36 protein-coding genes, 1 tRNA gene and 1 pseudogene are annotated in these 40,994 nt (G+C 54.2%); 14 read left to right on the forward strand and 24 right to left on the reverse strand.

Translation table 11 applies throughout. The features are described from left to right. Positions 1-255: 255 nt before the first annotated feature. From dedD to tctD, 9 genes are all read right to left on the reverse strand, one after another. On the reverse strand, positions 256-1,128 hold the full coding sequence (gene dedD, locus Dpoa2040_RS16440; protein WP_168641938.1) for a cell division protein DedD: 873 nt from the start codon (positions 1,126-1,128) through the stop codon (positions 256-258). Then, positions 1,118-2,386, reverse strand: a complete 1,269-nt coding sequence (gene folC / locus Dpoa2040_RS16445; RefSeq protein WP_168641939.1) for a bifunctional tetrahydrofolate synthase/dihydrofolate synthase — start codon at positions 2,384-2,386, stop codon at positions 1,118-1,120. Before folC ends, dedD begins: the two co-directional genes overlap by 11 nt. Positions 2,387-2,465: 79 nt before the next feature. Further along, positions 2,466-3,368, reverse strand: coding sequence for an acetyl-CoA carboxylase, carboxyltransferase subunit beta (gene accD / locus Dpoa2040_RS16450; protein WP_042871796.1), 903 nt, complete (start codon positions 3,366-3,368; stop codon positions 2,466-2,468). Positions 3,369-3,596: 228 nt separating this feature from the next. Then, the gene (locus Dpoa2040_RS16455) at positions 3,597-4,262 is read right to left on the reverse strand and encodes a DedA family protein (protein WP_371810664.1); all 666 of its coding nucleotides are present in this window, start codon (positions 4,260-4,262) and stop codon (positions 3,597-3,599) included. A 114-nt stretch (positions 4,263-4,376) separates the two neighbouring features. Further along, complete coding sequence (truA, locus tag Dpoa2040_RS16460) at positions 4,377-5,210, reverse strand: tRNA pseudouridine(38-40) synthase TruA (RefSeq protein WP_168641940.1); 834 nt, start codon at positions 5,208-5,210, stop codon at positions 4,377-4,379. Continuing rightward, positions 5,210-6,220, reverse strand: coding sequence for an aspartate-semialdehyde dehydrogenase (locus Dpoa2040_RS16465; protein ID WP_168641941.1), 1,011 nt, complete (start codon positions 6,218-6,220; stop codon positions 5,210-5,212). The genes truA and Dpoa2040_RS16465 overlap by 1 nt, the downstream gene beginning before the upstream one ends. Positions 6,221-6,281: 61 nt before the next feature. Further along, positions 6,282-7,439: a 4-phosphoerythronate dehydrogenase PdxB gene (gene pdxB, locus Dpoa2040_RS16470; protein WP_168641942.1), complete on the reverse strand. Its 1,158-nt coding sequence runs from the start codon at positions 7,437-7,439 to the stop codon at positions 6,282-6,284. A 143-nt stretch (positions 7,440-7,582) separates the two neighbouring features. Continuing rightward, positions 7,583-8,974, reverse strand: a complete 1,392-nt coding sequence (locus tag Dpoa2040_RS16475; protein WP_168641943.1) for a sensor histidine kinase — start codon at positions 8,972-8,974, stop codon at positions 7,583-7,585. Then, positions 8,961-9,635 carry a transcriptional regulator TctD gene (gene tctD, locus Dpoa2040_RS16480; protein ID WP_168641944.1) on the reverse strand — a complete coding sequence of 225 codons (675 nt, stop codon included), beginning with the start codon at positions 9,633-9,635 and terminating at the stop codon, positions 8,961-8,963. Before tctD ends, Dpoa2040_RS16475 begins: the two co-directional genes overlap by 14 nt. Positions 9,636-9,840: 205 nt before the next feature. Between tctD and Dpoa2040_RS16485 the strand changes: the two genes are divergently transcribed. The 4 genes from Dpoa2040_RS16485 to flk all read left to right on the forward strand — a co-directional run bounded on the left by Dpoa2040_RS16485 (position 9,841) and on the right by flk (position 14,255). Then, positions 9,841-10,818, forward strand: coding sequence for a tripartite tricarboxylate transporter substrate binding protein (locus tag Dpoa2040_RS16485; RefSeq protein ID WP_168641966.1), 978 nt, complete (start codon positions 9,841-9,843; stop codon positions 10,816-10,818). Positions 10,819-10,832: 14 nt separating this feature from the next. Further along, positions 10,833-11,261 carry a tripartite tricarboxylate transporter TctB family protein gene (locus Dpoa2040_RS16490; protein ID WP_168641945.1) on the forward strand — a complete coding sequence of 143 codons (429 nt, stop codon included), beginning with the start codon at positions 10,833-10,835 and terminating at the stop codon, positions 11,259-11,261. A gap of 15 nt (positions 11,262-11,276) precedes the next feature. Beyond that, complete coding sequence (locus tag Dpoa2040_RS16495; RefSeq protein WP_168641946.1) at positions 11,277-12,794, forward strand: tripartite tricarboxylate transporter permease; 1,518 nt, start codon at positions 11,277-11,279, stop codon at positions 12,792-12,794. 258 nt (positions 12,795-13,052) lie between these two features. Beyond that, positions 13,053-14,255, forward strand: a complete 1,203-nt coding sequence (gene flk / locus Dpoa2040_RS16500; protein ID WP_168641947.1) for a flagella biosynthesis regulator Flk — start codon at positions 13,053-13,055, stop codon at positions 14,253-14,255. Positions 14,256-14,359: 104 nt separating this feature from the next. On the opposite strand, the gene fabB is transcribed toward flk, so the two are convergent. After that, positions 14,360-15,580, reverse strand: a complete 1,221-nt coding sequence (gene fabB / locus Dpoa2040_RS16505) for a beta-ketoacyl-ACP synthase I (protein WP_042871806.1) — start codon at positions 15,578-15,580, stop codon at positions 14,360-14,362. Positions 15,581-15,740: 160 nt separating this feature from the next. Here fabB and mnmC point away from each other — a divergent pair, with 160 nt between their 5' ends. The 3 genes from mnmC (at position 15,741) to Dpoa2040_RS16520 (ending at position 20,645) form a co-directional block, all read left to right on the forward strand. Further along, positions 15,741-17,768 (forward strand): bifunctional tRNA (5-methylaminomethyl-2-thiouridine)(34)-methyltransferase MnmD/FAD-dependent 5-carboxymethylaminomethyl-2-thiouridine(34) oxidoreductase MnmC, encoded by a 2,028-nt coding sequence (mnmC, locus tag Dpoa2040_RS16510; protein ID WP_168641948.1) that lies wholly within the window; start codon positions 15,741-15,743, stop codon positions 17,766-17,768. Positions 17,769-18,639: 871 nt separating this feature from the next. Next, positions 18,640-20,292 carry a methyl-accepting chemotaxis protein gene (locus tag Dpoa2040_RS16515; RefSeq protein WP_168641949.1) on the forward strand — a complete coding sequence of 551 codons (1,653 nt, stop codon included), beginning with the start codon at positions 18,640-18,642 and terminating at the stop codon, positions 20,290-20,292. A gap of 167 nt (positions 20,293-20,459) precedes the next feature. Continuing rightward, complete coding sequence (locus Dpoa2040_RS16520) at positions 20,460-20,645, forward strand: hypothetical protein (RefSeq protein ID WP_168641911.1); 186 nt, start codon at positions 20,460-20,462, stop codon at positions 20,643-20,645. A gap of 149 nt (positions 20,646-20,794) precedes the next feature. Here the strand turns inward: Dpoa2040_RS16520 and Dpoa2040_RS16525 are convergent, their stop codons facing one another. The 3 genes from Dpoa2040_RS16525 to Dpoa2040_RS16535 all read right to left on the reverse strand — a co-directional run bounded on the left by Dpoa2040_RS16525 (position 20,795) and on the right by Dpoa2040_RS16535 (position 23,640). Further along, the gene (locus Dpoa2040_RS16525) at positions 20,795-21,421 is read right to left on the reverse strand and encodes a glutathione S-transferase family protein (RefSeq protein ID WP_168641950.1); all 627 of its coding nucleotides are present in this window, start codon (positions 21,419-21,421) and stop codon (positions 20,795-20,797) included. Positions 21,422-21,449: 28 nt separating this feature from the next. After that, positions 21,450-22,127, reverse strand: coding sequence for a type 1 glutamine amidotransferase domain-containing protein (locus Dpoa2040_RS16530; RefSeq protein ID WP_168641951.1), 678 nt, complete (start codon positions 22,125-22,127; stop codon positions 21,450-21,452). 94 nt (positions 22,128-22,221) lie between these two features. Beyond that, positions 22,222-23,640 (reverse strand): coniferyl aldehyde dehydrogenase, encoded by a 1,419-nt coding sequence (locus Dpoa2040_RS16535; RefSeq protein ID WP_168641952.1) that lies wholly within the window; start codon positions 23,638-23,640, stop codon positions 22,222-22,224. A 194-nt stretch (positions 23,641-23,834) separates the two neighbouring features. Between Dpoa2040_RS16535 and Dpoa2040_RS16540 the strand changes: the two genes are divergently transcribed. After that, complete coding sequence (locus tag Dpoa2040_RS16540; protein ID WP_168641953.1) at positions 23,835-24,731, forward strand: LysR family transcriptional regulator; 897 nt, start codon at positions 23,835-23,837, stop codon at positions 24,729-24,731. A 189-nt stretch (positions 24,732-24,920) separates the two neighbouring features. Here Dpoa2040_RS16540 and Dpoa2040_RS16545 read toward each other — a convergent pair whose 3' ends face one another. The 6 genes from Dpoa2040_RS16545 to prmB form a co-directional block, all read right to left on the reverse strand. Next, complete coding sequence (locus Dpoa2040_RS16545; protein WP_168641954.1) at positions 24,921-25,193, reverse strand: YfcL family protein; 273 nt, start codon at positions 25,191-25,193, stop codon at positions 24,921-24,923. A gap of 35 nt (positions 25,194-25,228) precedes the next feature. Next, the gene (locus tag Dpoa2040_RS16550; protein ID WP_168641955.1) at positions 25,229-25,792 is read right to left on the reverse strand and encodes an elongation factor P hydroxylase; all 564 of its coding nucleotides are present in this window, start codon (positions 25,790-25,792) and stop codon (positions 25,229-25,231) included. Next, complete coding sequence (locus Dpoa2040_RS16555; RefSeq protein ID WP_168641956.1) at positions 25,792-26,592, reverse strand: sulfite exporter TauE/SafE family protein; 801 nt, start codon at positions 26,590-26,592, stop codon at positions 25,792-25,794. The genes Dpoa2040_RS16550 and Dpoa2040_RS16555 overlap by 1 nt, the downstream gene beginning before the upstream one ends. A 3-nt stretch (positions 26,593-26,595) precedes the next feature. Continuing rightward, a complete protein-coding gene (mepA, locus tag Dpoa2040_RS16560) occupies positions 26,596-27,426 on the reverse strand; it encodes a penicillin-insensitive murein endopeptidase (RefSeq protein WP_042871827.1) in 831 nt (276 codons plus the stop codon). Between the two features lie 80 nt (positions 27,427-27,506). Beyond that, positions 27,507-28,592, reverse strand: a complete 1,086-nt coding sequence (aroC, locus tag Dpoa2040_RS16565) for a chorismate synthase (protein ID WP_042871829.1) — start codon at positions 28,590-28,592, stop codon at positions 27,507-27,509. A gap of 71 nt (positions 28,593-28,663) precedes the next feature. Further along, a complete protein-coding gene (prmB, locus tag Dpoa2040_RS16570; protein WP_168641957.1) occupies positions 28,664-29,596 on the reverse strand; it encodes a 50S ribosomal protein L3 N(5)-glutamine methyltransferase in 933 nt (310 codons plus the stop codon). Positions 29,597-29,917: 321 nt separating this feature from the next. Between prmB and smrB the strand changes: the two genes are divergently transcribed. Then, positions 29,918-30,457 (forward strand): endonuclease SmrB, encoded by a 540-nt coding sequence (smrB, locus tag Dpoa2040_RS16575; RefSeq protein ID WP_168641958.1) that lies wholly within the window; start codon positions 29,918-29,920, stop codon positions 30,455-30,457. 83 nt (positions 30,458-30,540) lie between these two features. Here the strand turns inward: smrB and sixA are convergent, their stop codons facing one another. The 4 genes from sixA to Dpoa2040_RS16595 form a co-directional block, all read right to left on the reverse strand. Beyond that, a complete protein-coding gene (gene sixA / locus Dpoa2040_RS16580) occupies positions 30,541-31,026 on the reverse strand; it encodes a phosphohistidine phosphatase SixA (protein ID WP_168641959.1) in 486 nt (161 codons plus the stop codon). Between the two features lie 889 nt (positions 31,027-31,915). Continuing rightward, on the reverse strand, positions 31,916-34,108 hold the full coding sequence (fadJ, locus tag Dpoa2040_RS16585; RefSeq protein ID WP_168641960.1) for a fatty acid oxidation complex subunit alpha FadJ: 2,193 nt from the start codon (positions 34,106-34,108) through the stop codon (positions 31,916-31,918). Beyond that, positions 34,105-35,418 (reverse strand): acetyl-CoA C-acyltransferase FadI, encoded by a 1,314-nt coding sequence (fadI, locus tag Dpoa2040_RS16590; RefSeq protein ID WP_168641967.1) that lies wholly within the window; start codon positions 35,416-35,418, stop codon positions 34,105-34,107. Before fadI ends, fadJ begins: the two co-directional genes overlap by 4 nt. Before the next feature lie 262 nt (positions 35,419-35,680). After that, positions 35,681-35,977, reverse strand: coding sequence for a YfcZ/YiiS family protein (locus tag Dpoa2040_RS16595; protein WP_168641961.1), 297 nt, complete (start codon positions 35,975-35,977; stop codon positions 35,681-35,683). A gap of 399 nt (positions 35,978-36,376) precedes the next feature. On the opposite strand from Dpoa2040_RS16595, the gene fadL reads away from it, so the two are divergent. Then, the gene (fadL, locus tag Dpoa2040_RS16600; RefSeq protein WP_168641962.1) at positions 36,377-37,645 is read left to right on the forward strand and encodes a long-chain fatty acid transporter FadL; all 1,269 of its coding nucleotides are present in this window, start codon (positions 36,377-36,379) and stop codon (positions 37,643-37,645) included. A gap of 157 nt (positions 37,646-37,802) precedes the next feature. On the opposite strand, the gene mlaA is transcribed toward fadL, so the two are convergent. Beyond that, the gene (gene mlaA, locus Dpoa2040_RS16605) at positions 37,803-38,564 is read right to left on the reverse strand and encodes a phospholipid-binding lipoprotein MlaA (RefSeq protein ID WP_042871844.1); all 762 of its coding nucleotides are present in this window, start codon (positions 38,562-38,564) and stop codon (positions 37,803-37,805) included. A gap of 504 nt (positions 38,565-39,068) precedes the next feature. Between mlaA and Dpoa2040_RS16610 the strand changes: the two genes are divergently transcribed. From Dpoa2040_RS16610 to Dpoa2040_RS18280, 4 genes and pseudogenes are all read left to right on the forward strand, one after another. Then, a tRNA-Arg gene (locus Dpoa2040_RS16610) sits at positions 39,069-39,143 on the forward strand. 162 nt (positions 39,144-39,305) lie between these two features. Then, positions 39,306-39,428, forward strand: a pseudogene (locus Dpoa2040_RS16615) (integrase arm-type DNA-binding domain-containing protein); the annotation flags it as partial. Positions 39,429-40,350: 922 nt separating this feature from the next. Then, positions 40,351-40,527, forward strand: coding sequence for a hypothetical protein (locus tag Dpoa2040_RS16620; RefSeq protein ID WP_168641963.1), 177 nt, complete (start codon positions 40,351-40,353; stop codon positions 40,525-40,527). A gap of 54 nt (positions 40,528-40,581) precedes the next feature. Continuing rightward, positions 40,582-40,994, forward strand: a 413-nt coding sequence (locus Dpoa2040_RS18280; protein WP_210423987.1) for a hypothetical protein, incomplete at its 3' end; no start/stop codon positions are given.

The raw sequence follows: 40,994 nt of genomic DNA on the forward strand, positions 1-40,994 counted from the left end.
ATGACAATCATAGCGCCGGTCATCCTGTTCGCGGCGCATTCTAACAGAAAAAGAAAACGTTTGCGTAGCGTATTTCCCGCCGATTTTTTCTATAAGCAAAGAAATAAAAAAAACCTTTCTTCGCCATACGAATAGCGCTCCCTTGTCTGCCACTCGCAGCGAGTAAAGGCTGTATTGATTCGCCTCACAAAACACAAGGGGCAAGGTCGCTGCGCTCCCCCACCCCCAAATTTTACTTACTGATTGCAAACCGACTCAGCGCGCACTGTATGCCCGAACCTGCCCGCTCAATCCACTGAGCTGTTGCAATTCACCCAGCGCCGATTGCAGTTTCTGTTTCGAGGCATCCGGCCCAACGTAAATGCGGGTAATCTGCCCCGCGACCGGCGACGACGGTACGGTATAAGCCCGATATCCGGAAAGACGCAACTTAGCGACAACCTCATTGACCTTATCGGCATTCTTCAGCGCACCCAGTTGCACCACAAAGGCCTGGCCTGCTGGCGCCTGCTCCGAAACCGTAGGTTTATTTTCAGTTGGCTTGTTTTCCGGCACACGGGGTTCCGGTTTGGCTTGCGCCGTGCGGGTATCAGCTGGCTTTTCAACCGACTTACTCTCCACCGCCTTACCCTCAGCCACTTTGCTCTCTGTTACTTTCGCTTCGGGCTTGGGGCGAGTTTCCAGTTTAGTATCCGGCTTTTTGATTTCAGGTTTCGCCGGCTGCGCCTTCATTGCGGGCGGCGCTAACTGCTGTACCGGCTGGCGTGGCTCTGCCACCAGCGGTGCCGGCGCTGCGCTAATCGTCGGGCGGGAAGACGACGGCGCAGATGCCCCACGACTACCAGGCACAGGGACAACGTTCGGCTCTTCCGCCGTCTCTGCACCAGACTCACTTTTGTTCTGCAACGCTGCTTCAGCGCCCTCAGGCGGTTGGGCAGGCAGCGACTGATTGACAGGCGGCATCGACTCCGCCTCCAGCGTATCGCCCGGTCTGGGAACCAGCGGGATGGCGGCAAAATCATCTTCATAATGCTTTTTTTTGCCATCCAGCAGCCCAGGGAGCACGATCACGCCCAGCGCTACCAATACAACCGTTCCCACCAGGCGATTCTGAAACTTACTCGCCATGCGTTCCGCTCCCGTCCAACGCTTCCATCACATGCGCGACAGTATGGAAAGAACCACAAACAATCACCACATCATTTTCTCCGGCATCCTGCATCGCCTGTCGCCAGGCTGTCGCCACATCGGGATGCCGGGTACTGTGCGCCAGATGCCCGGCCAGTTGTTCAACGCTCGCACCGCGCGGCCCTTCCAGTGGTGCGCAATACCACACATCCACCTGCGGCTTAAGATGCGCCAGCGTACCGGGAATGTCTTTATCCGCCAACATGCCAATCACCGCCCGTACCTGTCCGGCGTGCGGTAAATCAGCCAGTCGTGCCGCCAGATAGGCCGCCGCATGAGGATTATGGGCGACATCCAGAATCAACAACGGTTTTTCGCTCACAATCTGGAAACGCCCCGGCAATTGCGCCTGACATAATCCCTGACGGATAACGTCAGCCGTCAACGCGATATCAGAAGTGTGCAACGCGGCCAGCGCGGTGGCCGCATTAGCCAGCGGAACGGTGGGGATGGGCAAGGCGTCATAAGCAACCTCGCCGCATTGCCAACGCCAGCCATTATCCTGCACTGAAAACTGCCAGTCAGCCCCGTGCCGAAACAGGCGCGCGCCCTTTTCCTGCGCTACGGCGGCAATCGAAGCCGGCATGTCCGGTTCACCGACCACTGCCGGGCAGTTGGCGCGAAAAATACCTGCCTTTTCCCGACCGATACTTTCCCGATCATTACCCAGCCAGTCGGTGTGATCCAGCGCAATGCTGGTTACCACCGCGACATCGGCAGCCACGATATTGGTAGCATCCAGACGCCCACCCAGCCCGACTTCCAGTATCACGACATCCAACTGCGCCTGTTTAAACAGCCACAGCGCCGCCAGCGTACCGAATTCAAAATAGGTCAGCGAAGTGCCGTTACGGCCAGCTTCAATCGCGGCAAAGGCTTCGGCATGGCGGGATTCCGGTAACTCACGGCCCTGAATACGTACCCGCTCGGTGTAACGCAGCAAATGTGGCGAACTGTACACACCAACACGTAACCCGGCAGCGCTCAGAATGGATTCCAGCGTACAGCAGGTCGTGCCTTTGCCGTTGGTTCCCGCCACGGTAAATACGCGAGGAGCGGGTTGTTGTAGCTGCAGACGTTCCGCGACATCCCGGATGCGATCGAGGCCCAGATCAATGGCCTGACTGTGCAGATGTTCAAGATAGTGAAGCCACGTGGCCAAAGGCGACGTGGCTTGAGGTGTTCGAAGATTGTCCATGAGTCCCGTTCACTGACTTACGGTTGATTGCTGACGGGAACACGGCAACAACGCCGCCCTGCTCCCGGTTCATCATTGATTAGGCTTCACTCTGTGGTTCAGGCGGCCGCACGACGGCGGTTTCCTGCGGTTCCGGACGGTTAGTCAACCGGGACAGGATGCTGGCCAGTTTATAGCGCATGTCTGCACGACGGACGATCATGTCGATAGCGCCTTTTTCCAGCAGGAACTCACTACGCTGGAAACCCGGCGGCAGTTTTTCACGAACCGTCTGCTCAATCACGCGCGGACCGGCAAAACCGATCAACGCTTTTGGCTCGGCGATATTCAGGTCGCCCAACATCGCCAGACTGGCGGATACACCGCCCATGGTCGGATCAGTCAGCACTGAAATATACGGTAAGCCGCGTTCGCGCATTTTGGCCAGCGCGGCACTGGTTTTCGCCATCTGCATCAGCGACATCAGCGCTTCCTGCATACGCGCGCCGCCACTGGCGGAGAAGCACACCAACGGGCAGTTGTCTTCCAACGCCTGCTCGACGGCACGGACAAAGCGCGCACCAACGACAGATGCCATGGAACCACCCATGAAGGAGAACTCGAACGAAGCCGCAACCACCGGCATGTCGTACAACGTCCCTTTCATCACCACCAGCGCATCTTTTTCGTCAGACTGCTTCTGTGCTGAAACGATACGGTCCTTGTACTTTTTAGAGTCTCTGAATTTCAGGACATCTTTGGGTTCCAGTTCACTGCCCAGCTCCACCATGCCTTCCTTGTCTAGAAACGCATGGAGACGAGCCCTGGCGGACAACCGCATGTGATGATCACATTTCGGACACACTTCCAGATTACGTTCCAGCTCGGCACGGTAAAGCACCTGACCGCAACTGTCACATTTGGTCCAGACACCCTCAGGAATATTCGCCTTACGGGTTGGTGTGACATTACTTTTATTGAGAATTCGTTCAATCCAGCTCATTGATAACCTTTCTGCTTGAACCTGGCACAAGCCAGTACGCTGTACACGTTACCCCATCCCTGGCAACGCCGCCGATAAAGCGATACCTCATCCCGGCACAACGGGGCAAGACATTGGCATTCAGGCGTGTTCATACGAACACAGCCGTAAATGCTGCTCATTAAACCATAACGATCCGGGCGTGTGGATAAAAAACTGGTCAAACCGGATGTTAAAATAATTTTCCACTTATTTCATATTTTGCCGCGTTATGGCGCGTTTATGCCGCCAGAACTCGATCAACCCCGGCAGAATGGAGATGAAGATGATCGCTACAATCAATAATTTCAGGTTCTCCTGCACCACTGGCAGATCGCCAAACCAGTAACCGGCATAGGTGAACAATAACACCCACACCAGCGCCCCGGTTACGTTGTACAGGGCGAACTCTCGATAACGCATGTGCCCCATCCCCGCGACAAAGGGCGCAAATGTTCTCACAATCGGCACAAAGCGCGCCAGAATTATTGTCTTGCCGCCGTGGCGTTCATAAAACGCGTGGGTACGGTCCAGATAGCTGCGCCGAAAAATACGCGAGTGGGGATTGCGAAACAATTTCTCGCCGAACAGTCGGCCAATGGTGTAATTCACCGCATCGCCCAGCACCGCTGCGACCACCATCAACGCCACCATGGTGTGGACGTTCAGGTCATTGGTCGGCAGCGAAGCCAACGCACCTGCAACAAACAACAACGAGTCGCCGGGCAGGAATGGCGTGACGACCAACCCCGTTTCGCAAAACAGAATCAGGAACAAAATCGCGTAGATCCATACGCCGTACTGTGCCACCAACTCGGCCAGATGCACATCAATGTGCAGGATAAAATCAATCATAAACCGTACAAAATCCAGCATAATCGCGTCCTTATCCAGTTCAATGCCGACTTCACCGTTTATAGACGGCGCGCCGGTTACCTTTTATGACATTACCTTATCTATAAGATCGCCTTATATATAACATCGCCTTATCTATGACATCGCCTCATCCGGCAGAAACAGCGGTCCCATCGACGCGCAGGGAATACCGAAATCCTGCGGATAATCCACAGCAACCAGGTACAACCCATCGGCCTTTGCCGTCGCGGCAGCCAAGGTACGATCTTTCGCCGCCAGCAATTCGCCCATCCAGTTTTCCGGCTGGTTACCGCACCCAATCTCCATCAGGCTGCCAACGATATTGCGCACCATGTGATGGACAAACGCGTTGGCTTTGATATCCACGACCACGTAATCCCCCTGGCGCGTTACCCGCAGGTGCATCAGGTTACGCCACGGCGTGCGAGACTGACATTGCACCGCCCGAAATGAGGTAAAGTCGTTCTCACCCAGCAGGCACTGACCGGCACGGTGCATACGCTCGGCATCCAGCGGCAGATAATAATGCGTCACCCCCTGCGACAAGATAGCCGGGCGGAAACGCCGGTTATAAATCACGTAGCGATAACGACGGGCTGTGGCGCTGAAACGAGCATGAAACGCCTCATCCACCGTTTTGACCCAACGCACTGCGATATCCGGCGGCAAGTTGGCGTTCACCCCCATGGTCCAGGCGGCGTCTTTGCGCACCGCATGAGTAGTGAAATGCACCACCTGCCCGGTAGCATGTACCCCGGCGTCGGTACGACCGGCGCAAAACACGTCGATCCGTTCGTTCGCCACCTGAGACAACGCCGCCTCCAGGCAACCCTGAACGCTGTCTACCTCAGCCTGACGCTGCCAGCCGTAATAACGACTACCGTCATATTCGATCCCCAGGGCAATTTTCAGCGGCGCCTCGTCACCCGCGTGCTGCAACGCCGTCATTACCCCAGGTACTCCTCAATCAGCCGTTCAGCGGTTTCTATCGCCATCAACGCACCGCCGAAGCGGATGTTGTCGGCCACAGACCAGAACTGCAGCAGTTCTGGGATACCGTAATCGTTACGCAGACAACCGATATTCAGTTGCACATTGCCGGAAGCATCTTCCACCTGCGTTGGGTAGTCCTCTTCTTCGCTCAGCACCACATCACTTGCCTGCGCCAGCACGTCGCGGGCCTCATCGGCAGACAGCGGACGCAGCGCCTCCAGATGCACCACCTGCGCGTGACCGTAAAATACCGGCGACTGCACGCAACTGACCGAAATCGGCAGACCGTCATCCTGTAGCACCTTACGTACCTGATCCACCAGCCGACGTTCCTCGCGCACGCTGCCTTCGCTATCCGCCAGCAGCGGCAGCAAATTGAACGCCAGTTGTTTCGGGAACAGGCCGGGTTCAGCCGGAATGCCATTGAGCAAACGCGCACTTTGACCGGCCAAATCATCCACCGCCGCCTTGCCGTAAGCCGATACCGACAGCAGGTTGCTGACATGCAGACGCGACAGCCCAGCCTGTTCGGTGAGCGGTTTGATAGCCGTGAGTAACTGGCTGGTGAGACTGTCCGCCACCGCCACGATATTGCGGTTGCGGTAATCCGCCAGCACGTGCGGATTAACGCCCGGCACCACCAGCGGCACGTCCGGCTCCAGCGCAAACACGCCGCTGCTGTCAATCACCAGACACCCGGCGTTGGCTGCCGTTTCCGCATAGTGAGCGCTGGTTTCCATACCCGCTACGAAAAAGGCCAGTTGTACCTGCGACCAGTCGAAATCCGCAGCGTCTTCCAGGCGCAGCGAGCGACCATTAAAACGTAAACTCTCGCCGACGCTGTTTTCACTCGCCAGCGCATAGAGTTCACCCACGGGAAACTCACGCTCCTGCAACAGCTCCAGCAATGCGGTGCCGACGGCGCCGGTCGCACCCAGCAACGCGATATTCCAGCCATTGGACATGTGATCGTTCTCCCCAACAATAATGAATAAAACACACCGGACGATGGTTACATCGCCCGGATTAATCTGATTTTGATACAGGAAATGAGTGATCGTTAACCGACGCAGTGAAACCAAGCCGGTTCAACTGCCCGGCGCTCTCCTGATCGGCACAGACGACATGCAGCGATGACCACTCGCGCCGTTCCTGATAGCACTTGCGTAACCGGTCAAATTCGCCGGGTACGTGCGCAACCTGACGCAATAAGGCGTCATCGCGGCGCACATCATACACCAGATGCACCAGCCGTTTGAGCTGATGCTCATCCAGCGGCACTGTCAGCGTCACTTCGGCCAGCTCCGGCACCGGCAGCAACGACGACAAAGCGACCTGCTGCGGCTGACCGATAAAACGGCTCCAGGCTTCAAACACCTGAGTGGTGCCGCGCGCCTTACCTTCCAGGGTATAACCAGCGATGTGGGCAGTGCCGATGTCAACCAGTTCGAGCAGCTCAACAGACAGCGCCGGCTCCGGCTCCCACACATCCAGCACCACGCTGATGTTTTTGCCGCCTTGCAACGCGGCCAGCAAGGCGGCGTTATCCACTACCGGGCCGCGACAGGCGTTGATCAGAATCGTGCCGTCTTTCAGACGCGCCAGCAGCGCGGCATCTACGCTATGCCAGGTGGCATAAGGCCCGTCTTTCAACAGCGGGGTATGAAAGGTCAGCACATCAGCCTGCTCCACCAGCTCGTCCAGCGACAGGAACGGCTCACGGTCTCCGCGGTCCGCCCGCGGCGGGTCGCACAGCAGCGTGCGTACGCCCAGCGCCTTTAACCGATCATTGAGGCGAGAACCCACGTTACCTACCCCAACGATACCAACGGTACGGTCCGCCAACGCAAAACCATCGCGTTCCGCCAGCATTAACAGGGCGGAGAACACATACTCCACCACCGCAATGGCATTGCAGCCGGGTGCCGCGGAAAAGGCGATCCCCTGCTGACGCAGGAAGGCTTCATCGACATGATCGGTGCCTGCTGTTGCCGTACCGACAAATTTCACCGTTTTGCCGGTCAACAGTTCGGCGTTCACTTTCGTGACTGAACGCACCATCAGGGCATCCGCCCCGTTCAGGGCATCCGTCGGAATTGGCCGTCCCGGCACCGCCGTTACCTCGCCCAGACGGCTGAACAGCGCCTGAGCGTAAGGCATATTTTCATCAACTAGGATTTTCACGTTGGCTTTCCTGATAGACCGCCGACGACACCCACGCCGCCGCGATAAAACGAAGGGCATTATTCTGCCACAAACCGGCAGACGGGAACACTGACGACAGGAACCGGCTTCCTGTCTGAAATAATCAGGCGAAAGGTGTCTCGTCAGGAGGGCGGCTCGCCAAAGGCTATCCGCACCCGCAGACCGCCCAGTTCCGGGCTATCCAGTAACTGCACCCTGGCTCGGTGCCAGAGGGCGATATCCCTGACCAGCGCCAACCCTAGTCCCGCTCCCGGCAGGCTATGGCGGTTATCCAGGCGGTGGAATGGTCTCATCGCCTGCTCACGTTCAGCAGCCGGAATTCCAGGGCCGCTGTCGTCAACGTCCAGTTGCTGCGCCTGCACTCTGGCCGTCACCACGCCGCCCGATGGCGTGTATTTCAGCGCATTATCCAGCAAGTTGGCGCACAACTCCGCCAGCAGCAACGGTTCGCCGCGAATCAGGCAGCGTTCGTCGCCTTCGTATCCCAGATCGATTTGTCGGCTGCGCGCCAGCGGTAAACGGGAAAAACAGGCATCCCGCACCAGCTCGGCCACATCCACAGTCTGCCAGGTGTGTTCTTTGCTATCCTGCGCCCTCAGGCGTGACAGTTGTAGCAGACGGTCCGTCAACTGGATGGTGTCGTCCAGCGTAGCGCTCATAGCCGTCAGGCTGTCGCGCCACTGCACAGGCTGCGAGCTATTGAGTGCTACGCCGACCTGAGTCTTCAACACCGCCAGCGGCGTTCGAAGCTGATGCGCCGCATCGGCGCCAAAACGCTCTTGCCGTTGAATCAACCCTCTGAGCCGTTCGATATAACGGTTAAATGCCACCAGCAACGGCTGCATTTCAGGCCAGGGCAACAGCGGCGGTAATGGCGTCAGGTCTCCCGGTTCCCGGCGCGCCATCAGTCCGGACAACTGGCGCAGTGGTCGCAAGAGTTTGCGAAACAGCAGCAGCACCAGCAACAAGGCCAGCACAACCAGCGCACTCTGGCTGATCAACGCAATCAGCAATTGCCGGTGCGCGAAGGCTTCACGGGAACTCAGCGTTTCCGCCACCAGAATCAGCACCATGCCTTCCATACCGGGTTCATAAACCGGTTGCCACAACGCCGCTACCCGGATGGGCCGACCGTGATAACGCGCATCATAAAAATGCGCCAGCGCCGGATAGTGCCGCGATAACGGAATACCATGGGGCAACCGCGGCAGGTCATCATAGCCGGAGAGCGTGCTGCCCTGCGGGGTCAGCACCTGATAATAGAGCTGATCATTCATATTGCGCTCAAAGCTATCCAGCACCACCCAGGGCACATCCACCGCCAGTTGCCCGTTGCGCACCGTTAGCCGCTCAGCCACGGTACGCGCCGACGCCAGCAGAGTACGGTCGTAAGCCTGCGTCGCCGCCGCTTTCGCGCTGTGATAATGGCTCCAGACCGACAATACCCACAACAGCGCCATCGGCACGCCGAGATACAACATCAGCTGACCGCGCAACGAATTAACTTTCAACATGGCCGCACTCCAGGCTATACCCCAGCCCACGCAAGGTGACAATCATCACATCGCTGCCCGCCAGCTTTTTCCGAACACGGTGCACGTAGAGATCCAGACTATCCGGGCTGGCCTCGTCCGTCAGCGTAAACACCTGCTCATACAGATACTGACGTGATACCGGGCGGCCACGACGCTGCATCAACGTATGCAGCACCGCCTGCTCGCGCGGCGTCAGCGCCAGCGGTTTATCCTGCAACAGAAAATAACCTTCATCGTGCCAACTGAGGGAGCCCAGGCGTTGTACTTCCTGCATCTGCCTCTGACTGCGCCGCAGCAACGCACGCAAACGCGCCTCCAGCTCAGCCAGTTCAAACGGCTTGGTAAGGTAATCATCCGCCCCAAGGTTCAGCCCCTTTACCCGGTCTGCCACGCTGGTGCGGGCTGTCAGCAACAGCACCGGCAGGTTCTGACCGCGCTTACGCAACCGTGCCAGCAACGCCAGACCGTCCATGCGCGGCAATGACACATCCAGCACCACCAGCGTATAGGCTTCCTGCTGCAACAGGTGATCCGCCGCCACGCCATCGCCGACCAGATCGACAGCGAATCCCGCCTCACTCAGGGCCTTTTTCAACCAGTGGGCCAGTTCCGGATGATCCTCAACCAGTAAAAGTCGCATCGCTGCCAGCCTTTATCAACATTGCCCTCTCCTTTCGGTAGCCTTCCGCTGCCCATTGTCCCTCAGGTATGACCGTTTTTTTAAGCGACGTTAATCACATCCTGAACACATTTCTAATAACCGAAAGGTAACTGAAAGATTACAGCGTTAACAATTCAACAACGTTCCCGTTTCGGGAACGATAAAAATAAAGGAAGAAATGACAATGAAAAAATACCTCGCCCTTTCTCTGACACTGTGTGGATTGTTTGCAAATGCAACACCCGCTCAGGCGGCCGCGCCAACCCGTACCGAATGCATCGCCCCAGCCAAGCCGGGCGGCGGCTTTGATTTAACTTGCAAACTGCTGCAAATATCGCTGCAGGAAACCGGCACGCTCGACAGCCCAATGCGCGTCACCTATATGCCCGGTGGTGTAGGCGCGGTCGCCTATAATGCCATTGTGGCACAACGCCCGGACGAACCCGGCACCGTGGTTGCCTTTTCCGGCGGATCGCTGCTTAATCTGGCTCAGGGAAAATTTGGGCGCTACGGCGTTGACGATGTGAAATGGCTGGCCGCAGTCGGTACGGATTACGGTATGATTGCCGTACGTGCCGATTCCCCTTATCAAACGCTGAAAGATCTGCTCACCACGATGCAGAAAAACCCCAATCAGGTAGTTGTGGGTGCCGGTGCCTCCATCGGCAGTCAGGACTGGATGAAAACCGCGATGCTGGCGCGCCACGCTGGAATAAATCCGCGTGATATGCGCTACGTTGCGTTTGAAGGCGGCGGGGAACCGCTGACTGCCATGCTGGGCGGTCATGTTCAGGCAGTTTCCGGTGATATCAGCGAAATGGTGCCCCACCTGCAGGGCGGAAAAATCCGGGTACTGGCGGTGTTTTCCGAGCAACGTCTGCCGGGGCAACTGGCCGGAGTCCCTACAGCCAAAGAACAGGGATACGATTTGGTGTGGCCAATCATCCGCGGCTTTTATCTCGGTCCCAAAGTTAGTGAAGCCAGCTACCAGTGGTGGGAACAGGCGTTTAAGAAAATCGCCGCCACCGACGAGTTCAAAAAACAGCGCGATCTGCGAGGTCTGTTTGAGTTCAACCTGACCGGACAGGCGCTGGATACCTACGTCAAAAAACAGGTCGCGGATTACCGCGAACAGGCGAAGTTGTTCGGGCTGGCTAAATAAGAGGAGAACGCCTCATGAGTGATCGTCTGTTTGCCGGAGTCTGGCTGGTGCTATGTCTTATCGGCTTGTTTATCGGTTGGGAGATTCAAAGTGAATACAGTTACGAGCCGGTCGGCCCACGCCCGTTTCCCGTCGCCATACTGGGGTTGATGACGCTGTGTGCGGCCCTGATGCTGCTGCGAAAACCAGATACCCCGATCTGGCCTTCCTCACCAGTTCGCCAGCGCTTGTTGCTGTTGGTGATCATGCTGGCGCTGTACGCCTGGCTGTTTGAACCGCTGGGCTTCCCATTGACCACCGCCCTGCTGGGATGCGGCATGGGTATGCTGTTTGGCGCGCTGTGGTGGGTGGCGGCGTTATCCGGCGCGGTGATGGGCGTATCCCTGTTTTACGCCTTCGATAAACTGCTCGATGTCACGCTGCCGGCTGGCACGTGGCTCTAACCGGAGGACATGTTTATGGATATCTGGTCTTTTCTGATGCAAGGTTTCGCGGTGGCGATGACGCCGCAAAACCTGATGATTGCACTGATCGGCTGTTTTATCGGCACCATTGTCGGGCTGTTGCCCGGTCTTGGTCCGATCAACGGCGTAGCGATCCTGATGCCGCTGGCCTTCGCGCTCAAATTACCGGCGGAATCGGCGTTGATTCTGCTCGCTACCGTTTACCTCGGTTGTGAATACGGCGGGCGTATCTCCTCCATTTTACTCAACGTACCGGGCGACGCCGGCGCGATTATGACTGCCCTTGACGGTTACCCGATGGCGCAACAAGGCAAAGCCGGCGTGGCGTTGTCTATTTCCGCCGTCAGTTCGTTCGTCGGTTCCAGCATCGCTATTGCCGGCATCATTCTGTTCGCGCCCTTGCTGGCCAACTGGTCGCTGGCATTTGGCCCCGCCGAATACTTCGCCCTGATGGTGTTCGCCATTGCCTGCCTCGGCAGCATGATGAGCCACAACCCGCTGAAATCTTTTCTGGCGGCGCTGATTGGGTTGTCGATGGCAACCGTCGGTGTGGACGCCAATACCGGCGTGTATCGTTTTACCTTCGACAGTGTTCATTTGTCTGACGGCATCCAGTTCGTGGTGGTGGTAATTGGCCTGTTTTCCGTCAGTGAAATCCTGTTGATGCTGGAGCAAACCGGCAGCGGACAAAAGGTAACCAAAGCGACCGGACGCATGTTGTTCAACGTTCGGGAAGGGATGCAGTGCGTTGGCGCGACGTTACGTTCTTCATTGTTGGGGTTCTTTGTCGGGATACTGCCGGGCGCTGGCGCAACCATCGCCAGTGCCATGGCCTGGATGACGGAGAAAAAAATCAGCGGCAACAGCGACAGCTTCGGCAAAGGCGATATTCGCGGCGTGGCCGCACCGGAAGCGGCCAACAACGCCTCAGCCTGTGGTTCCTTCATTCCCATGCTGACGTTGGGCGTGCCCGGCTCCGGCACGACTGCGGTGATGATGGGCGCACTGACGCTGTACAACATTACGCCCGGCCCGGCCATGTTTACCGAGCAGCCGGATATCGTCTGGGGGCTTATCGCCGCCATGCTGATCGGCAACCTGATGCTGTTACTGCTCAATCTGCCGATGATTGGCCTGTTCACCCGGATGCTGGCTATTCCAATGTGGTTTCTGGTACCGGCGATAGCCGCCATTTCCGCCGTCGGCGTCTATGCCGTGCACAGCACCACCTTTGACCTGCTGCTGATGGTTGGGCTGGGGGTGTTCGGTTACCTGCTGCGTAAAATGCACTTCCCGATGTCGCCGCTGATTTTGGGCTTTGTGCTGGGGGAAATGCTGGAGCAAAACCTGCGCCGGGCGTTGTCCATCAGTAACGGTGGGTTATCCATCCTGTGGGAGGGCCATATCAGCCAGACATTACTGGCAATGGCAGTGCTGATTCTGCTGGTGCCGCCGGTGTTGAAATACTGGCGTCGCCGCCGTACCCAGCTTCAGTCCATTCCCCGTACCTAACCTGACACCAGCGGTATACAGCGAGCGCCGCGGATGACGCATCCGCGCGCCGCTTTACCCGTTGAGAGCGCACCAGCCATGCATTTTCTCACCGGTTGACTTCGCAACACGGAATTTACGCTGCTCATCTCCGACGACTATCAGTAATACCGCACCGTTGTTATGATGAAGCCAGATATACTGATGACAGATACGATAGCGATAACGTCATCAGGCTGAGGCGACATCCCGTCGAGCGTCTACGGTAAGGATCACACCATGCAACCGATCAGTAACTCCGGTAATGTTCCTCTGCCGGGAGAAAAACCGCTGGAAACCGCGTTGTCGAAAAACGCGGCATCCCAGACGGACGATTTACCGCTGACGCTGGCGCAACGCACTACGCTGGAAAAGCTGGTGACGCAGATCTCTACCCTGAGCGGTGCCAGCCCAGCAGAAATCTGGGCAACCGCACGAGCGGAACTGGGTAACAAAAATAACGCGGAACTGCTCGCCAGCCAGTTTCCAGCCGCCGAGCAGAGTTTGCAGAACCGGCTGACCACCGTACAGGGTTCGCAGGATACGCGTCAGCTGCTGCAACAACTGACCAGCCTGCTGTCGCAAGGAAATAACCGCCAGGCCGTCAGTGATTTCATCCGTCAGCAGTTTGGTCATACCGTGCTGAGTTCGCTGACGCCTTCGCAACTGAAACTGGTGGTGACGCTGCTGCAAAACGGCCAGTTGCCGCAGGCCACTACGCTACTGTCCACAGGCGGAAATACGACTGCACTGCCGTTTGGCAATACCGCCAACGGGCAGGCACTTCCGTTTCCCCAAACCCCTACCGCCGCCACGATTCCCTCACCACTGCCGAAAACATCTCAGCAACTGGCGGCCATGTTGCAGGCAGGCGTCGTACCGGGTAATCCGTCAGCGATCACGCTGCCAGACCGTGCCTTGCTGCCCGCAGAACACAACCAGCTCAACCAGTTAGTCGCAAAACTGGTGGCGCTAAGCGGTGAATCACCGGGTAAAGTCTGGCACACGCTGATGAACATGCAGGGATTGAAAACCGGCGATCCGATTCCGGCGAAGAACTTTCAGGTGTTAAGCCAGTTTCTCAATACCCAAAGCGTGCTGTTACAGCAACATACCCCACCCACGTTGCATACGCTGCAGGCAGCGCTGAAACAACCGCTCGACCAGCAGGAACAGCAACTGTTACAGGATTTCACCCGCAACACCCTGAATATGACACCGCAAACGCCGCTCACCCCATCGCAAATCAGTGATGTGGTAACGTTCTTGTACCGCCGGCGACTCCAGCAGATACAGGGCGATTCCACTACACCACTACAGCCGTTTATCCACCCGTTAATCATAGCCTTGCCGCAGGAGTGGCGGTCACTGGTCAATAAACCTATCGGGCTGGTGCTGGTGACAATACTGGTGGTAGCGCTGTTGATGTGGGTAGTGCTGTAAGACAATAAAAAATAAGCGGGAAAATCGGATTAAGGCAACGAACGTCAGACAAAAGAATACCGGGCAATGCCCGGTATTCTTAGACGATGATAACTGCTTTACGGTTACTGTGCGTATTTGCGCATTACCAGCACGGCATTGGTGCCGCCGAATCCAAAACCGTTAGACATAACAGTCGTCAGGTTACGTTCAGTCGGTGCAGTAACCACGTTCATGCCCTGCGCCTGCTCGTCCAGCGTTTCAACGTTGATGCTTGGTGCAATGAAGCCGTGCTCCAGCATCAGCAGCGAATAAATGGCTTCCTGCACGCCCGCCGCACCCAGTGAGTGACCTGTCATTGCTTTGGTAGAAGAGAGCGGCGGAACATTGTCACCGAACACCTGGCGGATCGCCCACAGTTCTTTCACGTCACCCACCGGCGTCGAGGTGCCGTGGGTATTGATATAATCTACCGGCGTGTCAACATCCTGCAACGCCAGCTTCATGCAGCGCACGGCACCTTCGCCTGACGGCGCAACCATGTCGGCGCCATCAGACGTCGCACCGTAGCCCACCACTTCAGCATAGATGTGCGCCCCACGCGCCAGCGCGTGCTCCAGTTCTTCCACCACTACAATGCCACCGCCGCCGGCGATAACGAAACCGTCACGATCAGCATCATAGGTACGAGAAGCGCGTTCCGGCGTTTCGTTGTATTTAGTAGACAGCGCGCCCATGGCGTCAAACTCACACGCCAGTTCCCAGCACAGCTCTTCGCCGCCGCCGGCAAACACGATATCCTGTTTACCCATTTGAATCTGCTCAACTGCGTTGCCGATGCAGTGTGCAGACGTGGCACAGGCCGAACTAATGGAGTAGTTCACGCCATGGATTTTGAACGGCGTCGCCAGACAGGCAGACACACCGGAGGCCATCGCCTTGGTTACCACATAAGGGCCAACGGCTTTCAGGCCGCGCGGGCTGCGCATGGCATCAGCGCCAAATACCTGGAAACGCGGGGAACCACCGCCGGAACCGACGATCAACCCGACCCGCGGATTGTTCTGATACGTTTCTTCCGCCAGCCCGGAATCCTTAACCGCCTCTTCCATACACAGGTATGCGTAAATGGAGGCATCACTCATAAAACGCACAATCTTACGTTCGATCAGGCCTGCCGTATCCAGCTTAACATTACCCCATACGTGGCTGCGCATACCGGAATCTTTCAACTCCTGGGAGAACGTGATGCCAGAGCGGCCTTCACGCAGGGATGCCAGCACTTCTTCTTTGTTATTACCGATACTAGACAGAATCCCCAGACCCGTAATCACCGCACGTTTCATTCAATACCTCATTCCATTTGTTAGAGTTTGGATTTAGCTCCGCACTTTAGCGTACAGATGTAAGCTGAACAAGTCCGATCAGACTAACTTTTCTCAAATTTGCGACTTAATCAACCAGTCGCTAGAATCGCGCCACCGTCTGAACAATGAGTTAGTTACCGTGACAAGCCCTTCCATCCAGCACGCAGATCTGAACTGGAATACTCAGGGTACACCTGTGTCGCAACAGTTTGATGATGTGTACTTCTCCAACCAGGACGGGCTGGCGGAAACCCGCTACGTCTTTCTGCAAGGCAACGGCTTTCCCCAGCGTTTCCTTGACCATGCTGGCCCGGTGTGTACCGTGGCGGAAACCGGTTTTGGCACCGGGCTGAACTTCCTGACGCTATGGCAGGCGTTCGACCAGTTCCGTCAGCAGCAACCGAATACCGCATTGCAACGTCTGCACTTCATCAGTTTTGAGAAATTTCCGCTGCGTCAGTCGGATCTCGCCGCCGCACACGCCCGTTGGCCGGAGCTGGCTCCCTTCGCCGACGAACTGCGTCAGCACTGGCCGCAGGCCCTGCCCGGCTGTCATCGGCTGATTCTGGCGCAAGGACGCATCACGCTGGATCTGTGGTTCGGCGACGTCAACACACTGCTACCCAAACTGGACAACAGTCTTACTCACCATATCGACGCCTGGTTTCTGGATGGGTTTGCCCCGGCCAAAAACCCCGACATGTGGACCGATGCGTTATTTAACGCGATGGCGCGGCTATGCCGCACCGGGGGGACCTTCGCCACCTTTACCGCCGCTGGTTTTGTGCGCCGGGGTCTGCAACAGGCGGGATTCCACGTCAGCAAAATCAAAGGATTCGGGCAGAAGCGGGAAATGCTGAGCGGCACCGTGCAACACAGCAGTGAACAGCCGCACCCCATGCCGTGGTACGCGCGACCGGCAGCGGCAAACCCGCAAGAGGTGGCTATCGTCGGCGGTGGCATCGCCGCGGTGCTGACAGCGCTGGCACTGCTGCGCCGCGGCGCTCAGGTAACGCTGTATTGCGCCGACCAACAGGTAGGCCAGCGCGCTTCCGGCAATCGTCAGGGCGCGCTCTATCCGCTGTTGAACGACAAGCAGGATGTATTATCAGGTTTCTTCGCCACCGCGTTCGACTTCGCTCGCCGCTGTTACGATGCTCTGGCGGCACAAGGCGTGGCATTTGAACACGACTGGTGCGGCGTCAGCCAACTGGCCTTTGATGAAAAAAGTACGCGTAAAATAGCACAGATTCTGGCCGGCAACTGGCCGGATACGCTGGTGCGACCGGCAGACGCCAGCACCCTGAGCGAACAGGCCGGTGTCCCGTTACACACTCACGGCATCACCTACCCACTGGGCGGCTGGCTATGCCCGGCTGAATTGACCGCCTCGGCTTTTACTCTGGCCTGCCAGCAGGGTCTTCAGGCGCATTTGTCTGTCAGCGTGACGACACTTAAACACACCGACGGCGGCTGGCAGCTAACGCTGTCGGATGGACGTCAGGTACAACACCCCGCGGTAGTGCTGGCAAATGGTCATCAGATCAACGACTGGGAGCAGACCCGGCAGTTGCCCGTCTACGCGGTACGCGGCCAGGTCAGCCATATTCCCGATACGCCCACGCTGTCTGCGCTGCGTCAGGTGCTGTGCTACGATGGTTATCTGACGCCGGTCAGCCCGCGCCACCACACGCATTGCATCGGCGCCAGCTATCATCGGGGCGATACGGACACCGATTACCGCGACACCGATCAGCAGCAAAACCGTCAGCGGCTGATTGATTGCCTGCCCGACAGCGACTGGACCGCCTCGATAGATATTTCCGGGCAACAGGCGCGATGCGGCGTACGTTGCGCCATCCGCGATCATCTGCCGTTGCTCGGTCAGGTGCCGGATTACCAGCAAACACTGACCGACTATCAGGATCTCCCCAGACAGCTTACCGCGGGTACTGAGGTGAGCGACGCGCCATCGTGGCCGAATCTCTATCTGATTGGCGCGTTGGGGTCGCGCGGTTTATGCTCCGCGCCGCTGGCCGCCGAAATTCTGGCGTCGCAACTGTTTGGCGAACCGCTGCCGCTGGATGGCGACACGCTGGCGGCGTTACATCCTCATCGTTTTTGGGTAAGAAAATTGCTGAAAGGCAAAGCCCCTCACATCCGCTAACATCTCTTGTCAGCAACATATAGACAGGCTGCCGTCATCCTGATGGAAAGGCAGCCAGCAAGATAACAACGCTCGTTTGTGCCATATCACACTCTCAAGGCCGGGCATTTCCCGGTCTCTCTCCCAGTTTCCTGCCACGCCGCCAGATTTATCATTTTTTTTCGAATAACTAGCTTTATCGACCTGTTTTAATGATAAGCACTATTCAATTATCACCCGCAACACATCCGATGTGATGGCTCAATGCAAAAAATGATACATCACAACAACAAATCATTAATCATAAGCCCCACTATCATTAACGCCGTCTATTTTTAAGACGTTTTTTTGATTTTTTATTAATAATTTCAATTCATTAAATAATAAATTCCTTCCACTTCCCATCAATTTAGTACATAAAAATTAACGATTTTAACGATCAACAAAGGCTAATTAATAGCCAAATTGTATCATTTAAGTGAAATTTCAATCGGTTACTCGGATAAAAATCATCAAGATACCGGTTTCATTGTCGATAACAGCTAAGGAGTCATGAACTGTCAGCAGCTTATCCGGTGTTGACCTGTCCCGATTCAGTACACGCTTTACACCATGTGTCCATAACACAATCGTTCAGGTTGCAGGACAAACACTGGCGTTTTCATCATGATGACTGCTCCGAATCGTTCAGATCAGGACCCGTGATGATCCTAACAATGTGACGGCACTGCCTCCTCACGGGAACCCGGTCAATCACGACCAGGAAAAAGCAACGCAGCGAGCAAGCAGCAACGTTGAACCTGGTGTGCCACACCCCCGTCTACCGCGGGGCAAAATAATAAAGCCAGCGCATCAGTAACCTGACGCACCACAGGAATAAAACGGAGAAGTTATGAATATTACGCAACGCTTGTTACTAACGTTTTCATTGTTATCTCTGGCACTGATTGCACTGGTTATGATTACCCTGTCACTGTTATCCGGCTTTCAATCTCGCGCCGATTATGTACAGGATAATGCTGTCGCCAGTATCAAGGACCTGAATAACGCCGTGGATAAAACCAATGCTCTGGTGCTTTTTCTCTACCGTTATCAGACCACAGCAGATGCCAGTAAATTACCCGATATAGAACAAAATCTTAATAAAACCATTGAGGATATCAAATCGATCAATGACTACTATATGAAGAATAATATCTCCGATGAGGAAGACAAAAATCTGACCCTTGCGTCAATGGAGAATGTCAAAAAATTACAGTCGGTGTTACCGACTTTTCTGGCTGCCGTAAAAGCCAATCAGAAAGATCTCTCACTGAGCATGTTGCAGGGCGCCGGCGGGCCGGGTGAAGCCGTGCGCGACATGCTGGACACCTACCGCAAGCAGTTTGCTTTGAATGTCAGAATTGGTGATGAGCTGCGCCAGACGAATACACGAATTTATAACCAAAGCTGGGTCAGTTTATTAAGTGGCGCACTGTTAACTATATTGCTGACCAGCTTTCTGGCAGTAAAAACCATTCTCAGTATTCGAAAAAGCCTCGGCAACATGAGTCGGGTCATGGAAACTGCCAGCACTACCCTGGATCTGACCATTAAAGCAGACGACCAGCGCAAAGATGAGATCGGCATCACCGCACGAGCATTTAATACGCTGATGCAGCGCGTCGCCAGTACGTTGGCTTCCGTCAGCACCGCTGCGCAATCAGTTGGCAGCGCGGCAATGCAAATCGCCGCCGGTAATGAAGACCTTTCTTCCCGAACCGAACAACAAGCTGCCTCACTGGAAGAAACCGCCGCCAGCATGACGCAAATCAGCGAGACGGTGCGCCAGAATGCGGAAAACACCCAGCAAGCCAGTATGCTGGCGGGAAATGCCAGCAAGATATCAGTCAACAGTGCCGATTCGGTCACAACCATGCTGGAAACCATGGATAAGATCCGCACCAGTGGCAGTAAAGTCACCGATATTATCGCCCTGATTGAAGGCATTGCGTTTCAAACCAATATCCTGGCGTTGAACGCCGCCGTAGAAGCCGCGCGTGCCGGAGAACAAGGACGTGGGTTTGCCGTCGTCGCCGGTGAAGTGCGCACACTGGCACAACGCTCCTCCACCGCTGCACGTGAAATCAAGGATTTGATTGATACCTCCAACGCCCTGATCCTGACCGGTGCCGAGCAGGCAGGTGATGTAGGCAAAAACATGTCATCCATGAAAGAGGCTATTCAGCAAGTCACCGATTTGATGAGCGAAATCTCTGCTGCCACCGAAGAGCAAAGCAAGGGGATCAATCAGGTTCATCAGGCAGTCAATCAGATGGATGATGTGACTCAACAGAACGCCTCGCTGGTCGAGGAAGCCTCTGCGGCGTCTCATTCCCTGCAAGAGCAGGCCATGATCTTAAACCAGTTGGTTGGGCAGTTTACGGTCGGTAACCATACAGCTCCCGCGTTAGCGAGCGGTCCCTCGGCACCGGCACCACGTCTCCTTTCACCGGGGAAAAAACCTGTGACTACCGCCAGCGAAACGAGTTGGGAAAGTTTCTAATCGTCCGATTTCTCATTGTCCAGATGTCGGGTAGTCTGGTTTCATCGTAGCCAACCGGTTGCATCAATCTGAAATACATCGCATCAGAGCCTGCTCTGGTGCGATTGTCGCCATTCAACGTAGCTGACCGGCTAAAACACAATAAGGTAAATGACAATTGCACGGCGATGAAGACAACAGGGGAAAATCGGGATAAGCACACGTTACTGAGCGATGAGTTTGAACAACTCACGGTTTTGCTGGCGCAACTGATCAACAGCATGACGCCACGCTTTATTACAACATCAACAGCATTGGTACTGGATGACGACGGTTGGAAAACCTGCTTATCAATATCCGAACGCTTTCGTTAGATTGTGCCCACCATCCGGCGGGACACCATCCAAAAACACCACGGTTCTGACAGTTTTAACGGGATCAAACCTGTCATTATCACCGCCATCACCGCTGTTATACCCGCGTTGCCGACCAGGGCTGGCCTGCGTGCCGACAACGGGCCTTGCTATGCTGGCGAATCCAGACGTTTTGTCCGCTGCCAGCTCGGCATCTCAGACAGTCGCGTTGAATAACGGAGAATATGGGGGTATTGCTGCCCCAGATTAAACCGCTCCGTAACCAACTGCACCACGAAGCCCAACATAAAGTCCGCGCCTGTCAGACGTTGCCCGACAATAAACTCACGCGAGGCAAGGTAGTCGTTCAGATAAGAAAACACTTTTCTGAATTCCGTTTCAGCATAGTCATCCAGAAAGTACAACGGCTGACCGCTTTTCTTCTCAAACTGATTAAACACTTTCAGTAATACAGGCAGCATGGCCGAGCTTTCTGCAAAATGAATCCATTGCAGGTAGTCGGCATAACACACATCCTGAACATCCGGGGCCAGATGTGGCGCGTACTTGCTGATGATGTACTCAACAATTGCGCCCGATTCGGCAATCACCTTGCCATCTATCTCTACTACCGGTGATTTCCCCAGCGGGTGGATCACTTTCAGTTCTTCCGGCGCCAAATGTGAATTCGGGTTGCGTTGGTAGCGGATCAGCTCATAAGGAAGCTGTGCTTCTTCAAGCAACCAGAGGATACGTATGGAGCGCGACTCATTCAGATGATGTAACTTTATGGCCATTTTTTGTCCGTTTCCTTGTGTCAACTGATTAGGCTAGCTGTTTTAACAATGCGCTGGCAACCGCTTCCGAGCTGGCCGGGTTCTGGCCGGTAATCAGCTTGCCATCTTCAAGAAGGTAAGGGTGCCAGTCAGGCCCTTTGGAATACAGGCCACCCAGTTTTTGAAACTCATCTTCAATCAAAAACGGCACCACATCGGTTAATGCCACCGCGGCTTCTTCCGCATTGCTAAACCCGGTGACGCGGCGGCCTTTGATCAGCGGTTCGCCATTAGCCGCCTTGACATGACGCAGCACGCCCGGAGCATGACACACGAAACCGATGGGTTTCCCGGCGCGTTCAAACGCTTCGATCAGGGCAATTGAAGTCGGCGATTCGGCTAAATCCCACAGTGGGCCATGGCCCCCCGGATAAAACACCGCATCAAAGTCGTCCATGCTGACGCTGTCCAGTTTCAACGTAGAGGCCAGTGCCTGCTGGGCTGCCGAATCCGCTTTGAAGCGGTGGGTATGCTCGGTTTGAAAATCCGGCAAATCGCTTTTCGGGTCCAGCGGTGGCTGCCCACCAGCGGGTGATGCCAGTACAATGTCGGCACCCGCATCGTTAAACACGTAATAAGGCGCAGCAAACTCTTCAAGCCAAAAGCCGGTTTTGTTGCCAGTGTTTCCCAGTTGGTCGTGGGACGTTAATACCATCAATATTTTCATCGTAATTCTCCTCACATCACCCTTATTGGGTGCTTTTACATTAATCAGTTAGACAACTTTCGGCGTTCAGGCAACATTAGTCATTGAGAAAACATTAGCCGTTCAGAAACGCTTCAAGCTGAGACAGCTTGTCGTTATAGGGTGCCCGTAAACGCAGGTTGGATGTTCCCTCTTCATTCTGGACCACAATCGGCTTTTCATGGGTAAAACGGCGAAAACCGTGAATGCCGTGATAAGCGCCCATGCCGGATGCGCCAACCCCGCCAAAGGGCAACGCATCGATGCTGGCGTGCGTCATCACATCATTGATAACCAGTGCTCCTGATGTGGTGCGTTCAGCAAACGTGGTCTGCCGCTCCGCCTGCTGACCAAAGTAATACGCTGCCAACGGACGCGGGTGCGCATTGATGTAAGCAATCGCCTCTTGCTGCGAATGGCAGGTGCGAACCGGCAGCAACGGCCCGAAAATTTCTTCCTGCATAATCTGCATATCATCGCTGGCATTGAGTACCAGATGCGGCGCTATCTTGCGAGTCGCCGCATCAAAATCCGGCTCGCCCTGAGGTGCCAGGCTCACCAGCGTTGCGCCCTTGTTTGCCGCATCTGTCAACAGCCCCACCAGACGATCATAGTGTCGCGGCGTGATAATGGCCGTATAGTCAGGGTTCTGCTGAAGCGTCGGAAACGCCTGAGCCATAAACGTCTTACTGGCGTTAACAAAGGCCTCGACCTGCTCTTCCAACAACATCACATAGTCAGGAGAGAGACAGATCTGACCGGCGTTAAAGGTCTTCACCGTCAACGTGCGCTGCGCTGCCAGGCTAACATCCGCATCCTGATCGATAACTACCGGCGACTTGCCCCCCAGTTCCAGTGTCACCGGCACCAGATTCTCAGCCGCGGCGCGCATCACATGGCGCCCAACCGCAGAGCTGCCGGTAAAGACCAGATGGTCAAACGGCAGGCTGCTGAACGCCGCGCCGATTGCCGCATCGCCCAGCACCACTTCCAGTTCCAGCGGGTCGAAGTAACGCGCAATCAGTTCTGCCAGCCGTTCCGATGTGGCAGGCGTCAGCTCCGACGGTTTCAGCATGGCGGTGTTGCCAGCGGCAAACACGCCGGCCAGCGGGCCAAACGCCAGATTGATAGGAAAATTCCATGGGCTGATCACCCCGATCACACCCAGCGGCTGATGCTGTATCCAGGTCTGCATACCCGGCATCGGGCTATCAACCCGCTCCGGTTTCATCCACTGCGCCACATATTCCGCGGAATGCTCAAGCGTTTTCACCGTTGTCACCATATCCGCCACCAACGACTGATACAGGCTGCGATGACCAAAATCCGCATTCATCGCCTTGCTGAGTGAAGAATAATTTTCCCGAATAAGCCGGGCGCTGCGTAACAGCCTGTCGCGGCGCAGCGCGGCATCAGCCGGACCATGAGCGATATGGGCGTTCTTCATCGTCTGCAATATCGCTTTTAAATCGTTGTTCATTTGCTCTAAAGGCATGGTGATAGCTCTCTTAAGAATCGTGCGGCGTCTTTTACCGCCCTGGCCCTGATATAAATTTTTCTTTACTTCCTGTAAGCTGCCTTTCTGATAAAAGGCAGTTATGTTTTGATAGAGCGCACTTTACTGGTGTTAATGAACTGTGACTAACTAGCATATTGGGGTATGGGTATAAAAAATTTTATGAGCAACCTATGTCTCTTGTTCGGCTAAGAACCTTTATTGAGGTGTATCGGCAGCGTTCCCTCAGCGGAGCCGCACGCACGCTTAACCTGACGCAACCTGCGGTATCGCAGCACATCGCCGGTTTGGAAGCCTCGATTGGGCATCCGCTGTTTGACCGGCAAACACGGGGGGTTATTCCTACTTCTGCGGCTGATGAACTGGCGGCAGATATTGGCGACCGGCTTGATGAGGCAGAAAACGCGCTGGCTTCAGCCAAAGCGCGCTCACTGGAACTGGCTGGCGCATTGCAAATCATTGGTCATGCCGATTTTCTGGCTGAAGTCGTCGCCAGGCAATTACTGCCTTTGCTGGAAGTGGGGGTACGCGTGCGGATGCAAACGGGGGATTATGACGTGATTACCCGAAGCCTGATCGAGGGCTACTGCGACCTGGGGATCTCAGCGGCCCCCGCGAATGACAGCCGGTTAAAAAGCGAACTGATGCTGACCGATGAAATCATGGCGGTGGCTTCGCCTCAGGTCGTCGCCCGGTTGATTAACACACCGGATATACTGACGGCGATGCAAACCGAGCCAGTGCTGGCTTATAGCCTGACGCTCCCGCTTATCGATAACTGGTTTGCGGCGAACCGGGTACCAGCACCCACGATTCTTCCTGCGATGGTCGGACAGGATCTACGCGCCTTGTGCAGCTTATTGCGTGAGGGATTTGGCTGGAGCGCCCTGCCGGCGTATTTATGTACGCCTTATATTGAGCGCGGAGAACTCAGTGAAATTCCCGCGCCGATTGCACGCGCCAGCCGAAGTTACTATTTGCTCTGGCAGCCCAGTGCGTTGCGCCAGCCACGCGTTGCCCATGCCAGACAGGCGCTGCTGTTTCGGTTACGGCAAAAGCACGGGCTGTAGGCTGGTCATGCCTGACCAAATTTGAAGAAAACGTGTTCATACTGATTCCGTAACCGCACAAGTGAAGTGCCGGTTACGGAATTTAACAGGTGACGGTTCGCTTTCACGGATCAAAGCAGGCTGCTGCCCATTGCGGCGCGCAAGACTGTTACCACCATTAATTACAACCATGCTACAACTACGTTGCGACTATTGCGCCTGCTGGTAGAGCGCGTCCCAAACCTGGGCCACCAGCGCCTGATCCGGCGGCGACAGTTCGCCATTTTTAATCGCCTGATTCAGGCTGTCTTTTACTCGTGTATACAGCGCCTGCGCCGTCTGCTCGCCATGCGCTTCGGCTTGCGCCACCGCCAACGTCAGGTGGCCGCGCAGGTAACCGCTGGCAAACAATTCATCATCGCTGGCGTGCTCCACCATGTTGTCAATTAGCGTCAGGATGCGCGCCTCAAATTCTGCGATCATTGATGGTCCTTAGTTATCGTGTTGCCCGTCGATCATCACAGATCAGCCGGATAAGGAAAGCTCGCCGCAGTTTGCGGCACAGTGTGGTAAAAATCCTGTAGCGCCTGAATAAAACGCGCAGGTCGGCTGGATACCCCTTGTTGCAGATAAATCATCACCTGCGCGTGTACCCGACGCTGAAAGGCGATGCGGTCTGGGTCAACATCACCATTGAGGTTGTCGCAACTGACATTAAATGGGAAGCCGGCAGCCACGCAAAACATCCACTCCAGCGCCTGCGGTTTAATTTCCACCACCTCGAACTGGCTTTGGGTCGCGGCATCGCGCCCGTCCGGGCAATACCAGTAGCCAAAATCCACTAATTTGCGCCGCTCTTCACCAGCAATACACCAGTGAGAAATCTCGTGCATGGCGCTGGCATAAAACCCGTGTGCAAACACAATCCGGTGATACGGCGCCTGCTTATCAGCCGGCAGATAGATAGGCTCATCGTCGCCTTTCACCAGGCGGGTGTTGTATTCCTCACTAAAACACTGGTTGAAAATAGTGATCAACTGGTCGTAGTGGTGAGTGCTTGCAGTTTCAGTCAACATCGTCATTAGAATAGCTGTCCCAACCAACGCGCAATTTCGCTGCCGTGGTTGTCATGAATCAATTTAATACTCATCAGAGCAGACATGATCACCAGCATCGGGCGAATCAGTTTCTGCCCTTTGGTGAGCACCATTCTGGCTCCCAGCCGGGCGCCGATAATTTGCCCGACCAGCATCACCAGACCAATACCCCATACCACCTGGCCGCCCAGCATGAAAAACAGCAGGCTGCCGAAGTTGGAAGTAAAATTAAGCACTTTGGCGTGTGCGGTGGCTTTCGACAAGTTGAACCCCAGCAACGTGACATACGCCAACGCATAAAACGACCCCGCGCCCGGCCCGAAAAAACCGTCGTAAAACCCGACGCAGGCACCGCCCAACAGAGAAAACGGCAACAGCGACAGACGAGCATGGCGATCATCATCTCCTACTTTCGGCATCAGCAAAAAATAGAGACCAATGCCGATCACCAGCACCGGCAGCAATTTTCGCAGGAAATCAGCATGAATCTGTTGAATCAACCAGGCGCCGAATACCGCGCCCAGGAAGGTCAACGGCACAGTCAGCCGGAGTATTTTCATATCCACCGCTTTGCGACGGATGAAATACAGGCTGGCGGAAAAGGAACCGCCCACGGCCTGCAACTTGTTGGTCGCCAGCACCTGCGCAGGCGATAACCCCGCCGCCAGCAGCACTGGGATAGACAATAACCCGCCGCCGCCGGCAATTGAATCCACAAAACCGGCGATCACGCTAGCCAGAAACAACCACGCCAGAATGTCTGGCCCCACCATGAACCACTCCATGCATTACTCCGCAATCAGATGACTATCAAGCAACGCCTGACAGGAAGGCGGCAGCGGTGGCGGTGCCTTTTTGACCGGAGGTTCAACACCCGGTTTACGTGGCTGGAACCAGCTGTTCAACTCAGCGCCGCAGCCGTCTCCCGCCGGTGGCGCATCCTGATCCTGACACTCCAGGCTTTCTGGCGGACAACGCAGCCGCACATGCATGTGAGCACGATGCGCAAACCATGGCCTTACCTTGTGCAGCCAGTTGCGATCACTACCGGCTTCCAGACATAGCTGTTTTTTGATGGCTGGGTTAACAAAGATACGTGTGACGTCATTATCCTGCGCTGCCGTTTTCACCAGTTTGACGACGTCCGGCGACCATACGCGGGGGTTAACGTTTTTACCGTCCGCCAGCACCAGATCCAGCGGCTGCGGCTGCAACAACTGCTGTTGGCTCCAGCGCTGACGCGGCAGTTGCAGCCAAATATCCACATCCAGCCCGGACTGATGGCTGGCATGGCCGCCATTGAACCGCCCGCCGGCCGGCATCCCCATATCACCGATCAGCACGATGCCGCCGGTAGTGCGGTGCACATTGGTACTGAGGCGGTTGATGAACGCCAGCAAGTCCGGATGACCGAAGTAACGTCGTTGATCAATACGCATCACCTGATAATCAGGCGACTGCAACGGCAGCGGCTGTGCGCCGACGATGCAGCCATTGGCAAACGAACCAATAGCCTGAGGCTGCCCCGCTACCGGGTGAGTGATCGCCTGCCACGGTGTCTTCGCCAGCGCAGTGCTGCAAAACAGCAGCGCAGCTATCCCAATCCTGTTTATTTTCATGGCGTTGTTGTAATTAATGCCTTGTTGTCGTTAGGTGATTACATTCGTACTGGTGTATTGCCGCATGTCGTCTTGCCGGCTTACCAGCGAGGAACCTGACACACGACATCCCCGCACTGCGCACGCTGACGCAGCAGATGGTCCATCAGAACAATCGCCATCATCGCTTCGGCAATCGGCACCGCACGGATACCCACACACGGGTCGTGGCGACCACGAGTGATCATTTCCGTGGCCTCGCCGTCACGGGTAATGGTGCGGCCCGGTACGGTAATGCTGGAAGTGGGTTTCAGCGCCAGATGGGCAGTGATGGTCTGACCGCTGCTGATGCCACCGAGAATGCCGCCGGCATGGTTGCTCTGAAAGCCTTCCGGGGTAATTTCATCACGGTTTTCGCTGCCGCGACGGTTCACCACCGCAAAGCCGTCGCCAATCTCCACGCCTTTCACGGCATTGATGCTCATCAGCGCGTGAGCCAGATCGGCATCAAGACGGTCAAACACCGGCTCACCCAGCCCCGGCGGGACGGACTCCGCTACCACCGTGACCTTTGCGCCGATAGAATCGCCCTCTTTTTTCAGCTCGCGCATCAGCTCATCCAGTGCGTCGAGTTTGTCCGGGTCCGGGCAAAAGAATGGATTTTGCTCCACCTGCGCCCAATCTTTCAGCTCGCACGCCACATCGCCCATCTGCGCCAGATAGCCGCGGATCATCACACCATACTGCTGTTGCAGATATTTCTTGGCGATAGCGCCAGCCGCTACGCGCATTGCGGTTTCACGGGCGGAAGATCGACCACCGCCACGGTAATCGCGGATACCGTATTTCTGCTCATAGGTATAGTCGGCATGACCGGGGCGGAAGAGATCCTTGATAGCGCTATAGTCCTGCGACCGCTGATCGGTATTTTCAATCAGCAAGCCAATACTGGCACCAGTCGTGACTCCCTCAAACACCCCGGACAGAATACGTACCTGATCCGGCTCACGACGCTGGGTGGTATAACGGGACGTACCCGGACGACGGCGGTCCAGGTCGCGCTGCAAATCGGCCTCAGTCAGCGGAATACCCGGCGGTACGCCATCTACCACACATCCCAGCGCAATACCGTGGGACTCACCAAAAGTGGTGACACGGAAAAACTGACCAATACTGTTTCCTGCCATCACGGCTCCTTAGTATTGAAAAACATCAGGACGCCAGACGGACACCTGCCGCCCACCGCCCTGCGGAGGGATTAATCCCGATAAAGACGGAAATGTTCCTGACAATCAAGCAATTGAGCACGCGTTAGCATGAAGACGCCATCGCCGCCATTGTCGAATTCCAGCCAGGTGAACGGAATGTCCGGATACTGTTCCATCAGGTGCACCATGCTGTTGCCGACTTCGCAAATCAATACCCCCTCTTCGGTAAGGTAATCCGGCGCGCACGCCAGAATCCGGCGAACCAGCTTCAGGCCGTCGCTGCCCGCCGCCAGCCCCAACTCCGGCTCGAAGCGGTATTCCTGCGGCAAGTCGGCCATGTCTTCTGCATCCACGTAGGGCGGATTAGTGACAATCAGATCATACTGAATCGCCGGCAAGTCACGGAACAGATCGGAACGGATCGGGGTAACGTTGTATTCCATGCCGTGCTGCTGGATATTCTGCTCGGTCACCGCCAGCGCCTCGGCAGAAATATCCACTGCATCCACTTCCGCTTCGGGGAAAGCCTGCGCGCAGGCGATGGCGATACAACCGCTACCGGTACACAAATCAAGAATGTGACGCGGCGCGTTGGCCAACAGCGATGCAAAACGATTGTTGATCAGTTCGCCAACCGGCGAACGGGGTACCAGTACCCGCTCGTCGACATAAAACTCCAGTCCGCAGAACCAGGCTTTATTCGTCAGATAAGCCACCGGAATACGTTCATTGACACGGCGGATCACCCGCTCAACGATACGGTGACGCTCGCTGGAGGTCAGCCGGGCAAGGTACATACCTTCCGGAATATCGATAGGCAGAAACAGCGTGGGCAGCACCAACTGCAACGCTTCATCCCACGGATTATCGGTACCGTGGCCGTAGTAGACATCAGCGGCGTTAAACCGGCTTACTGCCCAGCGCAGCATATCCTGAATGGTATGCAGATCGTTGACCGCCTCATCGACGAAAATTTTGTCCAAGTTTGTCCTCCGCAGACTACTGTCTATGTGATCGCATGTTTCTGTGATGACATATTGCTGTGATCGTACTAGTTTGCCATGAAGACGATGACAAATCAGCAGATATCACCGCCGGGCAGCGCAGGCTGGGGGACATTCAGGATGATGATGACGTTCGGGATGACGAGAAGGTTTGTTTAGCCGGTAAGGTTTTGTTTAACTGGTAAGATTTTGTTTAATCGATCAAGGTTTTGTTTAGCCACCACTATGGAACAGGTAGACTACATCGATACCGTATTCATTATTCTTATCAAAACGGCGACGAGACAGAGTGACGAACTAATGAAAAAAAAATTCATGCTTGATGACGAGGAGCAGGCACTTTTCCGCATGTCGGTGGCGGGCACCACCCGGTTACGTCAGGATACCTATGTTCATCGTCCTGTCCGTAACAAACCCAGCGTACTGCCGCCGCGGCGGATGATTCAGGAGCAGGTGGATGCGAGTTTCTACTTTTCTGACGAGTTTCAGCCGCAACTGGAGGAGGGACCGACACGTTACGTCCGGCCCGGCGCCAGCCATTATGAATTGAAGAAATTGCGTCGGGGTGACTATTCGCCGGAACTGTTTCTGGACCTGCACGGGCTGACGCAACAGGAAGCCAAGCAAGAATTGGGAGCGCTGCTGGCTGCCTGCCTGCGTGAACATGTTTACTGTGCCTGCGTAATGCATGGGCACGGCAAACACATTCTCAAACAACAAACGCCGTTATGGCTGGCGCAACATCCGGACGTGCTGGCTTTTCATCAGGCGCCGAAGGAATTCGGCGGCGATGCAGCCTTGCTGATACTGGTGGCACAAGAAAACGCTGACGAAGAATAACCGTCCCTGGCTCCCTGCTATCAGGGCAGCCCAGAACGTGATAAAATTCAAATCAGCGGCTAACGGTAACGGCTATCAGACGATCAGTGTTTAGCTTTGGAACCTAACTGAGATGGGGCGACTTGCCAGTGGAACACGCCTTTGCCGACAACGTCATCGAGTTCAACACAGGCAATCGCCGACGTGGCAAACATAGGAGCATTCTCAGACGGGCACAACCCAGCGACCAGATAGCCCACCAGCGGCAGGTGGGAAATCACCAGTACCGCACTGGTGCCTTCTTTCGCCAGAGCTAACAGATAATCACACACCAACTCGGCACTACCTCCCGGCGTCAGCTCCGGCAGACACTCGTTTTCTGGCAATGGCAACACCTCTGCTACAACCTGCAACGTCTGTTGAGCCCGCACATAAGGACTCACCAGTACCCTGTCAATACCAATCGCCTGATCGTTAAGCCAGGCGGCCATCTGACGAGACTCTTCATCGCCCCGGCGGCTTAATGGTCGGAGCGCATCACTGGCGGCGTCAGGTACGGCATCACCATGACGCATAATCAAAACTTGCATAATACACCGCTATATTGATGAAAAAGGGCAATAAAACCCTGAGGATAGCTTTAGATTAACTGAATCGGCGCAACGCCGTTTTGCAGCAGCTCACAGCCTGATGTCGCAACAGCCACAACCTGCTGATGGTGTTTTAACCGGCGCAAAGCGCACTCTTGTACCCCAATTAACAGCGAATCGCAACCAACCCCCATATAACACTCCCCATACTGCACTCCTGCTATTACCATATGTTCAGGCTATAGCCGTCAACCTCCCGTGTTTTCAGACAATTAACCTTGCTTTTATCAGGGAAAAATCGGACTCATGTCATCATAATATGCTACCAGCCATCCTTTGGGTTTCATTTAATAGAATTTTAAACTGGAAAATAATTTTTATTTGGATAAAAAAATCACCAATTCCAACAATACAGAATAAACCGACACCGGTTTTATTTTGCTGACACTTTTACACTGTTTCATCTTATCACAGCGGGAAATACTGGAAAAAATACGCTGGCTCACTCATAGTGAATATAGAGAAAACGTCAACATCAATTACAGTATGTTTAAATAATGTAGCGCGTTATTATGCCCAACATTCAGGGAATCATTATATTGGGCGGTAAGAACAAAGGAACGTTTAAACAAAAAAACAAAATTTTTCAGTAAACTAAGGCGTACCCACCTCAGTGAGGTACTACCATTTTCATTATGTTTACTAATTAACGTCTTTCACCTCAAACCACATCCAACAATTAATCTTTCTCGTTAATCAATAAAATAATTTTTTAACCAAAATCAGGTTATCTAATTCAAAAAATCTGCCTTACTGGCGTGAAATTTATTATTTCATCATCGAAATAGAATAAAAAATGGTAGCAGATTCAAATTTATTACTCTTCGATTCAGCATTCTGTTACATCGGCGAAGCCAGTATGTTGGGAGTAACGTTGGAGCAGTCCTGCTGCTGGCGCAAATCGCTCGCCATACTGTTTCTGCAACGATAGCAGCGTGTCCACCACCGTCGCCACACCTAATTGATTCATATAGTGAAACGGACCACCCAAAAATGGCGGAAAACCTATCCCCATCACCGCCCCCATATCACCATCGCCCGGACAGCGAATCACGCCCTCATCCAGACAACGCACCGACTCATTCAACATCATCATGACGCAACGTTGTGCAATCAGCGCCGGCTCCAAATGCGCCTTTGGCGTGACATCCAGCAATCGATAAATTCGGCTGTCGGATACCTTGCCCTGACGCCGCCACAGGCTGCACAACCGCTCATAACGAGACTTTTCGTAACGATAAAAACCACGGCCATTCTTACGGCCCTTGCGGTTATCTCGTGCAATCGCTTCCAGCGCTGGCGGGGCGCAAAACCGCTCCCCCAGTTCCGCCACCAGCACCGGTACAATCTTCATCGCCACATCAATACCAACCTCATCCAGCAAGGTAAACGGACCGACCGGGAAACCAAAGCGAACCAACGCCCGATCAATCGACTCCACCGGTTCGCCTTCGAGCAGGCAGTGAGCGGCCTCATTCAGGTAAGGTGCCAAAATGCGATTAACGTAAAATCCGGCTTTATCCGCCACCACAATCACGGTTTTTCCCTGCTTTTTCGCCAGCACCACCGTGGTGGAGAGCGTCTGCTCGCCAGTCCCGGCATGGGGAATCACCTCAACCAGCGGCATCTTGTCCACCGGGCTGAAATAGTGCAGGCCGATCACCTGTCCAGGGCGACTGGCATCAGCGGCAATCTGATGAATCGGCAACGACGAGGTATTGGTGGCAAACACGGTATGCGGCGGCGTCATTGCTTCGACTTCCCGCACCATCTGTTGCTTGAGTGCCATATCCTCAAATACCGCCTCCACGACCACATCAACATGCTCAAACCCCCGGTAATCGGTGCCGCCGGAAAGCAGGCTCATTTGTCTGCGTTGTTCCGCAGGCGTCATGCGACGACGCGCAACCTGCTTGCTTAATCGTTGCCAGCTGTGGTTCAGCGCCTGAGTGATGCCTTGCTCATGAATATCTTTAATCCTGACCGGCAACTGACCGTTAAGCGCGGTAACACCGGCGATACCACCTCCCATCAAACCGCCGCCCAGTACGCCAACCCGGCGCAATGGACCGGGTGCAACTGATGCCCCCGGATCTTTTTTCAACGCCGTGGTGGTAAAAAACAGTCGCCGCAACGCCACGGACTCCGGCGACATCACCTGTTGGCCAAAAGCGTGGGCTTCAGCCTGATAACCCGCCTGACTCCCCTGTTCCAGACCACGACGCACCACCTCAATGATGCGCTCCGTCGCTGGGTAATTGCCCTGCGTTTTTAGGCGAGTCTGCCGGCGCACCCGTTCAAACAACCAGCGGCGCACGTACGGCAGCATCAGTAACCGATGCCGCCAGCCGGGTGAGGTGGTTTGCCGTTTACCACGACGGATGAACCCCAGCGATGCCTCCAGCAATACACCCGGCGGCACGACATCGTCCACCAGCCCGATCCGCCGCGCCTGAGCAGCCCGCAGTTGTCGCCCGGTCAATATCAATTCCAGCGCCTGATCCACGCCTATCAAACGCGGAAGTCGTTGGGTTCCGCCCGCCCCCGGCAATAATCCTAACTGTACTTCCGGCAACCCAAGGCGGGTACTGTCGTCCGGCGTGCAGAGGCGATAATCGCAGGCCAGTGCCAGCTCCAACCCGCCGCCCAGACAAGCGCCATGAATGGCGGCGACCACCGGGAACGGCAGACGAGCGATCATCTCCAGTGTTTCCTGACCGGTTTTAGCCAGCTGCTGTGCTGTCGCAACATCGGAACAGGCATCCAACATGCCGATATCCGCCCCGGCGATAAACGACGCAGGTTTGCCAGAAAGAATAATCAGCCCCTGCAAGCCACTGTGCTGAACGGCTTGCGCCAGCACCGCACGCATTTGTTCAGCAAATTCCGCTCGCAGGGTATTCACTTTTTCACCGGGAACATCCACGGTGATAATCCCAATATGATCGGGGCGTAATGTCAGTTGGAAAGCGGCTTGTAGGTCATGTTCACTCACCTGGCTCATCAGCATCCGTTCGGTCATTGCGTTACCTCCAGCACCATGGCTGCCCCCAGTCCACCTGCTGCGCAAGCGGTAACCAGCCCCAATCCCCCGCCCCGTCGGCGCAATTCATGCAATGTTTGGGTGATCATACGTGCGCCGGTTGCGGCAAACGGATGTCCGTAAGCAAGCGAACCGCCACGGACATTAAAGCGCGTCCTGTCCACCTCGCCCAGCGGCGCACTACGCCCCAGCGTATTACGGGCAAATTCGGCGCTGGCAAACAGATGCAGATTAGCCAGCGTTTGAGCGGCAAAGGCTTCATGCATGTCAATCAACGCCAGATCATCGAGCTGAATCCCCGCCCTATCAAGCGCCAGCGGAGTGGCGTAAGCCGGTCCTGCCAGCATGTCCTGCTGTACCGCAATGGCGCTAAATGCATAGCTGCGCAGGTAACCAAGCGGCGTCAGTTTCAGTTCGCTGGCGCAAGATTCGCTCATCAGCAACACGGCGGCGGCGCCGTCGGTTAACGGCGAACTGTTGCCAGCGGTGACGCTGCCGTAGCGGCGATCAAAGGCAGGTTTAAGACGGGAGTACTGTTCCGGTGCGCTGTCACGACGAATCGTGTTGTCTTCATTGATGGCTTGTTTATAGGGTGGCACCCAGGCGGTCATCACCTCATCACGCAGTACGCCATCAGCCCAGGCTTGCGTAGCGCGCTGATGGGAGAGATGGGCAAAGGCGTCTTGCTCGTCACGACTGATACGATAATCTTTCGCCATCTGCTCAGCGGTATCCCCCATGCGCAACCCGGTGGAATACTCCGCTACGGCGGGCGCCACCGGCAGTAAATCCCGTGGACGCAAACGGCTGAACAGCGACAACCGCTGGCAGAGCGTTCTGGCACGCGACAGGTCTACCAGCGTTCGCGCCAACGCCTTGCTAACGCCAATCGGCAGCACCGAAGCCGAATCGGCGCCACCAGCAATGCCGATGTTGATAGTACCGGCCAGAATACTTTCCGCCACGTTAGCGACCGCCTGAAAGCTGGTGGCGCAGGCACGGGAAACGCTGTAAGCATCGGTATGCACGCTCATGCCGCTGCCCAGCACGATTTCACGCGCAATATTAGGTGCTTCGGGCATCTGAATTACCTGCCCAAACACTAGTTGCTCTACCTGCTCCGGCTCAATGCCGCTACGAAGCAGCAATTCATTAACGACCAGCTTACCCAATTCCAGCGCCGGAATCCCATGATAAGCCGTTGCCTGCCGGGCAAACGGTGTTCTCAATCCACTGACAATCGCAATGCGATCACCGCGCCGGGTGAGCAGCGGCGTAACGTCGCGCATAACCATGAAGTCCATCCCTTTTCAGAGACCGATTGGGCCTGAACTCATTGTTAACCCGAAGATCACATTATGCAAACAAACCGATATCAAACAGCGAGCCTCGCCACGCTTCCCGCACGCATCCACCGCCGGAAATAAGGCAACTAAAGGTAATCCACGCAGAGGGAATTAATGAAATTGAACGTGGTGGGGAATACGGCCTCGCTCAGCGAATCAGGCGCAAAGCGAGGTCGGGTGTGCGGTTAGCACGATAGAAGGGCAGTTAGCGCAAGCCCAGTTGGAAGATCAGGGTTTCTGCCTGGCAACTGAACGTGAAATCCATATCCAGTTTAACCCCCCCTTCCGCTTCAGACAGGCGAGCATCAATCCCGCAAGGTTCAGACTCAACCGAACGGGCTTTTTCCGTCAATTGCTGTTGTGTTTGTTCCGCGTCGCTGCGGCTGGTAAATACACGGCTATAGGAAGCGGTGCAGTCGGTGTTATCCATTACGGTTCCCACATCCACACAGCAACAGGCGGCAGTTTCTTCCGCGCTACATTTGTTAATCGCATTTGTCATGGCAAAACTCCTCTACGGCAACAGCCGCTTCCACAGTTGGAAGCAAGCTATCAATCCAGTCCGGCTATCAATGTAATCTGGCTCCCATTTTACTCACCCCGACCGTCTATCACTAGCACTTACCAATTAAAGGGTTACCACGTGACCACCATCACAATTTTTCGTTAACTTTCAATTAAATGAGCTAAAAAACTCAAATAAAATCACACAATTTGTTAACCAGATCTAATTTCTTAATCATTTTTGCAACATTTACGGAACCAAAATAAAACATTTCGTGTTTTTACTTTTATACTTCTCGCAACTGGTCTGATTTGTCAGCCCACTAGCCCCCCCTACAATGCGCGTCCCTTGTTACACGCTTAACAAAAATTACAAACGTTCAGTGAGGTTTCGGTCATGAGCCAGAAAGTCCTGTTAAAGAAAACATCACTTGCTGTGGCGCTGGCGCTAATGGCATCCAATGCAACCGCTGCCGGTTTCCAGTTGAATGAGTTTTCCTCATCCGGTCTGGGGCGCGCCTTCTCAGGTGAAAGCGCCATCGCAGACAACGCCGCCTCCGGCAGCCGCAACCCGGCAACAATGACGATGTTTGATCGTCCGACCTTTTCCGGTGGCGTGACCTATATAAACCCGGACATCGACCTGCGCGGCAGCAGCAGCACTGGTCGCGACGCCAGCGCCAGCAACATCGCGCCACACGCCTGGGTGCCCAACCTGCATTTCATTATGCCGCTGAACGACCAGTGGGCAGTCGGCGCTTCCGCTACCACCAACTTCGGTCTGGCAACTGAATTTAGCGATGACTTCAGCGCCGGCTCCATCGCTGGCAAAACCGACCTGAAAACCTCTAACCTGAACCTGAGTGCCGCCTATCGCCTCAATCAGCATTTCAGTTTTGGTCTCGGCGTCAACGCCGTGTACGCCGATGCCAAGATTGTGCGTAATGCGGGTGAAGTTGCCCCTGCGCTGCGAGTGACTCCGACCGCTGAAATCACCCATATGGATGGCAAGGAATGGGGTTATGGCTGGAACGCCGGCGTGTTGTATGAGCTGGATAAAAACAACCGTTTCGGCCTGAGCTATCGTTCCAAAGTCGATATCGACTTCAACGGTTCCTTCAGAAGTGCTCTGCCGCCAACGCTTCGTGGCACCAACGGCGTCACCATCCCTGCCAGGCTGACGCTCAACCTGCCGGAAATGTGGGAGGTCTCCGCTTACCACCGCGTTGCCCCACAATGGGCAGTTCACTACAGTCTGGCCTACTCCAGTTGGAGCTCGTTCAAGGAGCTGCGCGCCACCGACAGCAACGGCCAGCAACGATTCCAGAAAGATGAAGGTTTCCACGATGCCTACCGCATTGCGCTGGGAACAACGTACTACTACGACAATAATTGGACATTCCGTACCGGTATCGCGTTTGACGACAGCCCGGTTCCGGCTGATAAACGCACCATCTCTATTCCAGACCAAGATCGTCTGTGGCTGAGCGCAGGCACCACTTACACCTTTAATAAAGACATGTCGGTCGATGTGGGTGTGTCTTACATGCACGGCCAAAAAGTTACTATTCACGAACCCGGCGTTGCAGCTAACCTGCCCTCTTACACCTTTACTTCTGAAGGTCGAGCGTGGCTGTATGGCGTGAACTTCAACTACAGTTTCTAACCGTTCGCTTCACCCCGTTCGTAACAAAGGCCGCAATTGCGGCCTTTGGTTTTTATCAAAGCGGATTGTGTATTTCAGCTTCACTGATGCATTCGTGGCAACAGGCACCCGAAGGTGCCCTTGCAATACTAAAAACACGTAGTTAACTCAAAACCACTTACTTACCTGAATCAATTTCGTCCAGGCTGCCTTCAATCGCTTTGGCATTCGGGTTAACCACGGGAACAGACTTACCGCCGTTAGCCAGAAAATCATGCCGCTGAAAATAGGCTTCCCGCACCATCAGATACGGGTCGGACGAATTGTGCAGCAACGCATCGGAATCCAGCAGACGGGCGCGGGTTTCCAAACCTTCCACGACCCATTTACCGGCAGACATCCAGAACGTGAGATAACTTAATGGCGGATACAACGTATCCACGACCCCGCCACCATCTTCACGTAGCGTTGCACTGCCATAACCAGGCAACACCACATAAGGCCCGTAACCCACCTGGTAATATCCCAACGTGCTGCCGAAACGGTGCGGTTCACCTTTCGCCAGTTTGGGATTCGCCATCGCCGCAACATCAATCAGGCCACCCATCCCCAACAACGTATTGAGGAAGAAACGGTTGAGGTGAATCATCGCCTGATAGGGTTTCCCTTCGGCAAAATAATTCACCATGGTGGCAGGCTCGGACAAGTTGACAAAGAAATTAGTCAGTCCATTACGCGCAGGCTGTGGCATATAATCACGCCATACAACCGCTGCCGGGCGCGCTACATAGGGATCCAGCACATTATAGTTAAAACTGAACATGGTACGGTTGAATCCTTCCAGCGGATCCGAACGTTGCTCCGGCGCTGGAGTTTTGGAGCTGGCACAGCCGGCAAGCACCACGCTCGCCAATACCACACCACCCAGACGAAAATTCATAAAGTATCTCCCTGATGAGCTTTCATGAGGTTCGTACGACCTGCCTTCGTACCGCAGCGCGCAAAACCACATGCTATCATTTTAATACACCGGGTTCTGGTTTACCCGTGCCGCCTGCGGCGGTCTGTTGGAAAAATTGCACGCCTTTAATAACGATGCCAGACGTGGCGCGCCTCTCATCAGCGCTTCAGAATCGTCCGGTTCATATCGGATAGCCTTGTGCGAAAAATAATCGCCATCCACACTGCCGGTTGACGCAACGGTCAACATTGAAGAGATGTGGATACTGCATCAAGCACCGGTGTTATTCCAATACCTATTTTGCGATCACAGCCGAATTCAGCGACTTGCACCATCAGCCTTCCCCATGTCAGAGCTTTCAGAAAAACGGAAGATATCATGATTAAGGCAGGTATTCAGGTCAAAACTGGTGGCAGATTGAGCAAACGCACCGACAAGTGCTTATAGAAGCAACCAAATCGGGTATAATGCGGCGCCGGTCTGGTCCCCATAGTTAAATGGATATAACAAGCCCCTCCTAAGGGCTAGTTGCAGGTTCGATCCCTGCTGGGGACGCCATCGCCCCGTCTCACACCTTCTCAGTAAGTCTAAAAATCCTTTAAAAATAAATAAAAAGAAGAAAATCCAGTCTTACCCCATCCAACGAAAGCCTATAGAAGCCCGGCAACTATGTGTATAAAATTGTGTATATGACAGGTTCGATCTTTTTTCTATACACCTATGCTGCTGACTGACATCAAAATCAAAAAGGCCAAAACCCAGGATAAACCCTATACCCTCAATGACGGCAATGGGCTGTCTTTGCTGATCGACAGCACCGGTACGAAAGGCTGGCGTTTCCGCTAACGACTTGCCGGTTTCGGCCTGCTTCAGGGCAAACGCAATCTGTTCTTCGGTGAATCGCGACTTTTTCATGCCGGATGACCTCTTTTTTACGGAGAAAATGGGCCGAAAACTCTACCTTACGCGGTACTGAACAAAGGGAAGAGTATCTAAGAGTGGTTTGGCGTTAAGAGTGGTTTGGCGTATAGACAGTGCCCGGTCATGGTGATCTCACTCTCTCAAGCCCAGGCGGTTAACTTCCTAATTTTGTAATAAATCCAGTAAGACGGGAATATGGAAGAGTTAGTTCGCATTATTACTTTTCCAAATAAAATATTTTATAGTTAAAACTATACGCCAGTGTTACTTTATGGCAGGTAATTAATTTTATTTATCAAAAACAAGAAAAATCTGTAAGAATCCAATCGCGCCCGCAGATTTATAAACAGGATAAAACGCTGAATGCATCCAAAAAAAAAATAGAACATTATATTTAATATCTATACCCAAAATAATTCGAGTTGCAGGAAGGCGGCAAGAGAGTGAATCCCGATGAGCTTACTCTAGTAAGTGATTCGGGTGAGCGAACGCCGCCAACACACCTGCAACTTGAAGTATGACGGGTATATAATTATCTCTTTGCTGACAGATCATAATATCAGTTTTGTTTTTTCTGCTCAAAATGCAACAAAAGATAAATAAAAATTTCACCTATGGTTTTCATCTAAAATAAATAGCAATGAAATCAAATTATAAAGAAAGAATACATAAATTACAAAAATTCAAATAATCAATAAATTAAAAAATCAAATCCCTATCTAAAAAAATACGTGATAGCCATCACATTTTTGGTTTTTATTTCCCTTATTGTTTTAGTGGTGCGCACACGGATTTATCTCTCGTAGAAATATATTTTCCACCTACTCAAATAATGAGGTAACAAATGGAACGCATTATCGAAGTAGCACCAACCAAGATCTCTGAAATTCGTGGTTACATGGCAAACAGTGGTGTCGACTGTGCCAGTGGAACTTGTGACTGCGGTGGTGGCTTGGGTATTTCTTCAGAAGATGTACTAACTAAAGAACTTGAAGAAATTTCAGAAGACTTCTTTCTTTAAGTGATAAAAAGGGCGGCCAGTGGCAGCCCTTTACCAAATGTAAGGATAAGAAGTATGCTCTATAAATTTTCAGAACCATATCGTGCTTACCTTTACTTCCCTTATCTCATAAATTTTAAAAAAGAGTTACAAGGACTTCTGGAAAGTTTTGGTATGTCACATCTGGATTACACAGATATAATGCTGACTGTTTCAGAGACGTTAGATCAAATTCATCTTCCTGATTTCGTGGTCAGATTCGATACGTGGCTAAAAAACCAGTCGCCATTAAACACTGACAGATATATTTCTTATTTCAAAAACAATGACAATAGTTGGAAATCAGGTATTAGAGGAAATAACAAATTTATTGACACATTATCATTAAATATTTGTGCAAGCACTATATCAAACATTAATAGTTTTCTGAAAAGGTTGAGCTCGGACCATACTTTACTTATCGATTATTTTAATTGTCCGCCACTGAA

Source organism: Dickeya sp. CFBP 2040 (genome assembly GCF_012273755.1).
GTDB classification, from domain to species: Bacteria; Pseudomonadota; Gammaproteobacteria; order Enterobacterales; family Enterobacteriaceae; genus Dickeya; species Dickeya poaceiphila.

Excerpts from the sequence above, each read along its gene's own strand:
- dedD (WP_168641938.1), bottom strand. The coding sequence starts at position 1,128 with ATGGCGAGTAAGTTTCAGAATCGCCTGGTGGGAACGGTTGTATTGGTA.
- folC (WP_168641939.1), bottom strand. The coding sequence starts at position 2,386 with ATGGACAATCTTCGAACACCTCAAGCCACGTCGCCTTTGGCCACGTGG.
- accD (WP_042871796.1), bottom strand. The coding sequence starts at position 3,368 with ATGAGCTGGATTGAACGAATTCTCAATAAAAGTAATGTCACACCAACC.
- Dpoa2040_RS16455 (WP_371810664.1), bottom strand. The coding sequence starts at position 4,262 with ATGCTGGATTTTGTACGGTTTATGATTGATTTTATCCTGCACATTGAT.
- truA (WP_168641940.1), bottom strand. The coding sequence starts at position 5,210 with ATGACGGCGTTGCAGCACGCGGGTGACGAGGCGCCGCTGAAAATTGCC.
- Dpoa2040_RS16465 (WP_168641941.1), bottom strand. The coding sequence starts at position 6,220 with ATGTCCAATGGCTGGAATATCGCGTTGCTGGGTGCGACCGGCGCCGTC.
- Dpoa2040_RS16475 (WP_168641943.1), bottom strand. The coding sequence starts at position 8,974 with ATGTTGAAAGTTAATTCGTTGCGCGGTCAGCTGATGTTGTATCTCGGC.
- tctD (WP_168641944.1), bottom strand. The coding sequence starts at position 9,635 with ATGCGACTTTTACTGGTTGAGGATCATCCGGAACTGGCCCACTGGTTG.
- Dpoa2040_RS16485 (WP_168641966.1), top strand. The coding sequence starts at position 9,841 with ATGAAAAAATACCTCGCCCTTTCTCTGACACTGTGTGGATTGTTTGCA.
- Dpoa2040_RS16490 (WP_168641945.1), top strand. The coding sequence starts at position 10,833 with ATGAGTGATCGTCTGTTTGCCGGAGTCTGGCTGGTGCTATGTCTTATC.
- Dpoa2040_RS16495 (WP_168641946.1), top strand. The coding sequence starts at position 11,277 with ATGGATATCTGGTCTTTTCTGATGCAAGGTTTCGCGGTGGCGATGACG.
- flk (WP_168641947.1), top strand. The coding sequence starts at position 13,053 with ATGCAACCGATCAGTAACTCCGGTAATGTTCCTCTGCCGGGAGAAAAA.
- fabB (WP_042871806.1), bottom strand. The coding sequence starts at position 15,580 with ATGAAACGTGCGGTGATTACGGGTCTGGGGATTCTGTCTAGTATCGGT.
- Dpoa2040_RS16515 (WP_168641949.1), top strand. The coding sequence starts at position 18,640 with ATGAATATTACGCAACGCTTGTTACTAACGTTTTCATTGTTATCTCTG.
- Dpoa2040_RS16520 (WP_168641911.1), top strand. The coding sequence starts at position 20,460 with ATGAAGACAACAGGGGAAAATCGGGATAAGCACACGTTACTGAGCGAT.
- Dpoa2040_RS16525 (WP_168641950.1), bottom strand. The coding sequence starts at position 21,421 with ATGGCCATAAAGTTACATCATCTGAATGAGTCGCGCTCCATACGTATC.
- Dpoa2040_RS16530 (WP_168641951.1), bottom strand. The coding sequence starts at position 22,127 with ATGAAAATATTGATGGTATTAACGTCCCACGACCAACTGGGAAACACT.
- Dpoa2040_RS16535 (WP_168641952.1), bottom strand. The coding sequence starts at position 23,640 with ATGCCTTTAGAGCAAATGAACAACGATTTAAAAGCGATATTGCAGACG.
- Dpoa2040_RS16540 (WP_168641953.1), top strand. The coding sequence starts at position 23,835 with ATGTCTCTTGTTCGGCTAAGAACCTTTATTGAGGTGTATCGGCAGCGT.
- Dpoa2040_RS16545 (WP_168641954.1), bottom strand. The coding sequence starts at position 25,193 with ATGATCGCAGAATTTGAGGCGCGCATCCTGACGCTAATTGACAACATG.
- Dpoa2040_RS16550 (WP_168641955.1), bottom strand. The coding sequence starts at position 25,792 with ATGACGATGTTGACTGAAACTGCAAGCACTCACCACTACGACCAGTTG.
- Dpoa2040_RS16555 (WP_168641956.1), bottom strand. The coding sequence starts at position 26,592 with ATGGAGTGGTTCATGGTGGGGCCAGACATTCTGGCGTGGTTGTTTCTG.
- mepA (WP_042871827.1), bottom strand. The coding sequence starts at position 27,426 with ATGAAAATAAACAGGATTGGGATAGCTGCGCTGCTGTTTTGCAGCACT.
- aroC (WP_042871829.1), bottom strand. The coding sequence starts at position 28,592 with ATGGCAGGAAACAGTATTGGTCAGTTTTTCCGTGTCACCACTTTTGGT.
- smrB (WP_168641958.1), top strand. The coding sequence starts at position 29,918 with ATGAAAAAAAAATTCATGCTTGATGACGAGGAGCAGGCACTTTTCCGC.
- sixA (WP_168641959.1), bottom strand. The coding sequence starts at position 31,026 with ATGCAAGTTTTGATTATGCGTCATGGTGATGCCGTACCTGACGCCGCC.
- fadJ (WP_168641960.1), bottom strand. The coding sequence starts at position 34,108 with ATGACCGAACGGATGCTGATGAGCCAGGTGAGTGAACATGACCTACAA.
- fadI (WP_168641967.1), bottom strand. The coding sequence starts at position 35,418 with ATGCGCGACGTTACGCCGCTGCTCACCCGGCGCGGTGATCGCATTGCG.
- Dpoa2040_RS16595 (WP_168641961.1), bottom strand. The coding sequence starts at position 35,977 with ATGACAAATGCGATTAACAAATGTAGCGCGGAAGAAACTGCCGCCTGT.
- fadL (WP_168641962.1), top strand. The coding sequence starts at position 36,377 with ATGAGCCAGAAAGTCCTGTTAAAGAAAACATCACTTGCTGTGGCGCTG.
- mlaA (WP_042871844.1), bottom strand. The coding sequence starts at position 38,564 with ATGAATTTTCGTCTGGGTGGTGTGGTATTGGCGAGCGTGGTGCTTGCC.
- Dpoa2040_RS16620 (WP_168641963.1), top strand. The coding sequence starts at position 40,351 with ATGGAACGCATTATCGAAGTAGCACCAACCAAGATCTCTGAAATTCGT.